Here is a 55,704-nt window from a genome sequence, read left to right on the forward strand (position 1 = left end):
TGTGCTTGTTGGCGACCAGCGTGATCGAGACCGCATTGCCGCGCAGCTCGCGGATCTTCTTGTAGAGCCGCTTGCCTTGCCGCAGCGACGCGACATTGAGCTCGAAGACGATGAAGATCTCGTCGCTCGTCGACAGCACGGAATTGTGCCAGGGCGTTTCGAGATTGGGCAGGTCGATGACGATGTCGTCGAAGCGGTAGGCGACGAGGTCGAGCAGCCGGAAGACGAAATCGCTGCCATGCGGCTCGAAGGGCAACTGCGGCCTCTCGAACGCGTAAAGAGTGAGGCCGGACGGGCGCGACAGCTTGATAACGTCCATCAGCTCGACATCGAGCCGCTCCGGCTGGCCGATGATGCCGGCAAGGTCGAACTGGTTGAACAGATTGAGATAGGCGCCGCAATTGGCGCTCTGGAAGTCGAGATCGACGAGACAGGTGGAAGCCCCGCGTTCGGCCGATTTCGAGGCCAGGAATTCGGCCGCCGACAGCGCCAGCGTCGTCGCGCCCGCGCCGCCGCTGGCGCTGATGAAGGTGATGATCCGGCTCTTCGTTCCCTGGTTGCCGGTGTCGTGGAAGGTCACCGCATTGAGCAGCTCCTTGCCGTCGAGCGGCTTGTGCAGCCAGTCCGAGGCATTCATGCGCACCAGCACGCGCGTCTGCTCCGAACTCAGCTCGTCGGAAACCGCGATCAGCGGCACGCTGGCCCACAGCGCGCGCGCCTCGACGATGCCGGGCCTGCCGAGCAGCTCGCCATCGCCGAGATCGAGGATGACGATGCCCGGGCGTGTGTCCGCCGGCGGCCCCTTGATGAAGTCGCTCGTCTCGGAAACCCTGACGTCATAGATCGCCAGGGCATCGAGCCGCGTCGCCACATCGCGCTTGAAATTCGCATCCGACGAAAACAGCGCCACCTGCTTGCGCTTGGTCGGCGTAACCTTGGTGTTGATGGCATTCATGACGCAGTACTCTTCATGTCTTCGCCCGTCACCGTGCTCAGCATAGAGGGCATGGCGATATTGTTGAAACCCATCAGTCCTTTCAGGAAGAAGAACTGGAAGGTCAGGTTTTGTAAGCTGACGCCGATTGTCGGCACTGTTCCACTCAGTCTGGTCTGGAATCCCAACCCGCTGGCCGTGTAGCTGATAATGATGTTGGAGCGGCGCAACCCGGGGAAAAAGTGGCACATCCCGGGCCGTTGATTTGCCGCTAGCGCGGGGCAGACGTCATCATTGGTGACAGCTGTATCCCCACGGAAAATGCGGCTGAAGTTCTTTGCTGACCAAACCCCTGCAACACAGTATGACCCCGTGCAACTGCAGGTCGATGTAGCGCCGTTGCAGACGTAGGCAAAGGCTCCCGCTGCAATAGGAGCGCCTGGTGTCGCGATAGGGCCGGCTGTTGAAATCTGAGGCGCGATCGGATCGGAGATCGACGCCAACCTGGCGCCGATCTGTACAGCCTTGGTCGCCGCGTTCCATTGGTAGAAGCCATAGCCGAAATCGACGAACCCGAAAACAAGCGCAAACAGCAGCGACGAGACGATGGTCATTTCCACCATCGCCGCGCCGTCCTCCGATCTTGCAAAACGCCTGATCATGTTCAGAACCGGATCAACCGCTCCTCGTGAGAGCCATGCAGCGTGATCGGCCCAATGCCGATGATCGATAGCATCCCGACACCGGTATACGGGTAGGAGCCGGCCGCTCGGACGATACAGACCTGTGCCGTGGTGGAACGATATTTGGTGACGCCAGATTCCACGGCATCATGGCAAGAGCCGGAAGCAGCGATGGTCACCGTCGCATTGTTCGATGTTCCACCTGATTTCTGCCAGCCGCTGACGCGCGGAACATCTGGAACGCCTGACACTCCCACGACCGCCTTCCCGAACACCGCGATGTTGCTTGCAATATCAGCGCAATTAATGGCTGCCAGGCCCGCATCGGTATACATCTGGCTGTTGCAGCGAGCAGCGTAGCGAGCTCCGTCCGAGAGACCGGCCTCCATCAGCAGCTTGTCATGGATCAGATTGCCGAATTCAAATACGCCTGCGGAAAGAAACAGCATCAGCGGCGTGATCAGGGTCATCTCGACGAGCACCGCACCGCGATGGTCATCTCGAAATCTGTTTAGTTGGCGAAACAGCGTTTTGATCATGGCTGTCATCGGTAGAGCTGCGCTTCATCGCGCAGGAAATTGTCGAGCGTGCCGCGGCCGCCTTTGCCGGTAATGTCGACCAGCTCGACATAGATTTCTTTGCCATCCTTGATCGGCTCAGTAATGAAGAAGCTGCCGAACGCTCTGACCGGGACGTTGTCGACGTTGCCGTTGAGCGCAAGCTTGCTGCAATCCAGAATAGCGCCGTAGAGAATCCGCCGATCAGGAATCGCAATCGGAGTCTGATTGCATAATGGGAGTCCGGTATCGCCGGAGGTCGACTGATCTCCGATCATCCCGTGATCGACTTCGTACCTGTAGATGTCATATCGAGTCGCCGCCTCTGTACCTGTTGCGGTAAATCCGCCATCTATCGGAAATGGCCTCGAAGTAGTGGTACTGCCCGGAACACGATGGTTGGCGGTCCAATAGCCACTAGGGTTCCAGTTTCCATCTCCAAGCATGCCTGCGTCAGCTGGGTGAGCAGGATCAAGGGGTGTGCAATTGTTCGGATAGCACCCATCACGCGGCAGCCCTGTCGTGCCCTGCGCCGCCGTATTGTAGGTGATTGACTTAACGGTCTTGTCCGTGTTGCAAGTCACGTTTTTAACGCCCATTCGCACGTTCTGGGCTGGCGGATCAGATGTGACATAAGTACTCGTTAGGCCAAAACGAGCATTCAATCCGTTTTCCACTGGTCCCTTGTTTTGACCTGGCTTTGTGTTGACGCCGTTTTGAGAATAGCAGGATACAGGCTTAATCTTGGCGAGACTGTCTTTCAGGGCAGGGGCGCCATTGCCTGCGGGCGATTCCAGGAAGGAAAAGTTGCCAGGGCCGTAGAATTTGTCGCCACGCAGGATTAATTGCCGCCGACGCTGAGCTCGGCTTTTGGCGGCCTGCTCCAACGTGAGGCCGCCGGCCGCTTCGGTCTTCTCGTATGGGTTGCAGATGAAAACAGGCGTGTAATCGCAAACCGAAGTTGAAAAGCCCGCGACAGCGTTACCGCTAACATTGAACGAGTTGTTCGCGGCATTCCCGGTCAGGAAAGATGCTGGGAAGATCGCCGCAAAACCCACCGGCGTAACCTTCACCTCAACAAACCGAGCGGCCTTGGCGTCGGTGACTTCATCTGTAATCACATCGCTAATCGGCCTGGCATCACCTGCCACCTCATTGGATTTACCCGGGTTGAGCGTGGGGGGAATCGACCGGAGGTAACGTCTTGTAACGCCGGCAGCCGCAAGTGTCTGCGGCGGTCCTGATGTCGAGAACGTATATTGATTGGCTACCAACGTGGCTAAGGCATGATCGCCTCGCGTGATGCTGTCCGATTGTCCGTCAAGTTCGGCAGCCGCAGCAAGCGCCAGCGCATCGGCCCCCTTCTGCAAATCATTGTGCAGATTGTTGACCCGGCTCATATCGATCGCCAATAGCGAAAAACCGATGAGCGCCGGCAGTGTGACGCTGACGAGGATCAGCGCTATTCCCCTCTGATCGTGCCAGAACGCGCGAATGGTCCGCAGCATGGCCTTACTCTTTGCTCCCTTGCCAGGTTTCCTCGTATTGCCTGGCGGACTGAAACCGCATCCTTCTGTTCAATTCACCGCGTGGTCGGTGTGCCAACATTGACTGTGATGGCCGGTGGCGGCGGTGGTGGCGGTGGATATTTGTATCCTTGAGCAACGGCGGCGGCGCGCGCGCCGTCGCCTTCGATCCTGGTATTCCTTGAGTTCGGATTGAGCGGGTCGACCGTCTGCAGCATCGAATTGAATTTCTGCGTGTCGCCGGCAGCCAGCGTCACTGAATCGTAGTGGTTGAGATAGTCCGCGGCGCAGCCCGTCAGCAGGCCAGTGCCCAGAATAAGGATCAAGGCGCTATTTCTTGACATAGAGCATCTTGTCCTTCGATTTGAAGTCGAGCATGTGGCCATAGGGGCCGGTGACGCCGTCGCCCGTTTCGTATTTTCGGATCATGTCCTTGTTCACCTCGAGCTGGCCGAGCACGAAGAATTCCGGATCGTTGGCGGGTCGGGTCTTGTCGAACGGTGTCGCCAACTGCTCGCCAGGCTTCACCGGCCGCACGATGTGCGGCGTGACGATCACGACGAGCTCGGTCTCTTCCTTCTGGTTGCTCGAATTTCGAAACAGAGTCCCGATCACAGGCACCTGGCCGAGCCACGGCACCTGGTTCTGAAGCTTTGTGGTCTTGCTGGACAGAAGCCCGCCGACGGCGAAGCTCTGGCCATCGCGTAACTCGACCACGGTGTCGAGTTTGCGGTTGGTGAAGATCGGGTCGCCGGCGGTGGTGAAGCCGGTCAGGTCGCTCACCTCCGGCGCAAGCTTCATATGGATCTTGTCGTCGGCCAGCACGACCGGGGTGAATTGTAGATTGACGCCGAACTGCTTGTACTCGATCTGGACCTGCCCGTTGGCGTCGACGCTGCGGATCGGGACCTGGCCACCGGCATTGAAGCTGGCCGGTTCGCCGGAAAGCGTGGTCAGGTTCGGCTCGGCCAGCGTACGCACGACGCCCTTGGCTTCCAGCGCCTCGATGATCAAATCTACCTTGATATTGCTGTCGATCACGCGGGTGATCAGTGCAGCAAACGGATTGGTATTCGAAAGGAGGCCGCTGACAAGGTCGCCCGCTCCGAGTTCGGCCCCGTCTTTGTCGACAGTGGCAATGCCGGTCCCGACCCGGGTTGTTCCGCTGCTGTTGGTGCTCTTGATCGACACGCCGAGATCACGACCGGCATTGCGCTTGGCCTCCAACACGCGCACTTCCAGATTGACCTGCTGGCTGTCATCGACAGTAACGGAATTGATGATGGCGTCGGGACCATATTGCTGCGCCACTTGCATGATGGCCTCCAGCGTGGCGCCATCCTTGACGTGGCCGCCGAGCCTGACTTTGCCGTTGATCGAGCCGATTTCGATGCGGGACCTGGGCGCCACCTGGCGGATTGCCGTCGCCATGTCGCTGACATCGACGCCGACCTCGATCTGGAGGGCGCCGAGCGAGCGCTTGTCCGTCGAGAACAGATTGACCGTGGTGGTGCCGGCGCCCTTGCCGATGACGTAGAGCGTGCGATCGGTCATCGGCTGTGCATCGGCGATCTTCTCGTCGCCGACGACGATATCGCCAAGATTGGCGCTGACCTGGACCGTAACCGATTGCGACATTGGCAGGAAGATACGATGGACGCTGGGGGTCGACACGTCGATGAAACGGTCGGCCGCATCGGCCGCCAGGCCGGACAGCAACAGCGTCGCCAGACAGGGCAACACGGCCGCCGCCGCCATCCTCAACCAAGACCCCTGCATCCCCGTCTCCCCAAATACTGCCGGTGGCAGCCCCGTTTTATTAGCTGCACCTTATCATGGTTGTCGCGGCACGTCATATGTCTCGAGCTTCACACCTCGAAAAACGCCGATCGTCGCCCGCGCCGGTGGCTCCGGCTGCACGTATTTGACCACTTCCTTGGTCGCCGGTGCCGCGACAGGAACCGGTTTAGCCCGGCCCAGTTCGTCGAGACGGCTTCCCACTTTTTCCACGGCCTGTGTCAACCCGGCAATCTTGTCTTCGGCGCGCTTGCGCTCGGCGGCAGCCTCCGCTTCCGCCGCTGCCTTCTTGTCGAGCTCCGCCTGTCTGGCGGCGACATCGGCCGGCGTTTCGCCGGTCAGGTCGGAAAGCGTCACCCGCTCTGTCGTCTCGCCCTTGCTGGCGGCGGCCTGGCGAAGCGCCAGCGACAATTGGCCGGCGCCGGCGGCCAGGGTCAGCTTCTGCGCATCCTTGGTGCTGGCCTCAAGTGTCACCGATTTGACGACCGTCGGGCTGTCCTTGCTTTCGTCGGCGACCTGGTCGACGGCAAGCACCTTCATGCTCTGCAGCAGCACATCGACAAAACTTTTGTCCGCGCCGTCGTCGCCGCGCACCGTTCGGGTCAGCAGCACATCGACGCGGTCACCCGGGAAGACGAAGCCGGCGACGCCGAGCACATCATTCACCCGGATGGACACGGCCTTCATGCCCTCGCCGAGCACCGCCGAAAGCGTGGCGCGCTGGCCGGGGCCGGTGATTTTGGTGGCGAGGATCGGTTCGTTGACACCAATCGCCTGCAACGCCTGCTTCGAGCCCTCACCGGCTAACGCTTCTTTTGTGGTCTTGAAGGCCCCTGTAGGAATTGCGCCTGCTGGCCATGCGATCTCGCGGAGCTTGTCTGATGTCAACGTGTCGCCGAACTTCAGCGCCACCGTAGCCACCACGACCGTATCGCGTAGGACATCGTTCGTCTGCGCCATCGCGTTGCGTTGATTTGCCAGCCAGATGTTGGCGAGCACCACCGCAAGTACGCCGAACACGCCGGCCAGGACGATCATGATGAGTGTGTTTGCGCGCATTTCCCGCTGCCCCCGCAGCTGTGGTTACTTTTCGATCAAAGTAAGTCAGGCCCGGACAATATGCCCCGGCCTGACAAGGCTATCTACTTAGGTAGGCGTAACGCAGGTTACGCCGTTGCCGGCTGTATTCAGTGTGTCGCAGAGATTGCCCCACGTTCCCGTGATCCAGCCCGCAACCACGACGATAGTCGCGATGGTGGCAGCAGCGATCAGACCGAGAAGGATCGTGTATTCGACCATGGCAGCGCCGTTTTCATCGTCGCGGAACTGCCGGGTCATCGTCATGAGCTTCTTCATGTCAATTTCTCCCTTTGGAGGTTGGAACCCGACGAGACAGAGCAAGAGATGAAATCCATACCCAAGCATCCCCCGTCATCTCGATCCTAGGTCCCGAGAAAACGCAGAGTCAAACGAGATTAAGGGTTCCTTAACTTTCATGTACATGATTCGGCAAGAATATTACAGCCGTGAATTTTCACAACAGCTTGATTCCTTTCATTTTTCAAGCGCCTTAACCATTCGTTCACAATTTGGCCCTGGATGTGGCGAGAATGAGGAAGCATTAGCGACAGAGCATATTCCTTTATATCTAATGGCTTAGCTGCCTATGCCGGGCGGTTTTGTCCCGGGAAATTGGATGATCCCGGAAAGCGATACCAACGCTCGGATGAGAACCGGCAGCCACATCAAATAAGCGCGTTACTACAGCCCTCCGATCTTAACTATGTAGAAAGTATTGCAGGGAAGCCGGCCACTTGGGCGCTTGTGCCTCCCGTGGTTAACAGTTAGTTTCCGCTAAATAAGGAGCTACGGGGAGTATAGGCGATTATGCTGGGGCGGTTCATCAAAGGGCCAAGTGAGTCGAAGGTCGGGGCAAAAGCCGAACCGCTCGCAACGCTGGCTGTTGTTCCCGCACTCTCTCCGTCAGCTGAGATCGAAGCGCATGGTGACGATTTCCTGACGATCAAGGTTGAGTTGCATCGCCACCTGATCGACCGGTTCAACCTGACCGCACTTGAAAATGCCTCCAAGGATGAGATCTTGAATGAGATCCGTCCCATCGTGCGCGAGTTCGTACGAAATCGAACCGTGCCGCTGAATGCCCGCGAACTCGATCAACTGACCAGCGACACCGCCGACGAGATGCTGGGTCTCGGGCCGATCGAACCGCTGCTCAAGGACGATTCCATCACCGACATCATGATCAATACGCATGAGCGGGTCTTCATCGAGCGGCGCGGCATGATCGAGGAAACCTCGATCCGCTTCCGCGACGAGGCGCATCTATTGCGCGTCATCAACAAGATCGTGTCGAATATCGGCCGGCGTGTCGATGAATCGTCGCCGATGGTCGATGCCCGACTGGACGACGGTTCGCGCGTCAACATCGCGGTGCGGCCGGTCTCGGTCGACGGCCCTCTCGTGTCGATCCGCAAATTCTCCAAGAATCCCTATTCGCTCGAACGCCTGATGGCGTTCAATTCGATCCGGCCGCCGATGATCGAGTTGCTGCGGATCGCCGTCCAGGCGCGCAAGTCGATCCTGGTTTCGGGCGGCACCGGCAGCGGCAAGACCACCTTGCTCAATGCTCTGTCGAGCTACATTCCTTCGAAAGAGCGGCTGATCACCATTGAGGATGCGGCCGAGCTGCAACTGCAGCAGCCGCACGTCGGCCGGCTGGAGACGCGCCCGCCCAATGTCGAGGGGCGGGGCGAGGTGCGCCAGCGCGAATTGCTGAAGAACGCTCTGCGCATGAGGCCGGACCGCATCATCGTCGGCGAGGTTCGCGGCGAGGAAGCCTTCGACATGCTGCAGGCGATGAACACCGGCCATGAAGGCTCGATGACAACAATCCACGCCAACACGCCGCGCGATGCGATCTCGCGGCTGGAGCAGATGGTCGGTATGGCCGGCATGCCGATGAGCCACGATTCCATTCGGGCGCAGATTGCGTCGGCCATCGACATCATCGTCCAGACGCAGCGTCTGTCCGACGGCGGCAGGCGCGTGACGTCCATTTCGGAAATCACCGGCATGGAGGGCAATATCGTGCAGCTGCAGGAAATCTACCATTTCGTCAGGCGCGATGTTGCCGCGGATGGAGCAATCATAGGTGATTTCCGCGCCACCGGCGTGCGCCCACGCTTTGCGCCTGAGGCCGCCACACAGGGCCTTCATTTCGCCAAGGACGCCTTCAATCCGCAGGCGACTATGTAATGCCGACGGGACAGTCGCTCCTCTATTTCATCTACGTGGTTGCGGCCGCCTCCGTCATTCTTGCCGCCGAGGCCTTCTACCTTTCGCTGGCCAGCCGGCGCTCGCGCCGGGTTGCGGTCAATCATCGACTGCGCAGGCTTGCCGATGAATCGCCTGCGGAACAGACATTGCAAAGCCTGCTGCGCGAACGGGGCCTGACCGATTCAGGCGACTTCATCTCCGGCTTTGTCCGGCTGAACCGACTCTACACTCAATCCGGTATCACCGGAAATCCGATGACCTTCGCGGCTTGCTTCCTCCTCGCCGGCCTGGCGGTAGCGTTACTTCTTTGGGTTCTGATAGGTCTCTCGGCACTGGCGGCGCTCCTCGTCTTCCTAGCGGTGGGCTTTGTCCTGCCGCTTCTCGTCCTGCGTCGTGCCGGCAAAAAGCGAATCTTGAAATTCGCCAGGCAATTGCCCGACGCGCTCGACATGATCGTCCGTTCTCTCCGCGCCGGTCATCCGGCGACAGTTGCGATCGGCCTCGTTGGTCGCGAAATGGCTGACCCGCTCGGCACGGAGTTCGGCATCGTCGCCGACGAGATCACTTTCGGGCTCAGTATAGAGCAGGCGGTGCGAAAACTGTCGGAGCGGGTCGGCTTCGAGGGTTTGCATCTGCTGTCGGTATCGCTCTCGATTCAGGCCAAGACCGGCGGCAACCTCACCGAGATCCTCTCGAACCTCTCGTCCGTGCTGCGCGAAAGGCAGAAACTGAGATTGAAGATCAGGGCGCTTACGGCCGAGGGCCGCTTGTCCGCATGGATCCTGTCGCTGTTTCCTGTCGTCATGTTTGCGATTCTGATGCTCATCTCGCCCTCCTATTATGGCAAGGTTTGGGACAGCCCGTTGATCTTCCCGGTGTTCCTGTCGTTCGGGATATGGGCGCTGCTCGGCGACTACATCATGTACCGCATGGTCTCTTTCGATTTCTAGGAGCAACCTTGAGCCTGTTTTCGAACTTGAACGACCTGACCCTTCTCGTCTCCCTCACCGTTTTTGCGGCGGCGGTCGCGATGTTCCTGTTCGCCGCGCTGGTATTCCTGCCTGCGATGCAGACGCGCAGGCTGGTGACGGATAGTCTTGTCGGAGACGGGCGCGTGGATCGCCGCTCGATCCTGGGACAGGACCGTCTCGCCAGGGCCGCGGCGCAAAAGCCAGTAGAAGCCTACTTCAGGTCGATGGAGAAGGAGCGCAACGAGCCGGACGCCCTTGAGGCGAAGCTCTTTCGCGCCGGCTTTTATCACACGAGTGCCCCCCTTATCTACACGCTTTGCCGGCTAGGGGCCGTCGCCATAGGCTTTCTGCTTATGTATGCCCTCCTGTCGAAGGTATTGCCGCCGAAATTGCCAAGCTTTGTAGCTTTCGGCGGTGCGGGCCTGATCGCTCTCGGCTGCATCGTTATCCCAAGCATCATGCTCGACCGCTTTGAGAATGCTCAGAAGCAGCTCTATCGCCGCGCCTTCCCCGATTTCATGGACATGATGATCACTTGTGCCGATGCCGGCATGAGCCTTGAGGCGGCAGTCGAACGGGTCAGCCAGGAACTGGCGGGCACCCATAAATGGCTGGGCATCCAACTCTCGATCATGAATCTGCAACTGCGTGCCGGCAAGACGCTTCGCGAGGCGTTGCGCGAACTGGCCGACCGGATCGGCCTTGATGAGGCGAAGGCATTGGCAGTGCTGTTTCGGCAGTCTGAGGAACTCGGCACCAGCTTGACCGACGCGTTGCGCGTCTACAGCGCCGAGATGCGCGGCCAGCGGGTCCTGCAGGCGGAAGAGCGTGCCAACGCCTTGCCCGTCAAGATGATGATTCCGTTGGGCCTCTGCATCTTCCCGGTCGTGATGATGGTCATCATGTTGCCGGTGATCATCCGCATGAGGGGCATTTTCTTCTAGTTTGGTATATCATTTGCGCCTAATGTGAGTCGGGGAACCCCAGGGGACACATCTATGAAGAGGGTTATCGCGGCCGCGGCCTGTCTGCTCATGGCGGTGCTTGCCGGCTGCCAGACGGACGCCACCGACGGGGTCGTTCGCACCAACGAGCCGTCGAAAGGCGACATAACGTCTTTTGGCGATGCTTTCGACGGGCTGAAAACGGTCAGCGACGTCGAGTATTACGCCTCGGACCAGGCCGTTGCCGAAGCCAAGAACCAGTTCCGTGCCGAGAATTACGGCAATGCCGGCGCGCTGTTCTTCAAGGCGACGCAACTGGCGCCCAATGATGGTAACGCCTGGATGGGGCTGGCCGCCTGCACCGACCGGATCCACCGCTTCGACCTTTCCGACAAGGCCTATGCCAGGGCCTTCAGGCTGGTTGGCGCGACGCCCGAATATTACAACAATGTCGGCTATTCCTACCTGCTGCGCGGTAAGCTGCAGGATGCCCGCTCGAACTTCCTCAAGGCTTACGAACTGGCGCCCAACGACCCGACCGTCGCCAACAATCTGAAGCTTTTGTCGTCAAGCGTGCAGAACGTCGAGCGCTAGCATGCTGCTCGTCGAAGCCCTGCTGCTGAAGGCGCTCGCAATCCCCCTGCTGGCCAGGATTGCCTGGCTCGACTTCACCACCCAGAGGATTTCCAATCGCGACGTGCTGCTGCTGCTCTGCCTGGGCGCTGGGGGCCTGCTGTTGCTGTCGCTCCAATCCGGCTCGTGGTGGGACATGGGACTGAGCGCCGGTGCAGGGCTTCTGTTGTTCGTCGCGTTCTTGCCCTTCTGGGTCTTGCGCAAGATCGGCGCCGGCGATGTCAAGCTGATAGCAGTCGTGCCCTTCTTGATCAGCGGCAGCGCTCTCGCGGTGTTTTCGGTGCTGCTGCTGGTTTTCGCACTGGCCACCGCGGCGATCGTGAAAAACCCCTTCCTGCTGCCCGCGGGTGCTTTTCGGCTCATCGTCCAGCATCTGGACCGCAAAGGCGTGGTGCCGTTCGGCGTCCCGATCTCACTGGCCGCGATCTGTACGCTGGCGTTCCTGATCTACAGGAGTTTGATGGTCGCGAGCAGTTCTGGGATCCTCAATCAGCTCAACTGACCTCGACAACTCGCGCGGCTGAATTTGTCGCGCGGGAGACTGACGGAGCATCAAACGAAACCCGCCGATGCGGCGGGTCATTGGCGCAAGTCTGCACCATAGCCAAAAATGTACCATAGCTGAGTGCAGGGAGTCAAGAAAAAATTCCTATCGGGAAACGCTGCCTTCGTCGCGGCGCTCCGTTCAGTCCCGCAGCAGATCGAACATCAGCTTGAAGAAGCGGTCCGCGTCGACCTCATATGCGATGCGGGCATTGTCCGTTTCGCCGCGCTCGCCCCAGTAATCGGCGATGGTCGCGCCGAAGGCGTAGGTGCCGGACAGATCGACGCCGATATGGGCGGGGCGCGTGCGCACCAATGTCGGGTCGATGGCCAGCGCCAGCGCCAAGGGATCGTGCATGGCGCCGCCAACGCCCATCGAGTTGCGGTGCAGCTTCTCGTAGAACAGCAGCCAGTCGTTGACGAGCCGGCCGAGCGGCGTGTCGATGGTGGCCAGTTCGGCATATTGCGGCGCTTCGATCAGCACCTGCATGGTGACGTCGAGGCCGACCATCAGGATCGGCACGCCGCTGTCCAGAACGATCTTCAGCGCTTCGGGGTCGCAGAACGCATTGAACTCGGTCGGCGTGATGATCTCGCTCTTGCGGTAGAACACGCCGCCCATCCAGATCAGCTCCTTGATCTTGGGCAGTACGTCGCGATGCTTGAGGATCATCAGGCCGATATTGCTGAGCGGGCCGGTGGCAACGACCAGGATCGGCTCGGGCGCCGCGCGCAGCCTGTCGGCCAGGAAATCGACGGCATGCCGGTCGACCGGCTTGATCGTCGCCTGCGGCAGGTAGGGCGAGCCCTCGAGGCCGCTCGGGCCATCGGCGGTGCCGAGCACCAGCGGGCGCGCCAGCGGACGGTGACAGCCCTGCGCGACAGGCACGTCGCCGGCGCCGATATACTCCAGGATGCGCAAGGCATTGGCGGTCGTCTTCTCGACCTCCGCATTGCCGCAGGTCGTGGTGACGCCGAGTAGCTCGATGGCCGGCGAGCGATGCGCCATGACCAGCGCGATGGCGTCGTCGTGGCCGGGGTCGCAGTCGAACAGGATAGGAGTTGGCTTGGTCATCATGTCGTCTTTCACGCCGCCCGCTCGTAGCGCGCTATGGTTTTCTTGAAGCCGTCGAGGAAACGCCGGCCGTCCAGGCCGGTGCAGATGCGGGTGGTTTTGGGCCCGCCGCCGGGCAGCAATTGCCGGCCGCGATAGGCGACGGTCTGGCCGCGCGCCAGCCTGCCGTCGAGCACGACGTCGGCGAACAGCGGCTCGGTCATCGTCGCCAGGCCAGGATCGAAAGCCAGCGCCACGGTGATCACGTCGTCCATCGGGAACCCGACGAGGTCGAAGAATTCGCGCCAGATGTCGATGTAGATCGGGAAGCTGTCGGCGATCATCTCCAGGACGGGATTGTCCCTCGCGACGGCCTGCATGTCGGCGATGTCGTCGCGTGTCAGCATCGAATCGGCGACGCGGTTGTCCTCGCAGATGTCGAGCGGCACGAGGATCTTCTCGACATCGGCGTTGAGCACGATGCGCGAAGCCTCCGGATCGGCCCAGATGTTGTACTCCGACAAAGGCGTGATGTTGCCCGGCGTCTGGAAATTGCCGCCGAGCACGATCAGCCGCTTCAGTGCACCGGTCAATCCCGGCTCCTGCAACAGCGCCATCGCCGCGTTGGTCAGCGGGCCGGTCGTCACCAGCGTGATCTCGCCCGGATTGGCCATGACCGTGCCGATGATGAAATCGACCGCATGTCCCGTCGTGGCCTGCCGCACCGGCGTCGGCGCCGGCGGGTTGAACTTCTTCAGGCGATCGCCGAAACGGGCGACAAGCCGTTTTTCGAAATGCACCGGCGCCTCCATGTCGGCCTTGGCGTTGCCGACGATCGGCCGCCACGCGCCGGCGTGAACCGGGATATCGTCACGCCCGGCGAGCGTCAGCGTGTTGAGGACGACGTTGGTGACTTGCTCGATCGGGCCGGCCGCACCGGTCACGGTGGTCACGCCTTCCAGCCGCAGCTTCGGATCGACCGCCGCAAACAGCACGGCGAGAATATCGTCGCCGGCCGAATCCACGTCGAGGATTATGCGTTCCATAGAGGCTTCCTTCACTGGGGATTTTTGCCGCCGGGCTCGGCGTTCTTGTCTACCGACAGCAGTTTGCGCATCGTTACCAGCGTCTCCGCGATGACCCTTGGACGCGCCCGGTAGGACAGCGCGAACAATGCGATCAGCGCGACGACATAGGGGACGGTGAGAACCAGGTAGGACGGATAGCCGAACGTCTGCAGGCGCAGCGAAAAGGCATCGGCGAAGCCGAACAGCAGGCAACCGGCCAGCACCTTCAGCGGATCGCCGTTGGAAAAGATCAGGATCGCCACCGCCATGAAACCACGGCCCGACGACATGTTTTCGGTGAACATGGTGATGTAGCCGAGTGACAAATGAGCGCCGGCGAGGCCCGCCAGCAATCCGCAAAGCAGCGATGCGATGTAGCGGACGCGGGTGATCGAGATGCCAAGCGCCTCGGCGGCTTCCGGCTTTTCGCCGACGACGCGGATATAGAGGCCGAGCCGCGTGCGGTTGTAGCACAGAACCAGCAGCGGCACGGCGATGAAGGCGGCATAGACGAGCGGCGTGAAGCCGGAGATCAGCGGCGCCCATGAGCCGAGAAGGTCGCGCGCGCCGGGCAGCTGGACTTTCGGCAGGCCGACGATGCCGTGACCGACGATCGAACCGCGTGTGCCGAAGATCGCTTTCATCAGCGAGATCGTCATGCCGCCGGCCAGGATGTTGAGCGCCAGCCCGACGACCACTTCATTGGCCTTGAAGCTCACCACCAGGACAGCAAAAACCAGGGCGAAGACGAGCGCCGCCGCGACGCCGCAGGCGACGCCCGCGAGTGCGGACCCTGTCCAGATCGAACCAAGGACGGCGAAGAAGGCGCCGACCAGCATCTGCCCCTCGAGGCCGATGTTGAAGATGCCGGCCTTGGTGGTGAACGAGCCGCCAAGCGCGACCAGGAGGATGGGCGCGGTGGTGCGAAGCGTCGCCGCGATCAGCGCGACGTTGATGAGCTTGTCTAGAATTTCCATCGCCGCTCCCCTGCCTGGCTGTCGCCGCGCTTTCTGACCAGGACCTGGGCCGAGACGCTGAGGATGATCAGCGCCTGGATCACGGTGATGATCTCGCGCGACGCGCTGGTATCGACCTCGAGCAGCAGCGATCCGTTGCGCAGGGCGCCGAAGAACAGTGCGGTGAAGATGGTGGCGACCGGCGAGCCGTTGGCAAGCAGGGCGGCGATCAGCCCGTCGAAGCCGAAACCGGGAGCAAATCCTTCCATGAAACGGTGATGGACGCCGAGCGTCTCGACACCACCGGCCAGCCCGCCGACGGCTCCTGAAAGGAGCAGGACCAGGAAACCCTGCCGTTTCACGTCGACGCCGCCATATTCGGCGAATTTCGGCGCCGAACCGACCATCGTGACGCCGTAACCCCATTTGGTGTAGCGGAACACAAGGGCCGCGCCGACCGCCAGCACCAGGCCAATGACCAGGCCCCAGTTCAACCGCGAGAAGCTGAAGATCTCCGGCAGATAGGATGTCGCCAGGATCGGCGGCGTCTCCGACCAGCCGCCCGGCCGCTTGAACAGGAAGATGGTGAAATAGGACGTCAGCAGCACCGCCACGTAATTCGACAGGATCGTCGAGACGACCTCGTTGGTGTTGTAGCGGGCGCGGAAGTAGGCGGGGATGGCGACCCAGGCCGCGCCTGCCACGACCGCCAGCGCCAGTGCTGCCAGCGTGTGAATGCCCGCGGGCAGGGGCATGGCAAAGCCGACCCACGCGGCGGCGAAGCCGCCGAGGAACAGCTGGCCCTCGATGCCGACGTTGAACATGCCGCCGCGCAAGCCGATGCAGGCAGCGACACCGCAGATCAGGATCGGCGTCGTCTGCAGCAAGGTTCCGGCGATCTTCTCCTGATCGCCGAAGGCGCCGCGCAACAGTGTCATGAACACCCGCACCGGGCTTTCGCCGACCATGAGGATAATGATCGCGCCCATCACCAGTGCCACGCCGATGGCGATGACCTGGCCGGAAACGGCACGCAAATGGTCTTTCATGATGCGGTCTCCGCAGCGAACTCCGGCGCGGCCACGCCTGCCATCATCATGCCGATGCGCTCCTCGTCGGCATCATCGCCGGCGACCTCACCCATGATCCGCCCGTTGAACATCACCAGGATGCGGTCGGCAAGGGCGGCCAGTTCGTCGAGCTGCACGGAAATCAGCAGGATCGCGCGGCCAGCGGCGCGCTGTCGCATGATCTCGTCATGAATGGCCTCCTGGGCGCCGATGTCGACGCCGCGCGTCGGCTGGTCGATCAGCAGGAAATCGGCGCCATTGGTGAATTCGCGTGCCAGAACGACCTTCTGGATGTTTCCGCCCGAAAGTCGCTTGACCGCATCGCTCGGTCCCCGCGCACGAATGTCGAAGCTCTTGATCAGCGTTTCGGCGCTTTGATTTATGGCATTCCAGTTGAGTATGCCGCCGCGGCTCCATGGTGCGCGATGCTGGCGGCCCATCAGGGTGTTGGCCGCTATCGAAGCGTTGCGATCGACCCCGCGCACCATGCGGTCGCCTGGAACATGGGCGAGGCCTGCCTGGCGGATCGCGGCGGGGGAGAGAGCGGTGAGATTCTGGCCCTTCAGCCACGCCCCGCCATGGCTTGCCGGCCGCAAGCCCGAAAGCACTTCCGCCAGCTCCGTCTGTCCATTGCCGGCCACACCCGCGATCCCCACCACTTCGCCGGAGCGGACCGTGAAACTGGCATCGCGAAGGGCCGGCAGCAGGCGATCGTCGCGCGCCCACAGATCCTTTACTTCGAGGACCACGTCGCCGTGCAGCGACGCGCGCGGCCGGCGGTCGAAGCTGACCTCTCGGCCGACCATCATGTGCACCAACTCGTCCTTGCTGAGCTCGGCCGTCGGCCGGGTCGCCACCTTCTTGCCGTTGCGCAGCACCGTCACCGTGTCAGACACTTCCATCACTTCTTCCAGGTGATGCGAAATGAAGATCACCGTCATGCCTTCGGCCACGAAGCTGCGCAGCGTCTGGAACAGCTCACGGCTCTCCTGCGGCGTCAGCACCGCGGTCGGTTCATCGAGGATGATGGTGCGCGCGCCGCGCACCAGGACCTTCAGGATTTCGATGCGTTGTTCTATGCCGACCGAGAGCAGCCCGACGCGCTCGGTCGGATCGACTTGCAGGCCGAAGCGCTTCGACAGGTCACGCGTGCGCGTAATTTGTGCGGCGTGGTCGATCAGCCCATGGCGACGGATTTCCATACCGAGAAAGACGTTGTCGGCAACCGAGAGCGAGGGAACCAGCTTGAAATGCTGGTGAACCATGCCGAGGCCGGCCTTTATCGCCACGGACGGGTCGGCGATCACGATCTCTTCACCGTTCAGCCGGATCGAGCCTTCGTCCGGTTGCAAGAGGCCGAACAGGATGTTCATCAGCGTCGTCTTGCCGGCACCGTTCTCGCCGATGATGGCGTGGATCTCGCCGCGGCGGACCGCAAGGTCGATGCCGTCATTGGCGACGAATGCGCCAAAACGCTTGGTGATGCCAGTCAACTCGACGGCCATCGCGGCATTGCTGTGGAGGGTCGGCGACCCCGGCGTGTTCGACAACGTGGCTCTCGCAGATTGGACATGATCCGCCGCGGCAAGCCGCGGCGGATCAGTGTAGCGCTTTCTTGGGAGGGAGGCGCTGTTGTTGGCTTACTTCGCCTTGGCGATCACGATCTTGCCGTCGACGATGCCTTTTTTTATCTCATCGAGCTTGGCGGTCATCTCTGCCGGGATCTTGGCGGCGACGTCATCGCAGACCTTGACCTCGACACCGCCCGAGGCAAGGTCGAAAGTGCGGGTGCCGGCGGTGATCTTGCGGCCCTCGACCTCGTCCTTGATCAGCGTATAGACGGCGATGTCGCCGCGCTTCAGCATGCTGGCGAGCACATTTCCCGGCGCCGAGCCGCACATGTCGATGTCGACGCCGATCGAATATTTGTCGACCGCGGCACTTGCCTGCATCACGCCTTCACCCGTCGGGCCGGCGACGTTATAGACAATGTCGGAGCCTTGGCCGTAAAGCGCCTGGGCAAGCTCGCTGCCCTTGGCCGGATCGTCGAAGGTGCCGGCGAAGACGGAGTTCACCTTGACGTCGGGCGCGGCATATTTGGCGCCTTGCTCGTAGCCGCCCAGGAAGTTGCGGATCACCGGGATATCGCGGCCGCCGACAAAGCCGATCGCCTTGCCGTCGCCGATCTTGTCGAAGGCGGTGCCCTTGGCTTCGATCATGCCGGCAAGCGCGCCGGCGACGAAGGATCCCTGCTCCTCGGCGAAATTGGCGTAGATCATCTTGGGGTTGTCGAGGACGCCATCGATGAACACGAAGCGCTGGTCAGGATATTCGGCGCTGACCTTTTGCAGCGAGTCCACCAGTTCCCAGCCCATCACGAAGATGAGGTCGTACTGTTTGCCCTTGGCAAGATTCTCGAACTGCTGCTGGTAGTCGAGCGCGCGATTGCCGGTGTCGACCAGCTTGAGGTCGATGCCGAAATCGGTCTTGGCCTTGTTGAGGCCGTTGACGATCGAAACGCCAAAACCCTGTGCAAAATATCCCGAGATGGCGGCCACGGAAACCTTGTTCTGTGCGGCGGCCGGTCCGAACGAAATGGCAAGCATCGTGCCGGCCAGAAATAAACTCTTGAGCGCCCTTTTCATGTCATTCCCCTTCAGCTTTTTTCAGCTTTTGAAGCCACGCTTTGACCATCCCCCATGTATCGCCGGGACAATGGCGATTTCGTTGATGGTCATATGAGTTTAGGAGCGGCTTAACAGGCTGTCAATCGTCATCCGATTCAGTTTTCTTGGCTCCTCGCCCTCTTGCTCGACGTCTGCGCTTGACAAATGTCAATGGGCATAATTGTTGATACTCTAACGAGTTTTTATGAACGACGGGATGAAGGAAGCGAACAATGCCGGCTGTGGTGGTCAGGAAATTTCTGGTTCAGGTCGAAGAGATATTCCATGAGGGCGGACCCCACGCGGCACGCCCGCTCAAGCGAGGCGCGGTCGTCGCGGTCATCGCCAACCCTTTTGCCGGACGTTATGTCGAAGAGATCACCGGCTTCATGGAAGACCTGAAGCCGCTCGGTCTCGATATGGCTCGGCGCCTGATCGACACCATTGGTGAAGGCGGCCAGGCCATCGAAGGTTACGGCAAGGGTGCCATCGTCGGTGCCGCCGGCGAGCTTGAACATGGCGCGCTCTGGCACAATCCGGGCGGCTACGCGATGCGCGAACTGCTCGGCAATGCCAAGGCGATCGTGCCTTCGACCAAGAAGGTCGGCGGCCCCGGAACGCGCATCGATATCCCGATCACGCACATAAACGCCTCCTATGTGCGCAGCCATTTCGATGCGATCGAGATCGGCATTGCCGATGCGCCGCGCGGCGACGAAATGGCAGTCATTCTGGCGATGACCACCGGCGCACGCGTCCATGCACGGGTCGGCGGCCTTGCCGCCGCCGACATCAAGGGCGAGGACGGATTGCGATGAACCCGGAAATCCGCCGTATCATCACCATCGTCGAGGAAACCCGGATCGAAGGCGGGCGCCCCGTCGATCCGCCGACGCGGCGTGCCGCAGCCGTCGCGGTGATCCGCAATCCCTATGCGGGCACTTACGTAGAGGACCTGTCGGCGCTGAGCGCCATCGGCGAAGTGTTGGGCGAAATCTTGCCCAGGCGCGCCGTTGCTGCTCTGGGCATTGCCGGCGACTTGGTCGAGAGCTTCGGCAAGGCGGCCGCCGTCGGCGCCGATGGCGAGCTCGAACATGCCGCCGCCATCCTTCATCCAAAGCTCGGTGCCCCGTTCCGCGATGTGCTTGGCAGGGGTGCCGCGCTCATTCCTTCATCGAAGAAGCGCGGCGGCCTCGGCGTGCCGCTCGACATTCCGCTCGGTCACAAGGATGCTGCGCGGGTGCGCAGCCATTTCGACGGCATGGAGGTTCGTGTTCCCGACGCACCGCGTGCTGACGAGATCGTCGTCGCTATCGCAGTCACCGATTCCGGCAGGCCGCACCCGCGCGTCGGCGGGCTGACCAAGGACAAGATTGTCGGGATTGACGGCGTCGGCTGACCGTCAGGCAGCCAGGACTTCCGGCACCCGGAGCGCCGGCGGGGTGTTGCGGCTCCGGCCGGTCCGCACCACGCCGTCGATGACGACCATTCCAATGCCTGGAAGATTGCCGAGCGCCACGCTGTCGAGCAGCCCGTCGCCGGCGCCGCCGATCGCCTGATCCATGAAGATCAGGTCGGCGGCGCGACCGACCTCGATGATGCCGCGATCATCCAGTCCGCGCACGCGCGCCGTGTTGCCGCTGGCAAGACAGAACGCCAGTTCCGGCGCAATACCGCCCAGCGAAGCCAGCATGGTCAGGGTTCGCAGGATGCCGAGCGGCTGCACGCCGGATCCGGCCGGGCTGTCGGTGCCGAGGATGACGCGCGAAAGTTCGCCGCGCTGCCTTGCCAGGTCGAGCACGAACAGTCCGGTGCGCAAATTGCCGTTATGGACGATTTCAAGCGCCCTCGAGCCCTTCTCGCAGATCTGTCGTATTTCCGCTTCGGGCAGGGCCGTTGGCCCGCCATTGACGTGGGCGACGATGTCGGCGTCGACCTCCAGCACGACATCCGCGCCGATGCGGCCGGAGCCGGGCAGGGATGGACCGCCCGTGTGGGTCATTGAGGTCATGCCGTATTTGCGCGCCCAGGCGATCATCTGCCGGCCGGTCGGCCCGTCCTTGACGCCGCCAAGCCCGACCTCGCCGACAAGCGTCACGCCGGCCTCGGCGAGACTGCGGAAGTCTTCCTCGGTAAGGCCGGGTTCCAGGATCGGTGCGCCGGCCAGGATTTTCATGCCGTTCGGACGGAAGTTGGAGAAGGTGCGTTGGGCAGCGATCGCCAGCGCCTTCAGCCCGACAAGGTCGCGCGGTCGGCCCGGCGTGTGGACTTCCCCCGCCGAGATGATGGTGGTGACGCCGCCATGCACGGTCGAATCCATCCAGCCGATCTGGTTCTGCCGAGGCGTCCAGTCGCCGGCCACCGGATGGGCGTGGTTGTCGATGAGACCCGGCGCGACCGCGCAACCCATCGCATCGATGATCGCCGCCGCGCTGCCGCCATCAATGTCGCCTGCCTTGCCGATGTCGGTGATGCGTCCATCGCTCACGACGATGGTGTCGGCGCCGATGATTGGTTGTGCGAGATCGCCGCTCAGCATGAGACCGATATTGCGGACGACGAGCGTGTTGGCAGACGACTGGAGGTCGGACGACATCGGTTCTCACTTTTGCTGTTATGGAAAAAAGGATTGGACGCGCTTATTTGCCGCCGTCGCCATTCGATGGGTCGTCGTCGTTGATGCGCTGGAGCAGGCGAAGCAGCGTCGCCTGCTCAGCCGGTGAGAGCGGCGACAGGAACCGCCGACCGACCTCGACGCTGCGTTCGAGCCGCTCCAGCGTATAGTCGGTCCCTTTGCTGGTCAGCGCGATCATCGTCAGGCGTTGGTCGGTTTCGGAGGCGCTGCGCGTGATCAGCCCGTGTTTGAGCAGTTTGCGCATGACGATGCTGATGGTCGACGGGTCCATCGCTGTCAGGCGGCCGAGATGGTTCTGCGAAACTTCGCCATGCTTGAGGATCGTGGCGAGCGCCGCGAACTGGGTTGGCGAAAGATCTTCGCCGGCCATGACCTGCTGGAAGCGCAGCGTCGCGCGCTGATGCGCCCGGCGGATGACGTGCGCCGGGTGGCGGTCCAGTTCGTAGCCGGTTTCGGCATATTGCTGCAGCATTTGCTCGCGGCTCAGGGGTGCATCGCCGCTCGGCGTTTTCAGCGTCGCGCCTTTTTTGGATTGCGGTTTCTTTTCAGTCGTCACACCCGACTCCTATCGCCGCTATCTCGGATGTCGCCGGTTGGAAAAAGCTCAAGCCGCGACCTCCGCTGGGTGAAGCGACGTCCCGTCGCGGAGGGCTGCGACGACATCAGCCGAATTGCTGACCACGCCGAAATGCGTCGCTATGTCGTAGAGCGAACTTTCCTGCTCGCGCGGCCCCGTCGCCGCGCAGCAATCGCTGGGCACCACCACCTCATAACCCTGGAAAAAGGCGTCATGGACGGTCGAGCGCACACAGATGTTGGTGACCACGCCGAAGATGACCAGCTGATCGGTCTGCATGTCTTTCAGCGTCAGATCGAGGTCGGTTTGAAAGAAGGCCGAGTAGCGCCGCTTGATCACATGGATCTCATCGTCGCGGGCGCCGAGATCCTCGATGATCTCCGGCCCCCAGCTTCCGTCCAGGCAATGCGGTGTGCGCTTCAGCCATTCGCGCTCGCGTCGCATGCCCGGCCGGTGGCTGTCATGGACCCAGATCACCGGCACGCCGGCGGCGCGCGCCGCCTCGATCACGGCCAGCTGCGGCGCGACCAGCGTCTCGTACCCAGGCAGGACCATGGCCCCGCCGGGCTTGCAGAACTCATTGACCATATCGATAACGACAACGGCTGCACGGCGTGGATCGAGGCGCACCGCGTCATCGTGCCGATGTGAGGAAAAACTGTCCACGGGCATGGCGAGCTCCTTTGACCGATCGTTGATACTCATACAAAAAACCTTGACGGATGCCAAGTCAATCCCGTTCGACGCAAAGCGTGCTGGTCGGCCTTGTGCACCGCGCTCCGACAAGCGTATGCGCTATTTGTCCATCGCGAAATGGCCTTGACAATGCTTGTCAGGCATGTGCTCGATTTGTATGACCATCAATGATATTCAAGCCGCTGAATTGCGGAGCCGAGGCCGAGATATGAAAACCATCGTCACCGGAGCCAGTGGTCTGCTTGGCCGCCATGTGGCCGAGGCTCTGGTTGCGGCCGGCCACGATGTGCTTGGTGTCGATGCCGTGATGCCGGGTGAGGTCGCATGGCGCCACGCAACCGCCGATTTGACCGATCTGGGATCGACGCTGCAGCTGGTGCGCGATTGCGATGCCGTGGTGCATGTCGCGGCCATTCCGCGACCGACCGGCCGGGCCGGCGGCGAGGTGTTCAAGACCAACGTCGCGACCGCCTACAATGTGGTCGAGGCAGCTGTCATGGCCGGCGCCAGGCGCTTCATCTATGCCTCGTCCTTCAGCGTTTTCGGCTATCCCTTTTTCGAGAAACCTGTGCGACCGCCCTATCTGCCGGTCGACCTGAACCATCCGGTGCGCGCGCAAGACCCGTACGGCCTGTCGAAATGGCTGGGCGAGGAAATCGTCGACGCGGCGGTGCGCCGCGGGGCCTTTTCGGCGGTCAGTGTCCGCATGCCGTGGATCCAGACGCCGGGTTCTTTTTTCGAGGGCGTCGGGCCGCGCCGCGCTACTGCCGACAGTGCCCGCGACCTGTGGGCCTATCTCGACGCGCGCGACGCCGGGCAGGGCTTCCTGCGGGCGCTTGAATGGCAAGGCGACGGCCACCTGCGCGTCCTCCTGAGCGCCGCCGACACCTTCATGGAAGAGGAAACCGAAGCGCTCGTGCGCCGGGTCTATCCTGATGTCGCCCTATCGCGGCCGATCGTCGGCTTCGGCGCTGTTCTCGACACGGTCCATGCGCGCGAAACGATCGGCTTCGAGCCAAGCCATTCGTGGCGTTCCTATCCGAAGCCGGAGGCCGGACAATGAAACGGTTCGACAAACAGAATGTTCTCGTCACCGGTGGTGCCGGCGCGATCGGCAGCGCAGCGGTGCGGCGTTTCCTTGACGAAGGCGCGCGGGTCGCCATTGTCGACCGCAATGGCGCGGCGGCGCAGCAACTGGCTCGCTCACTGGGTGAAAACGCCATTGCCATGGAAGCCGACGTCACCGATGAAGCAGATGTGCGGCGTGCCGTCGCAACGACCGTCGAGACGTTCGGCGGCCTCGACGTGGTGTTCAACAATGCCGGCATTTCCGGCGTCGTCGCTCCCGTTCACGACCTGCCGGTCGAGGATTGGGATACGACCATCCGCATCAATCTGCGCGGCATCTTCCTCGTTCTGCAGGCCTCGCTTCGGGCGATGATCAAGGCCGGGACCGGTGGCTCGATCGTCAACATGGGCTCGTCCATGGCCGGTTGGGACGTCCTTTCGGGCGGTGCCGGCTATGTCGCTTCCAAACACGGCGTGGTCGGCCTGACGCGGGTCGCGGCGCTCGATGCCGCGCCCTACGGCATACGCGTCAATGCCATCTGCCCCGGCGTGATCGAGACGACGCTTGGCGTGCCGGCTTCCGGCGACGGCGAATTCAAGAGCAGCGTCCAGCATTTCGCCGACCGCATTCCGTTGCGCCGCATCGGCCAGCCGGACGATGTCGCGGCCGCTGTGGCGTTCCTGGCCTCCGACGAGGCGAGGCACGTCACAGGCGTGGATTGGCTGATCGACGGCGGCCAGACCTTGCAGAGCTGGGCCAACGCGCCGGCGGGCGGCGCGTTTCCGAAATTTCGCTAGAGCTGCTTTGGCGGCATTGCCCGGATGATCCGGACGGCGAGATCGAGATCGGCGAGCCCGCCCGAAAACGGCGTGCGCGGCTTCGCATGGATGCAATCGGCGAAATGCAGCCACTCGCGATTGGACTTGGCCTGTTCGGCGTGGCCCATGCGCTGCTCAATTCGCTTGGGCATTGATCTGTCAAGAAGGTCGGGCGACCCAATTGTCGGATGCTGGCTGCTCCCGGTAACGGACAAGCCCCAATCATGAGCTACTTCACGCCGATGCCGGCGGTCAGGCCGCCATCGATCTTGTAGTCCGCGCCAGTGCAGAAGCCGGCCTTCGACGAACACAGGAAAGCGATGAGTTCCGCCACCTCCTCCGGCTCGCCGATGCGCCCGATGGGGTGCGCTTCGCCGAAGCGTTTGTAGGCGGCTTCGACATCGGCGTCCGTGCCGTTCTCGCCGCGCGCGGCCTTCTCCAGGATCGGGGTGCGGATCGAACCGGGGCTGACGGAATTGACCCGGATGCCGGAGCGCGCATGGTCGAGGGCCAGGGCACGCGTCAGCGTGTGGATGGCGCCCTTGGTGGTGGCATAGGCGGCGACGTTTTGCTGGCAGGCAAAGCCCTGCACCGAAGCGACGTTGACGATGGCGCCGCCGCCCCTTCGGACCATTTCCGGGATACCGAAATGCGCTGTCAGATAGATCGACCCGACATTGACCGACATCGCCTTGTTCCAGGTCTCGAAATCGGTGCTGGTCACGGTTCCATACGGATGCACCGCCGCCGAATTGACGATGATGTCGAGGCCGCCGAACCGCTCCACGCCGACTGCTACCGCGTCGCGAACCTGATCGGGCACCGAGACATCGGCGCCTATGACCAACGCGCTGGTTCCGGAGCTTTCCAGTTCCGCTTTCAGCGCCGCGTTGGCCGCGCGGTCGATGCCGCAGGCGACGATCGCAGCGCCCCCTGCAGCGAGGCGTCTGGCGGTTGCGAGGCCAATCCCGGTCGTCCCCGTCACCAAGGCAACCTTGCCGTCGAAATCCTTCATTGGGAAAACTCCTTCATTCGCTGTCTGAGACCGTTCCTAGTTTGACACCCATTGTGGTCCAACAATAGGTTGCCGTTCTCTCGCAGAAGGAAGCGGCAATGGAACAGTGCTGGCGCTGGTATGGACCGAACGACCCGGTAACGCTCGATCATGTCAGGCAGGCCGGTGCGACCGGCGTGGTGAGCGCCTTGCACGATATCTATGACGGGCGTGCCTGGCCGCTCGAGAGCATTCTGGAGCGCAAGCGTGTCATCGAGGCCGCCGGCCTGACATGGTCGGTGGTCGAGAGCATTCCAGTCCACAACTCCTTCAAGATCGGCGCGCCGGAACGCGAGCGCTACGCCGGCTATTATCGCGACTCAATCCGCGCGCTCGCCAAGGCCGGCATCGCGACGGTCTGCTACAATTTCATGCCGGTGGTCGACTGGACCCGTACGGATCTGGCCTATCGGCTGCCGACGACGGGCTATGCGCTACGTTTCGATGCGATCGATTTCGCGGCCTACGACCTGTTCGTGCTGAAGCGCAGCAATGCCGAGGCCAGCTACAGTGCCGCCCGCATCGCCGAGGCGGAAGCGCGGCTGAAGGAATTGAGCAGCGAGGCGATCGACAGGATCGAGCGCAACCTGATCGCCGGCCTGCCGGCGACCGAGCGCAGCTATGACAGGGACAGTTTTCGCGAGGCCCTGGCGGACTACGATGCGATCGGGCCGAAGCAATTGCGCGACAACCTTGCCTGGTTCCTGCGCGAGATCATTCCGGTGGCCGAAGAGGAGGGGGTGCGCATGTGCATCCATCCCGACGACCCGCCCTTCTCGCTCTATGGCCTGCCACGCATCGTCTCGACCGCCGAGGATGCGCGTTTCATCCTCAACGCCGTCGATAGCCCCGCCAACGGCCTGACGTTCTGCACCGGCTCTTATGGCACGCGCGCCGACAACGACATTGTCGCCATGGTCAAGGAGTTCGCTGGCCGCATCCATTTCGCCCATCTGCGCAACATCACCATCGAGGATGACGGCTCGTTCCATGAGGCAGAGCATCTCGAGGGCGGCACCGACATGGCCCATGTCATCCTCGCTTTGATGCAGGAAGAGACGCGGCGCCGGAAGGAGGGCCGCGCCGACTGGCGCATTCCGATGCGCCCAGACCATGGCCATCTGCTCGCCGACGACATCGGCAAGACCAGGATCAATCCCGGCTATTCGCTGATCGGCCGGCTGAAAGGCCTCGCGGAGCTGCGTGGCATCATGCGCGCCATCGAGCGGTTCGAGCTGGCTTGAAGGCCTGCCGTCGGTCGGCTGGCGGGATTTACAGGCGATCACGCGCGGTTCCGCTTCCGCTGTGACTTATACGATGTCGCACTGGAAAGTGCGGCCCACGACGTGACGGGTAAAGCACGTGTCGGGAAATTATTTGCCGGCAGTTCACAATATGCAGCGCTGACGTTCTTCCATTCGGGCCGGATTGGACTTCCTGTTGCTTTGATCGGCACGCCTTACGTGTCACTTTGAGATGCATTCATGCTCGAAGCTCTTGCCGGTGGTCGCTTCTACTTCTCCTAAGCCAAGGCAGAGAAAAGAAGGAACCTGACCATGCCCAGAATTGTGCCGGTGCTTGATCTGAGCCGTCTCGAACAAGGTGCGTCCGAGCATCGCACCTTTCTCCTGGACCTGCGCACGGCGGCTCGGGACGTCGGCTTCTTCTACCTCAGCGGCCACGGAATTTCGGCCTTGGAGATCGACGACGTGCTTGATGCATCGCGCCGGTTCTTCGCGCTGCCGGAGGCCGACAAGCTGGCGATCGAAATGGTCAAATCCCAGCAATTTCGCGGCTACACTCGCGCCGGCGGCGAACTGACCAAGGGCGCCGCCGACTGGCGTGAGCAGCTCGACATCGGCGTCGAGCGCCAGCCCATAGCGCAAGGGCCTGGAATTGCGCCCTGGACACGGCTGCAAGGGCCGAACCAATGGCCGTCGGCACTGCCGGAACTCAAGCCGGCGCTGCTTGCCTGGCAGGCCAAGGCGACTGCGGTGGCGATCCGGCTGCTGAAAGCCTTCGCGCTGTCGCTCGATCAGCCCGAGGACGCTTTTGATTCGATCTACCGGGACTTGCCCAACCATCGCATGAAGATCGTGCGTTATCCCGGCCGTGACGCGACAGAAGGCGACCAGGGCGTCGGCGCGCACAAGGATGGCGGTTTCCTGACCCTGCTGCTGCAGGACGACAACAAGGGGCTGCAGGTCGAATATGACGGGAGCTGGGTGAATGTGGATCCGCTGCCTGGAACGCTGGTCGTCAACATCGGCGAACTGCTCGAACTGGCATCGAATGGATATCTGCGGGCCACCGTGCACCGCGTCGTGACGCCGCCTGCCGGCGTCGAGCGGATTTCGGTTCCCTTTTTCTTCAGCGCGCGGCTCGATGCGACCATACCGCTGCTCAGTCTGCCTGAAGAACTGGCGGCCGAAGCACGCGGACCGGCGAGCGATCCGGACAATCCACTGTTTCGAGACGTTGGCACCAATGTGCTTAAAAGCCGCCTTCGGTCGCATCCCGACGTTGCAAGCCGCCACTATGCCGATCTGCTCGAGACCGGAACGCCTGGTTCGTGAGGTCAGCGGCGCACGGATTTTTGCTGTTTCATATTTTTTTGGAATACTATTCGTCGCCAAGGCTTCGAAATACGCCCAAAAAGGCAAAATCGTTCGGCGGTTTCCTCCCATTCCGCTGGACGGTGTTCCCCTCTGAAGGTTTTGACCTTCTTTTGGCCGGGCCGCATTCGAGCCCGGCCATTTTTTGTCCCGAGATCGGGCCCAAAACTGACATGCTGCAAAAGCCTGATGTGACGAAACAGAATACCTTCCCGAGCCGGGCGTACTGTCCGATCCTGAGGTAAGGATTCGAGCACTGTGCTCGACCGTATCGATCGGTCGGAACGACTTTCATGACACAAAAACAATTGCACCTCGGCGCCTTCATGCGCCCCGTCAGCCTGCACACCGGCGCCTGGCGCTATCCGGGTGCCTATGCCGACGCCAATTTCAATTTCTCGCATCTGAAGCGTTTCGCCCAGACCCTGGAGGCGGCGAAGTTCGACGCCTTCTTCATGGCCGACCATCTGGCGGTTCTCAACATGCCGATCGAGGCGCTGCGGCGCAGTCACACGGTCACCTCGTTCGAGCCGTTCACGCTTTTGTCGGCGCTCGCCGCCGTCACCGAGCACATCGGGCTGGTCGCCACCGCCTTTCTGTTCACCACATCATGAAGGAGGCGACGTCCGCATCCGAGACCTTGCCGGCATTCACGTCGGCGATCGCCTGGTCGACGATTGCCACGCCCTCCGCCACCTCGTCCTGGGTCAGCGTCAGCGGCGGCATGAACTCCAGCACATTCGCCTTCAGCCCGACATAGGTGAAGGCCGCACCCAGCTCATAGCCGCGATAGATGATCTTGGCCGTGGTCGTCGCCGCAACCGGTTCACGTGTCGCACGGTCCTTGACCAGGTCGACGCCGATGGCAAGGCCGCGCCCGCGCACGTCACCGATGATCTCATGCCTGGCGGCAAGGTCTCGCAGCGCGTCGGAAAACAGCACGCCGATCCGCGCCGAGCGCTCGACCAGGCCGTCCGTCTCGATCGTCTTCAGCACCGCGTTGCCGGCCGATGTCGCCACCGGGTTGCCTGCGGTCGTCTGCAGCGCGAAGGCCGGCGCATGGTCCATGATCTCCTTAGGGCCGATCACTGCCGACAACGGCAAGCCACCGCCGATCCCTTTGCCGAAGACGACGAGGTCCGGCGTCAGTCCTTCATGCTGGAAGCAGTGCATCATGCCGCTGCGGGCGAGCCCGACCTTGACCTCGTCGACGACAATCTTGATGCCGTGCTTGCGGCAACGCTCCTGCAATGCCTTGAGAAAGCCGGGCGGCGGCACGATCAGTCCGCCGTCCGACATCAACGGCTCGATGAACACCGCCGCGACCTGATGCGGCGGGCAGGTGGTCTCGAACTGGTAGTCGAGCAGCGCAAGCACGTCCTCGCTGCTGAAATTCGGGCGGTACGGATCGGGATAGGGCAACAGAAGCACGCCTGGTCGGGGCAGTGTGTGGGTCATGGCGGTATGGCCGCTGATGCCCATCGAGCCGGAGAGATTGCCGTGATAGGAGCCGATGAACGAGATGAAGCGCGAACGGCCGGTGGCCGCCTGCAGCACGCGCACCGCGCAGTCATTGGCGTCGGACCCGGAGTGGCCGAACCAGACACGCCGCTCGCCTTCTCCGGGCGCGATTGCCAGCAGCCGCTCCGCCAGCGATACGGCGGGCTCGTTGGGGTAGAGCAGCAGGCTGGCTCCGGCCATGTCGCGGACCGACGTCTCGACTGCTTCGACAAGAGCCGGATGGCCGTAGCCGAGCACCGCCGGACCGGCCGATCCCGATAGGTCGAGCAAGGAGCGGCCGCCTTCCTCGATCAGCCGGTTGCCGCGGCCGCCGATGACGCTGAGCGGCGAGAAACGCAGCTTGCCGATCCGGGCGATGGTCGCGGCGTCGCGCTCGCGCAGGCTTAGTTTGCTCACGACACGGTTTCCGTCTCGAGTGCAGGCAGTGCCGCCGCCAGCCGGTCCGCCCATTCCTCGATGCCGGACCGTGTCGACAAAAGGTCCTGCCGGATCTCGACGAGGACGGCGGCGATGCCGCGATCGTCGCCATGGATGGGCACGGCGTAGTCGGCGTCGCGGCTGATCACATAGGGCACGTTGGCCGCGACATTGAGCCCGGCGTCGGTGCGCAGGCCCGAAAGGATTGCTTCGGCGAGACCGCTTGCATGGTCATGCAGCACGCCGGCATGCCAGGGCCTGCTGACACCGAGGAAGACCGGCGTGAAGGAATGGATCGTCACGATCCGTGTCTGCCGGCCTGCCTGTGCCCGGCCATCGAGATGGGCGGTCACCCGGTCATGAAACGGCGAAAAGATGATCTCGGCACGCCGGGTCCGCTCCGTCGCGTCGATGCCGACATTGCCGGGAATGTCGGTGTCTTCCGACAGCACCGGAATGCTGCCTTGGCTATGAAGCGGCCGGTTCAGGTCGATCAGCAGCCGCGAATAACCGCTGAGGAAGGCCGGAGCATCGAGCTTAGACGACAGCAAGCGGGTCACTTCGGCGGCGCCGATATCCCAGGCGATGTGGCGCTGCAGATGGTGGGCATCGAGGCCGAGCTGCCGATATTCGGCTGGCATGTGGTTGGACGCATGCTCGCACAACAGCACGATATCGGAACGGCCGTGCTCGTTGAGGACCTCGACGGCCTCGGGCCAATCTTTTTCGGTCTGTGCGGTCATCAATAGAGCGTCCGGTAGAGATCGCAGATGGAGGCCGGATCGAGACCGGCAAGACGCTCGGCTTCATGTTGCTTGAGGCCGACGAAGGTTTCGATGAAGACAGGCGCGAACCATCCTGTCACGGTGCCGTCGGCCAGCAACGCATCCAGTGCCGTGGGCAGGGTTTCGGGCAGGCGCACCAGACCGAGACTTGCCCGCTCCGCCTCGCTCATCAGTGTCGGGTCGCCGGTGACCAAAGGTGGCGACGGCAGGCCCGCCTTCAGCCCTTCCAGCCCGGCGCGGATGATCGCCGCCAGCGACAGATAGGGATTGCCGGTGGCATCCGCCGCCCGGTATTCGATGTTGTATTGCCGCGCCGGATCGCGTCCGCCCATCGTCACGGTCGGACAGATGCGCAAGGATGCCTCGCGGTCGCGGTCGGCAAGCCAGGTGTAGGACGAGCTCCAGCTGTGCGGCTTCAGCCGGTAGTAAGACGACACGCTCGACGCCGTCATGGCGGTGATGCCAGGCAGATGACGCAGCACGCCGGCGCAGAAGGCGCCGGCTTTGGCGGAAAGGCCGCCGGATTGCGCCGGATCGTAAGTCACCGGCTTGCCGGCCTCGTCAACGAAGCTGAAATGGATATGGACGCCGTTGCCGACGGCATTCGGCGCTGTCTTGGGGGCGAAGCTCGCACGCCAGCCGGCATTGCGCGCCAACTCGCGCGTGATTTCGCGGATGGCGACGGCGCGGTCGGCCGCCGTCAGCGCGTCCGCCGGTTCGTGCGTCACCTCGAACTGCTCGTCGCCGAATTCGGCGATGACCACTTCGGGCGCGACGCCGGCTTCCTCGAGCGCCGCCATCAAATTGGGCGCAAACGGGTCGGCGCGGCGCAGTGCGGCGAAAGACATCGAATGTGCCGGTGCGAAGCCGCCATTGGCAACATTGAATTCATGCTCGAAGGCGGCGATGACTGACAGGCCGGTTGCGGCTTTCAAATCGGCCAACGCGTCTTTGAGCATCGTGCGGGTGCAGCCGAGCCACGGGCTGCCGTCGAGCTCGACGATGTCGCCGGCAACCATGTCGAATGGCGTCGCCGATCCGGTGCGTGTCGTGCGAAAGCGCGCCTTGAGATCGGGGATCAGCCGCAGGTCGCCCGACGAGCCCCAGGGGTTGGGATCGACGATCGAGTTGAACGGCGTCAGCGACAGATTGGCCTGCAGCCAGCCGACGCCGGTCGTGGCGGTCTTCTGCAACTTGCTTTCAGCAACGAAACGGCCCCGCGTGACGGCGGAGAGATCCGTGGTGACGACGGCAACCAGAGGCTCGACAGTCGATGTCATGCCGGTTTTCCCAAAGCGTTGAAGCGGTCGACGACCGTGTCGGTGTCGGCCACCCAGCAGTAGCCGCCGAAGGCCTTGAGCGCGATGTCGTGCCGTTCCTGGGTGATGGTGGCGCAGGCATCCGATACGCAGGTGACAAGATAGCCGCGGTCGGCGCCGTCGCGCACCGCCATGTCGACGCATTGATCGGTCAGCACGCCGACCACGACGAGATAGCGGATGCCGAGGTTCTTGAGGAGATAGTCGGCATTGGTCGAATTAAAGATGCCCGACGACGTCTTCGGCAGCATGATCTCGTCGCCAACCGGCGCCAGCGATGCCACCGGCAGTCCCTCGGGGAGGCTGGGGGCAACATGGATCGGTGTCAGCTTGTGGTCGAGCGAGCGGTCACGGCCGTCTTCGGTCAGACTCTGGATGATGGTGTGCAGCACCTCGACCCCATTGGCCCGCGCCGCCGCCAGCAAGCGCTCCTGGTTGGGGATCGTCCGCGAGGATGTCTGCCGATAGAAATAATGATCGGGGCCGCGCTCCGGATGCGACGGATCGGCGCCCGGCTCCAGCCAGATGCGCTGCATGTCGACGAGCAGCAGTGCCGTTTCGCCGGCACGGAAGGCTTCGTCTCGCTTGGGTAGGGCCTGGGTCATGCTTTGTCGTCCTGCTTTGCTGATTTGGGTCCCGGCGTCTTGCGGGGGCCGGGTGTCTTGCGCGCGCCGTTCTCTTGCGGGTCGCTGTCGAGTGTCACGGCATTGGCATGCCGAACTTTTTCGAGTCGCTCGATGCGGGCGCGGCCCTCGTCGCCCAGCGTCGAAACGATATGGGCGACCAGCGCTTCCATCTGTGCGATCGCCGGCGCCAGCGTGTCGTAGGGCGAGGCGACTTCGAGCGGGCTGACGATGGTGACTTCGGCGAGATCCGATATCGGCGACAGCCATTGGTCGGTGAACAGGACGATGCGAACATCGAGCGCCGCCGCCTGTCTTGCATAGGCCATCACATCGAGCTGGTAGCGGCGATAGTCGAAGACGACGAGCACGTCGCGGCGGCCGAGGTCGGCCAGCGTGTCGAAGGTCTGCGGAGAGAGCACGCCGAGATCGCGAACCCCGGAGCGAAACTGCACGAGATAGCCGGCCAACATGCCGGCGATGTGACGGCTGAACCGGCCGCCAACCATGACAATCTCCCCCTTGACCTCCATCAGCAGGCGGGCCGCCCGCTCGTATGTCTGGACGGGGGTCGCGGCGGTGGCTTTCTGCAAGGCCGTGGTGACGCTATCAAGGTAGGCCAGCACGGCGCTGTCGTTGGAACCGCTCTGCCGCTTGGCCTCCATCATCAGCAGCGGCGAGTGCAGTCTTGCCTCGACTTCGGCCAGAAGCTTCGCCTGGAAATCCGGAAACCCGTCATAGCCGAGCTTGACGACCAGCCTCACCACGGTCGGATCGCTGACGCCAGCGCGCCGGGCGAGCGAAGAGGCGGTGCCGAGGCCGGAGGTCGGATAGTCCGTCAACAGCAGCCGGACGATCTTCTCCTCCGACGGCGTCAGCGTGAGATCCCCGCGCATCAGAACATCGCGTATCGCCATCGGCCTCCCCGGAAATCCGTGTTCTCTTGTTCTGTCGGGTTTATTACAGAGATTTAAATCTCGGTCAAGAATGAAGAGATGTTGACATTGCGTGGTCGCCGGCCCTACCTTGTCGGAAAGCAGCCAAGAGACTGTGGGGAACAGCCATGCGAAATGGAAGCGACGTCATCGTCGTCGGTGCGGGTATTGTCGGATCGAGCGCCGCCTATCATCTGGCCAAGGCCGGTGTGAAGGTCACGCTGGTCGAGCAGACCCATCCCGCCGGCGGCCCGTCGGGCAAATCGTCGGCGCTGCTGCACGCCTTCTACCTGATGCCGGAACTGTCACAGCTTTCCATCCGTGGCCGCGAGATACTGGTGTCGCTGCCGGAAATCGCTGGCGAAGGGTCCTTTGTCACCGAAATCGGCATGATGTGGGTCTGCGGCAACGACAACAAGGTGAGTTGGACGGCGGCAGCCGAACGCATCCGCGGCGAGGGCGCGCGCATCGAGACATTGTCGCCGCGGGCCTTTGCCGACGCGGCACCGGGCTTTGCGCTGGACAATGTCGCGCTGGCGCTGTGGGAACCCGAATATGGCTATGCCGATGCCTTCGGCGCCACCAATGCCATCGCCCGTGCCGCCCGCGCCAGTGGTGCCAGGATCATGCAGAACACGTTGGTCGAGAGCCTCCAGCGGCAGGGCGACCGCATCACCGGCGTCACCTTGACCGATGGAACGATGCTGGAGGCCGATACGGTCGTCCTGGCCGCCGGGCCATGGACGCGCCGGCTGCTGGCGACGGTCGGCCTCGATCTGCCGCTGCATGTCGAGCGCCATCCGATGGCCGTGCTCGACGCCGCCGGCAAGGCAAGGCAGGTCATGCCTTTCGCCTGGTGCGACGACATTTCCTGCAACTATGCACGACCCGACAATGACGGCGTCATCCTGGCCGGCACCTGGGCCGGCGGCGGCACCGGCCTGCGCCACGAACATGCGGGCCGTCCGCGCTTTGTCGAAAATCCCGACACCTACATGGAAGGTGTCGAAGAGCAGGAATCGGTCGAGATCCTGGAGACCTTCGCTACCCGAGTGCCGGCCATGGCCGAACTTGGCATCCGGCCCGGCTATGCCGGTCTCTACGATATGAGCCCCGACGATCTGCCGGTTATCGGACCCATGCCTGGGGTTGAAGGGTTGGTCGTTTCGGCGGGGTCGTCCGGCCACGGCTTCAAGACCGGGCCGGCCGTCGGCGAGGCGGTGGCCAGGCTGGTCACCGAAGGCGCGCAACCGATCCTGGCGCCGTTTTCGCCCAGCCGTTTGAAGGCCGCGTGATGGCGTCGGTGACGATCAGCGAGAGCAAGCTCCGCGGCTTCATGCCGGCCGCGTTTCGCAACGCCACGGCCGATGCCTTGTGCATGGTGGCAGTGCTGCTGCTGGTGGCGCTTGCCGCCTTCATCTTCGGCGGCGCCGCCATGCAACGCGTCGTCACCTATGCCGCGATCATGCTGACGGCGGTGCTCGGCCTGCAGATATTCTCCGGCAACAGCGGCATCGTCTCGTTCGGCCAGGCGGCCTTTGTCGGCCTCGGCGCCTATGCGACCGGCATTCTCACCATGCCGACCGCACTGCAGCGAACGGCGCTGCGCGAGCTGCCGCAATTCCTCGCCGGCCATCAACTGTCCTTCCTCGCGGCGCTGGCCGTCGTCCTGGCTCTGGCGGTTGTCGTCGGCCTGCTGACCGGTACGCCGCTGCTCAGGCTTTCCGGATCGAGCGCCTCGATCGCCACGCTTGCCATGCTGATCATCGTTTACACCCTGCTGGTCGCCGGGCGCGAGATCACCCGCGGCAGCCAACCCTTTTACGGTGTGCCGCGCGAGGTCGGGCTATGGACCGCCGCCTCCGTCGCTTCGTTGGCTTTGGTGGCGGCGAGGCTGTTTCGCGAAACCTCCTTCGGCCTTGCTGCCCGCGCCGCCGCCAATGACGAGCGCGGTGCGGCCGCCGTCGGCGTCGACCAGCGCACGGCGCGTCTGGCCGCCTGGGTGGCGGGCGTCGTCGCCGCCATGGCCGCCGGCGCCATGATGGCGCAATTCCTTGGCGCGTTTTCGCCGCGCGATTTCTATTTCGACCTAGGCTTCACCATGCTTGCCATGCTGATCGTCGGCGGCATGACCTCGTCGCTCGGCGCTTTCGCCGGCGTCATCGTCACCATCGTTTTGGTCGAAGTGGTGCGCCGCTTCGAAGGCGGCGGCGAAGTGCTCGGCCTGCATCTGCCTGTGCTGTTCGGCTTGACCCAGGGCGTGCTCGCCATTGCCATGATCCTGGTCATCTGGCGACGCCCGACCGGTCTGTTCGGCGAACGCGAGCTCAATCTTTTGCGCCGGCCCGGACGCCAGGCCGTGACGGCTCCGGCGGCACCTCCGCAACATGTCGAGAGTGACCGGCTAATCGCCGAGCACCTGTCGCGCCGCTATGCCGGCGTCGTCGCCGTCGACGACGTCAGCCTGAATTTCCAGACCGACAGCATCACCGGCATCATCGGCCCCAACGGCGCCGGCAAGACGACGCTGCTCAACATGCTGGCCGGCGATGTCCAGCCAAGTGCCGGCACCGTGTCGGTGGGTGGCGTGGTCCGGCAGGCTTCGGCCTTCCGCTTCGCCCGCTCCGGCGTTGCCCGCACCTTCCAGAACATCCGCGTTTTCCCGCACATGACGGTGCTCGAAAATGTCGTCGTCGCCGCACGCCAGGTGGAACCTGATCTTGGCCATGCCGAGGCTGCGGCAATGGGCGAGCTTGCGCGCATGGGGCTGGAGAGATTCGCCGATCAGCCGGCCGCCAGGCTCGCCTATGGCCAGCGCCGCCGGCTCGAAGTGGCGCGCGCCCTGGCGTTGAAGCCGCGCTTCCTGCTGCTCGACGAGCCGGCCGCCGGCATGAACGCCGTCGAGACCGCCGAACTGGTCTCCATCCTGTCGACGGTTCGCATGGAGCGCCGCATCGGCGTGGTGCTGATCGAGCACGACATGCGGCTGGTGATGAAGCTGTGCGAACGCATCGTCGTCATCGATCATGGCCGCGTCATCGCCGACGGCACGCCGAGCGATGTCCAGAAAACCCCCGCTGTCATCGCCGCCTATCTCGGCAGCCGCACGGCGCGTGCCAAGACCGCAACGCCTGTAGACCAGACCGCATGACCCGCAATGACAGCCAACCATAAGAAAATCCAGAAGGAGAACCGACATGCCAAGCCTCTATCGCCTCCATCGCGCCGCTCTGTGCGCGGCCGTGTTCGGCCTCGCCGCCATTTCGACGGCCCGCGCCGAGGAGATCATCATCGGTGCCGCGACCGCGCAGACCGGCGGCCTTGCTCCCTACGACCAGCCGGCACTCGCCGGCCTGCGCATGTCGCTCGACGAGCTCAACGCCAAGGGCGGGCTCGGCGGCAAATACACCGTCAAGCTGCTGATCAAGGACACCCGCTCCGACACCGCGCAGACCGCCACCGTCGCCCAGGAGCTGATCGATGCCGGCGCCAAGATCATGATCACGCCGTGCGATGCCGATCCCTCGATTTCCGCCGGCCAGCTGACCCAGCCGCTCGGCATTCCGACCCTGACGCTGTGCGGCTCGGCTCCGGTGCTCACCGGCGCGGTCGGCGACGTCATGTTCGGCACCTATCCGGCCGACAATGTGCAAGCGACGGCGGTCGCTGACTTCGCCGTCTCCGAAGGCAAGAAGAAGGTGTTCCTGCTGACTTCGCCGGATTCCACCTACACCGCCAATCTGCCGGAATATTTCGGCAAGGTGTTCGAGAAGAAGGGCGGCGCCATTGTCGGTCGCGGCACCTTCAGCATGGGCCAGCCCGATTTTTCCGCCGAGATCACCAACATCAAGGGCCTGGCCGATAAGCCGGACCTGATCATGACGGCCGCCTATGAGCCGGATTTCCCGGCCTTCATCCAGCAATTGCGCGGCGCCGGCGTCATCATCCCGGTCTATGGCGCCGATGCTATCGGCACGCCGACCATCAAGGCGCTCGGCAAACTGGTCGACGGCGTCGTCTACACCGCGGCCGGCTATGCCGAGCCGGGCAGCAAGCTCGAGGCCTTCAACGCCGCCTTCACCAAATATGCCGGCCACGCACCGGAATCGACCTATGAGGTCAATGGCTACGAGATCGGCCTGATCCTCGACCAGGCGGTCAAGACGGCCGGTTCCGACGATCCGAAGGCGATCCGCGACGCCATCGCCGGCCTCAAGGATTTCGAAGGCATCACCGGCAAGATCACCTATGCCGGCACCGACCGCATGCCGCTGCGGCCAGTGGCGCTGATGCGCTATGAGGGCGGCGAGGGCAAGCATGTCGAGACCCTGATCCCTGAAGCCGCCGACGTTCCCGCACCGTGATGTCATGCTGAGCGTTGAAGCCCTGAAAATCCGGTACGGCGAAGTCGAGGCGGTGCGACGCGTCGACCTCACCGTCGACAGCGGCGAGATCATCGCGCTGGTCGGCGCCAACGGTGCCGGCAAGAGCTCGACGCTCGGTGCCGTCGCCGGGCTGGTGCCGGCGGCGTCCGGCAAGGTGATCTTCGACGGTGCCGACATCACCGGTCTGGCGCCGGAGGCGATCGCCCGCAATGGCGTCGCGCTGGTGCCGGAAGGCCGCCGTATCTTCGCCAGCCTGACGGTGGCCGACAATCTGCGTCTCGGCGGCGCGGTGCATCAGCCGGCGGCCGAGGCGCGGCTGCGCGAGGAGGAGATGCTGGAGCTGTTCCCGATCCTGCGCCGCTACCACCGCGTCAAGGGCGGCAATCTGTCGGGCGGCGAACAGCAGATGCTGGCCATCGCCCGCGCGCTGATGGGCAAGCCGCGCATGATCCTGCTCGACGAGCCGTCGCTCGGCCTTGCCCCGCAACTGATCGACACCGTCTTCGACCTGATCGCCGAACTGCGCCGCAAGGGCCTGACCATCCTTCTGGTCGAACAGAATGTGGCGCTGGCGCTCGAGATAGCCGACCGCGCCGTCGTGCTCGCCAATGGCGAGGTGGTGCTGTCGGGCACGGCAAAAGAACTCGCCTCCTCGGACCTCGTCCGCCAGGCCTATCTGGGAGCTTGAGAAGCATGATCGCGCAGCAGATCATCAATGCGGTGAGCCTCGGCGGCGTCTATGCGCTGCTGGCGCTCGGGCTGGCGATCGTCTTTTCCATCGTCGGCCTCATCAACTTCGCCCATGGCGAGCTGATGACGCTGTCGGGCTATGCGCTCCTGGCCTCGCTGGTGCTTGGCTTTCCCTTCCCGGTGGCGGTGCTTGTCGCCGTGTCCTGCGGCGCGCTCGCCGCTGTCGCCATGGAGCGCATCGCGTTTAGGCCGATGCGTGGGGCCAGCGTCACCAGCCTGCTGTTGACCAGCTTTGCTGTCTCCAGCCTGCTGAAGGTCGTCTTCCAGAACGGCATCTCGGCGCGGCCGCAGGCTGTCGCCATGCCCCGCTGGATGACCGGCGCCTTCTCTTTCGGCGATTTCACCATCGGCGTTGGTCCCAGCATCTCCATCGTCTTCTCGGCACTGGCGCTGATTGCACTGGAAGTCTTCCTGCGCCGCTCAGTGACAGGCACGGCGATGCGCGCCGCGGCGGAAGATTTCGACGTCGTGCGCCTGATGGGCATTCCGGCCAGCCGCATCATCGCCACCGCCTTCCTGCTCTCCGGCCTGCTCGCCGGGCTGGCGGCCATGCTGTGGGTGGCGCAGCGCGCCTCGGTCGATCCGCTGATGGGCTTCACGCCGGTGCTGAAGGCGTTCATCGCCGCCGTCGTCGGCGGGCTCGGCAGCTTGCCCGGTGCTGTCGCCGGCGGCTTCCTGCTCGGCATCATCGAGGTGCTGTTGCAAGCGACATTGCCGGGAGCGATCGCGCCCTATCGCGACGCCATTGTGCTGTCGGGTGTCATCGCCGTGCTGCTGGTTCGCCCGCAAGGCCTGATCCCGGCGGTCCGCGCCCAACGAAGCTGATCTATGTACAGCAAGCCTGAATTTGCGCCGCTGTCGCGCGACGAGGTGTTCGGCCTGATCGAAGACGCGGCCTTCGCGACGGTGGTGACAGCGGGACCGCAGGGCCTTGTCGTCTCGCATCTGCCCTTCGTGCTCGATCGCATGCGCGGTGAAAACGGAACGCTGGTCTCGCATCTCGCCAAGGCTAATCCGCACAGCGCGCTGATTGCCGAGGGCAGGGAGACGGTGGCTATCTTCCATGGCCCGCATGGCTACATCTCGCCGTCCTGGTATCCACGCAACCCGGTGCGCGACAGCGCGCCGACCTGGAACTTTGCCGTCGTGCATTGCCATGGGCATCCGGTTCCGCTCGACGATCACGCCACCGCAAAACATCTCTTGCAGCTTGTCGACATGCTGGAAAAGGATCGCGACGATCGCTGGCGCATGCGCGAGCTGGGGCCAGGCGGCATGGAACGGCGCATACCTGGTATCATAGGGTTTGACCTGCCGATCGGGCGGCTCGAAGCCAAGTTCAAGATGGGGCAGGATGAGCGCCTCTGCGACACAGGCGGAGCCATCAGGGTGCTGGAGCAAGCTGATCCGGCGCTGGCAACGATGATGAAGGCGCACAACGCGCATTGCCAGGACTGATCGCCTGCATGCGGCAAGGACAAGAAAAAATGATTCCCAATCTCAACATCGTTCCCTTCGTCAGCGTCGATCATATGATGAAGCTGGTGCTGAAGATCGGCGTCGAGTGCTTCCTCGTCGAACTCGCCGGTTACATCGAGGATGATTTCCGCCGCTGGGACCTGTTCGACAAGACACCGCGCGTCGCCTCGCACAGCGCCGAGGGTGTCATCGAACTGATGCCGACCAGCGACGGCGAGGTCTACGGCTTCAAATATGTCAACGGCCACCCCAAGAACATGCGCGAGGGCCGCCAGACGGTGACGGCTTTCGGCATGCTCGCCGATGTCCACAATGGCTACCCGGTGCTGTTGTCGGAGATGACCATCCTGACCGCGCTGCGCACGGCGGCGATGTCGGCTCTGGCTGCCAAACACCTTGCGCCGGCCGGCTCCAGCTGCATGGCGCTGATCGGCAACGGCGCCCAGGCCGAATTCCAGGCGGTGGCCTTCAAGGCGCTGCTCGGCGTCGACAGGCTGAGGCTTTACGACATCGACCGCTCGGCCACCGAAAAATGCATGCGCAATCTCGCCGGTCTCGGCTTTGACATGGTGGCCTGCGGCACCGCGCAGGAGGCGGTCGAAGGGGCTGACATCATCACCACCGTCACCGCCGACAAGCAGTACGCCACCATTCTCACCGACAACATGGTCGGCTCCGGCGTGCACATCAACGCGGTCGGCGGCGACTGTCCAGGGAAAACCGAACTGCACCGCGACATCCTGCTGCGTTCCGACATCTTCGTCGAATATCCGCCGCAGACCCGTATCGAGGGCGAGATCCAGCAGCTTGCACCGGATCATGAGGTGACCGAGCTGTGGCAAGTGATGTCAGGCGCCGTGCAAGGCCGGCGCGATCCCACCCAGATCACGCTGTTCGATTCGGTCGGCTTCGCCATCGAGGATTTTTCGGCGCTGCGCTATGTCAGGGATCAGCTGAAGTCGACCGGCCTCTACCAGGAACTCGACATGCTGGCCGACCCCGACGAGCCGCGCGACCTGTTCGGGATGCTGCTGCGGGCGGCTCAAAATGGTTGAGGCATAACCGGGTTATTTCAGCCAGCCGAACCCCACATGGCATCCGGCACCACCACCAGCTTGCCGACGAAATCCTTGGCGATGAAATCCGCTTGCGCATGGTGGAAATCGGAGAGCTTGTAGACGCCACCGACCAGCGGCCGGATTTTCTTCGCTTCGACGTATCCGACGATGCGGCGGAAATCGGCGCGTGTGCCCTGGCTCGAGCCATGCAGCTGCAACTGCTTCAGATACATGGTCCTGAGGTCGAGCTGCACGACCGGACCGGCGATCGCGCCGGCGGTGGTGTAGCGGCCCTCGGGCCTGAGAATACGCAACAGGTCATTGAAGATAGCGCCGCCGACGAGGTCGGCCACCACGTCGATCGGCTGACCGCCGGTCGCCTCGTTCACGGCTTGCGGCAGGTCGGCAACGCCACGGGTGATGACAGCCTCGGCGCCGATGTCGCGCACCGCCTGCTCCTTGCCCTTGCCGACGACAGCATAGGGAATGGCGCCGCGCGCTCGCGCCAATTGCACGATGCCCGAACCGACGCCGCCCGAGGCGCCGGTAACCAGCACGCGCTCGCCGGCCTTGAGCGCGGCGCGCTCCAGCATCTGCTCGCCGGTGAGATAGGCGCAGCAGAAGGTGGCGAGTTCGACGTCGGTCAGCTCGGTATCGACGACATGAGCATTCTCGGCCGGCACGGCCTGATATTCGGCGTAGCCGCCATCGCGACCATGGCCCATATAGTCGATGTCGGCGAGTGAATCGTCGTCGCGATTGTAGATCGAGAAATCGACCATCACCCGTTCGCCGATACGGTCCGGCGACACACCTTCGCCGACGGCGGCGACGGTGCCGACAGTGTCGGTGCCCTGGATGCGGGGGAAGCTCAGAGTATTGCCCTGGCGCCGCCATGTCGACACGGCAGCCGCATCCTCTTCCGTGCCATAGGCGCCCTGGCGCACCCAGACATCGGTGTTGTTCATCCCGCAGGCGCTGACCTTGACCAGCACTTCACCAGGAGCAGGCGCGGGCACTTTCACATCCTTGCGGTAGACGAGTTTTTCCGGTCCGCCGTGCCCTGTGAGCAGCACGGCGGCCATGGTGGCGGGGAGAGTTCTGGTCATGGCATTCATAGTCGATCTCAGAGATTGGCAAACACGCTCTTCACCGCATCGGCGGTCTTCGAAACGACGATGTCGGCTTCTTCGCGGGTCAGGCAGAGCGGCGGCGCGAAGCCCAGAATGTCGCCCTGCGGCATGGCGCGGCCGATGACACCGCTTGCGGCAAGCGCCGTCGCCACCTGCGGTCCGATCTTGAGCGAAGCGTTGAAGAACACCCGGTCGTCCTTGTCGGCAACGAATTCGACCGCCGCCAGCATGCCGTCGCCGCGCACGTCGCCGACATTCCTGTGGCCGCCGACTGCCTTGGCCAGCTCGGCGCGGAAATAGGCGCCGGTCTCGCGGGCATTTGTCACCAGGTCCATCTCGTCGATCAGTTCGAGATTGGCGACGCCGGCGGCGACGCAGATCGGATGCGCCGAATAGGTCCAGCCATGGCCGAGCGAACCGAGCTTGTCGGAACCGTCAACCAGCACCTGCCACATCTTGTCGGCGACGATGACGCCCGACAGCGGCGCATAGGCCGAGGTCAGGCCCTTGGCGATGGTGATCAGGTCCGGCTTGATGCCGTAATGGTCGGAGCCGAACATGGTTCCCAGCCGGCCGAAGCCCGTCACCACTTCGTCGGCGACCAGCAGCACATCATACTTCTTCAGCACCGCCTGGATCTTTTCCCAATAGAAGGCGGGCGGCGGCACGATGCCGCCGGTGCCGAGGATCGGCTCGCCGATGAAGGCGGCGACGGTTTCCGGACCCTCGGCCAGGATCATCTCCTCGAGCTTGTCGGCGCAATGCTGCGAAAACTGTTCCTCGCTCATCGAGCGGTCGGCGCGGCGGAAGTAATAGGGCGCTTCGGTATGCAGGATCGGCGCGCGCGGCAGGTCGAAGGCGTTGTGGAACAGGTCGAGCCCGGTCAGCGAACCGGTCATCACGCCCGAGCCGTGATAGCCGCGCCAGCGCGAAATGATCTTCTTCTTCTCCGGCCGGCCGAGCACATTGTTGTAGTACCATATCAGCTTGATGTTGGTTTCGTTGGCATCCGAACCGGAGAGGCCGAAATAGACCCGCGACATGCCTTGCGGCGCGCGGTCGATGATCATCTTGGCAAGCGTGATCGAGGCCTCGGTGCCGTGGCCGACATAGGCGTGGTAGTAGGCGAGGTTCTTCGCCTGGGTGGCGATGGCGTCAGCGATCTTCTGCCGGCCGTAGCCGACATTGACGCAATAGAGGCCGGCGAAGGCGTCGAGGCTCTTCCTGCCATTGTTGTCCCAGACAGTGACGCCTTCGCCGCCGGCCATGATGCGGGTCGGGCTCTCGCCGCGCGCATGCGTGCCCATATGGGTCGAGGGATGGAAGAAGTGGTCGCGATCCCAGGCGGCGAGTTCGTTGGACTGGTCGAGCATTCTTTTGACTCCTTGAAAGGTCCGGGTGGGGTCTAGGCCACATCCAGGCAGAGATACTTGATGTCAGTAAAGGCTTCGAGCCCGTGGCGCGAGCCTTCGCGCCCAATGCCGGATTGCTTGACGCCGCCGAACGGGATCGGGGCGCCGGTGATCTTGACGCGGTTGATGGCGACCATGCCGTAGTCGAGCGCGCGGCCCATGCGCTGCTGGCGGGCGCCGTTCTCGGTCACGACATAGGCGACGAGGCCATATTCGGTGGCGTTGGCGCGGGCAATCACTTCATCCTCGCTGTCGAAAGGCGTTACGGCGGCCACCGGACCAAACGTCTCCTCGCGCATGATCAGTGCTTCGTCGGTGACATCGGCCAGCAACGTCGGCTGGTAGAACAGGGGGCCAGCCTGATGTCGCTTGCCGCCGGTGAGGCAGCGCGCGCCATGGGTCAGCGCGTCTGCGACCTGCTCCTCCACCTTCTTGATGGCGCGCTCATGCATCAGCGGCCCGATGTCGATCTTCTCGGCCAGGCCATTGCCGGTCCGCAGCGTCTCGATGCGCTTGGCGAAGGCGGCGCAGAACCGATCGTAGATCGGACGCTGGACATAGATGCGGTTGGCGGCGAGGCAGTCCTGGCCCGACGTCGCGAACTTGGCGTCGATGGCAATGCCCACCGCTTTGTCCAGATCGGCATCGGCAAAGACGATCAGCGGCGCGTGGCCGCCTAGCTCCATCACCAGCCGCTTCATGGTCGGCGCACTTTGCGCGGCGATCAGCCTGCCGATCTCGGTCGAGCCGGTAAAACTCATGGCGCGGACGCGCGGATCTTCGCACATCCGGCCGACAATCGTCGAAGCCTTGCCGGTGACGATGTTGAAGACGCCGGCGGGCAGGCCGGCGCGTTCGCCGAGTTCGGCCAGCGCCAGCGCCGACAGCGGTGTTTCCGAGGACGGATGCGCAACGATGGTGCAGCCGGCGGCAAGGGCGGCGGCTGCCTTGCGGGTCAGCATCGCCGACGGAAAATTCCACGGCGTGACGACACCGACGACCCCGAGCGGCTCACGCCGCACCATCATCTCGGCGTTCGGCAGATGGCTGGTGACGCTCTCGGCGTTCAGGCGTTTTGCTTCCTCGGCATACCATTCGATGAAAGAGGCGGCGTAATCGATCTCGCCCAGCGATTCCTGCAATGGCTTGCCCTGTTCCAGCGTCATCAGCAGAGCGAGGTCTTGCTTCGCGGCAATGATCAGCTCGAACCATTTTCGCAGGATTTTCGAGCGCTCCTGCGGCAACAGCGCCCGCCACGCCGGGAAGGCACGCGCGGCGGCATCGATCGCCTTTGTCGTCTGCCCGCCATCGAGCGCGGCGACGAAAGCAACGGTGGTGCCAGTGGCCGGATCGGTGACCTCGAAGCTTTCGGCGGCCTCGCTCGCCGTCCAGTGACCATCGACATAGGCGAGTTCACGCAGCAGCCGGCGATCGGTCAGGCGGTCGAGCGCTTCGTGGCGATGCGAGCGGGCGAAATGCGCGGACATGGTCAAAGCCTCCCGGTTCGGACTGATGCGGGAAGACTATCCGTCCGATGCAGACAGAGAGGCTGTTTGGATGCCTTGAAATAGAGAGACTCTCTCTATTGTGGCGCCCCGACAGACGATCTCTCCGGCCTTAAGCCGAAACCGGCAGCAGGTCGGCAATCGGCAGCACGATCTCGTCCTTCACCGTCTTGGTGACGATGTAGGTGAAGTAACGATCGATGCCGATTTCGCGTTCAAGCAAGCCATCGACCAGCCGCTGATAGGCGTCGATGTCGCGCGCCATCACCTTCAGCACATAGTCGACGCCGCCGCCGACAGACCAGCAGGCGACGATCTCGGGAACATCGCGAATGACGCGCTCGAAGCGGTCGAAATCGGCCTGGCGGTGGTTGGCAAGCGTCACCTCCATCAGCACGGTGGCGACCGGTGCCACGACGCGCATGGCGATCCTGGCGTGGTAGCCAGAGACGATCCCGGCCTTCTCCAGCTTGCGCAGCCGCATCCAGCACGGCGTCGGGGACAGGCCGACCTGCTCGGCCAGCGCCAGCTTGGTGATGCGTCCGTCGCGCTGGATGGCGTCGAGGATTTTCAGGTCGATCGGGTCGAGTTTGGCTGATGTCATCGGCGTCCACTTTTTCGTCCACCGCACCATGAAGGCGCATTATTTCGATTGTCAATTGCACTGATTTCGATCTCTAATAAGTCATGACATTGTGGCAACCCGATCCCGCATTGATCCGGCGGCCGGCCTATCAGTCGCTGGCCGACCAGTTCGCGCGCGCCATCCATGACGGGCGCCTTGCCAATGGCGCACGACTGCCGACGCATCGGCGGCTGGCCGACGACCTCAAGCTGTCGGTGCAGACGGTCAGCCGCGCCTATGAGGAACTGATCCGGCGCGGCCTGATATCGGGTGAGATCGGCCGCGGCAGCTTCGTCCAGACGCAGCGCCGCGAGCCGGAGCCGCCCTATCTGCCGGAGCGGCTGGGCGAAGTCATCGATCTGTCGATCCTGAAGCCGGTCTGCGAGCCGATGCATCTGGAGCGGCTGAAGCAGGCACTGGGCTGGCTGGCTGAGAACCTGCCGTCGAGTTCAGCGCTGTCGTTCCGCCCCAACATGGTGTTCCCCCGCCACCGCGCGGTGGCGGTCGAATGGTTGAGACTGTGCGGGCTCGACACCTCCGCGCAGAACATCAGCCTGACCAACGGCGCCACCGCCGGCATGACGGTGGCGCTGATGAGCGTCGCGCCGCCGGGCTCGACGGTCGCCACGGAGGCGATCGGCCACCATACTCTGGTGCCGTTGGCACGCTATCTCGGCTTCAACCTGGAAGGCCTGCCGATCGACGACAACGGCTTGATTCCTGAAGCGCTGGACGAGGCCTGCCGGCGTTCCGACATCCGCGCGGTCTTCGTGCAGCCCTCGGTCATCAACCCGACGGCGACGCTGATGGATGCGCGGCGGCGCGAAGAGATCGCCGCGGTCGCGCGCAAGCACGATATCGCCATCATCGAGAACGATGTGCTCGGTCCGCTGGTGGAAGATCGGCCGCCGCCGGTTGCCGCGTTCGCGCCGGAGCGCACGCTCTACGTCACCTCCTTCACCAAGATCACCGTGCCCGGCCTGCGCATCGGCTATCTGGCCGCGCCCGACCGCTACGCCGCCGCCGTCGCCAACCGGCATCTGGTGTCGAACTGGATGGCGACACCGCTGGTGGCCGAGATCGCCACCAAATGGGTGACCGACGGCACGGCGATGGAGCTTGTCCATTGGCAGCGCGCGGCTTTGCGACGCCGGCAGGATATTGCAGCGCAAGTGCTGGCGGGGGTCGACTATCGCGCCCGGCGCGACGGGCTGCATGTCTGGCTGCAACTGCCAGCCGATCGCGCCGAGGAAAGTTTCGTCGCCCAGGCCCGGTTGCAGGGCGTGGCGATTGCTCCTGGCACATCCTTCCGTATTTCGGCTGCGCCGTGGCATCCGGCGGTACGTATCTCGCTGGGTTCGACCACCGAGGGGGAACTGCGCGCCGGCCTCGGCGTTGTCACCAAGCTTTTGCTTGGCGATCCGGAACATCTGCTGCTCGCTATCTAGGCCGGATTTGCTCGGAAATTGTGCGGTATCAGAATAATTGTCATGATATTATTTTCCCAATTGACATGATTTGGCGCGTTCCGCATCGTTAAGGGACACAGGCTTCTCCAGCACGGGGAATTTATTTGTCCGCATCAGCGCCCATCATCAAGATCGACGGCATCTCGAAGAGCTTCGGCAGCTTCAAGGTGCTGGACGGCCTGTCGATGCAGGTCATGCCCGGCGAGAAGCTGGCACTGATCGGCCCGTCGGGTTCGGGCAAGACGACGATCCTGCGCATCCTGATGACGCTTGAGCGCATCGATGGCGGGCATATCCAGATCGACGGCGAGCAGCTCTACCACATGGAACGAAACGGCCAGCTGCTGCCGGCCGATGAGCGGCATCTGACAAGGATGCGCCAGAAGATCGGCATGGTGTTCCAGCTGTTCAACCTGTTTCCGCACAAATGCGTCATGGACAATGTCACCCTGGCGCCGATGCTGACCAAGGGCACGCCGCGTGCCGCCGCCGAGAAGCGGGCGATGGAACTGCTCGAAATGGTCGGCATGGCCGACAAGGCAAAGAACATGCCGGCGCAGCTTTCCGGTGGCCAGAAGCAGCGCGTGGCGATCGCCCGGGCGCTGGCGCTGTCGCCAAAGATCATGCTGTTCGACGAGGTGACGTCGGCGCTCGATCCAGAACTGGTCGAGGAGGTGATGAACGTCATGCGCAAGCTCGCCGCCGAGACCGACATGACCATGCTGCTGGTCACCCACGAGATGGGCTTTGCCCATGATTTCGCCGACCGGGTGCTGTTCTTCGACCGCGGCAGGATCGTCGAGGAAGGCAAACCGGACGAGATTTTCCGCAATCCCAAGCAGGAGCGCACGCAAGGTTTCCTGAAGAAGATCATCGCGGCCGGACACCGCGTCTGACCGCAATGCCCAGGGCGACGAAGTCGTCCCGAGGTGGCGAGGGCCGCCCCGTAACAAAGCAAGACAAGAAACAAGGAGTTGGGAACAATGAAGAAACTTGGCATTTTGGCCGGCGTTGCCGGTCTTGCACTGACGGCGGTGCTGGCCGCCTCGATCCCCGGTTCGGCCGACGACAGCAAGCTCGAACAGCTCAAGGCGCAAGGCTTCGCTCGTCTCGCCATCGCCAACGAGCCGCCCTATACGGCGGTCGCCGCCGACGGCAAGGTTTCGGGTGCCGCGCCTGATGTGGCCCGCGAGATATTCAAGCGGCTCGGCGTCGCCGACGTCGCCGCTTCGATCTCCGAATATGGCGCCATGATCCCCGGCCTGCAGGCCGGTCGCTTCGATGTCGTCACCGCCGGCCTGTTCATGAAGCCGGAGCGTTGTGCCGCGGTTGCCTATTCGGAACCCGTGCTGTGCGACGCCGAGGCAATGCTGGTGAAGAAGGGCAATCCGAAGGGCTTCAAGAGCTATGAGGATGTCGCCAAGGATACGACCGCGACCATCGGCGCGCCGGGCGGCGGCACCGAGGAGAAGCTCGCGCTCAATGCCGGCGTGCCACGCGATCGCGTCATCGTCGTGCCGGATGGCCAGAGCGGCGTGAAGATGCTTCAGGACGGCCGCATCGATGCTTATTCGCTGCCCGTCCTGTCGATCAATGATCTGGTCAAGAAGGCCAACGATCCGAACCTCGAAGTCATCGCTCCGGTGCAGGGCGCACCGGTCTATTGCGACGGCGCCGCCTTCAAGAAGGGCGACGAGGCACTGCGCGACGCCTTCGACGTAGAACTGGCCAAGATGAAGAAATCAGGCGAGTTTGCCAAGATCATCGAGCCCTACGGCTTCTCGGCGGCGGCGGCGATGTCGACCAGCCGCGACAAGCTCTGCGCTGCGAAGTGATTTTTCCTTCTCCCCGTTCGACGGGGAGAAGGTATCACGAAGTGACGGATGAGGGGCCGCGCCATACCTTCGCAAGTTCGCGCCGCCCCTCATCTGCCTGCCGGCATCCTCTCCCGTAAAACGGGAGAAGATGCTGTCGCCGCTGCCCCGCACAACCGCAAATGAAGTGGAATAATAAACGCAGATGACCCAATGGTCCGGCTATTTCGGCCTGATATTGCAGGGAGCGCTTGTCACCATCGAGCTGACGCTGATGGGGTCGGTGCTTGCACTGCTCATGGCCTTTCTTGCCGGAATGGGGCGGCTGTCGCGTTTCTTCGTGCTGCGCGCGCTGGCCACCGCCTACATCGAATTCTTCCGCGGCACCTCGATCTTCGTGCAGTTGTTCTGGGCCTATTTCGTGCTGCCCTTCATCGGCATTTCGCTGACGCCGTTGCAGGCCGGCGTGCTGGCGCTCGGCCTCAATGTCGGCGCCTACGCCGCCGAAGTCGTGCGCGGTGCCATCCAGTCGATCGGCCGCGAACAGTATGAGGCCTGCACGGCGCTCAATCTCGGGCGATGGCAAGGCATGCGCCACATCATTCTGCCGCAGGCGCTGCTGGTGATGCTGCCGACTTTCGGCAACAACGCCATCGAATTGCTCAAGGCGACCGCCGTGGTGTCGCTGATCTCGCTCACCGACCTGACCTTCCAGGCGCAGGTGGTGCGCGCCCAGACCGGCAACACCCTGGTGCCGTTCACCACCATCCTGATCATCTATTTCATCCTCGCTTTGCTCATCTCGTGGGGCGTGCGTTCGCTGGAACGCCGCATGGCGCGCGGCCTCGATGGGGTGCGTGCCTGATGGCCAATGCCCTTCTGATAAATCGGACTTGCTGATGGAGTGGGATTGGAACTTCGTCTGGGAAATCATGCCGACGCTGATCCAGGGCGTGAAGATCACCATCCTGGCGACGCTGCTCGGCTCGGTGCTGGCGGCGATCGTCGGGTTGGGCATTGCGCTTGCGCGCCGCTCGCCCAACAAGGCGCTGTCGCGCACGGTCGGCTGGGCAGCTGAATTCATTCGCGGCACGCCGCTGCTGGTGCAGCTCTATTTCATCTTTTATGTCCTGCCCGACATCGGCATCCTGCTGCCCCCGCTGGTCGCCGGTGTCATCGGGCTCGGACTGCATTACGGCACCTACACGGCCGAGGTGTATCGTGCCGGCATCGACAATGTGCCGCGCGGCCAATGGGAGGCCGCCAAGGCGTGCAATTTGAGCGCCAGGCAGACCTGGACCCACATCATCATTCCGCAGGCCATCCCGCCGATGATTCCGGCGCTCGCCAATTATTTCATCGCCATGTTCAAGGAAACGCCGCTGCTGTCGGCAATCACCGTTCTGGAACTGATGAACCAGGCCAAAAGCGTCGCCAACACCTACTATCGCTATATCGAGCCGATCACCCTGGTCGGTGCCTTCTTCCTCGTCATCAGTCTGTTTTCGGTCGTGCTGCTGCGCTGGCTGGAACGCCGCTACGGCAAGATCGAGAGGTAGCCGATGAAACCCTTGCCCGAGATCAAGGTCTACCCGAAACGGCCGGCGCTGGATGACCGCCCGCTGGAGCGTCGCGTCGGCCTGATCGCCCTTGCCACCGACCATACCAGCGAACCGGATTTCCGCCGCATGGTGGCGAGGGAGCGGATCGGCGTCTATGTCGCGCGCATTCCCTACGCCAACCCGACGACACCGGATAATCTGCGCAAGATGCAGCCGGCGCTGACGGCAGGCGCGGCCCTGATCCTGCCCGACGAGCCGCTCGATGCGATCTGCTACTCCTGCACCTCGGCCTCGGTGGTGATCGGTGACGCCGAGATCGAGGCGGCGATCCAGGTCGCAAAGCCCGGCGTGCCAGTCGTTACGCCGCCGATGGCGGGCGTGCGCGGGCTTCGTGCGCTGGGCGCAAACAAGCTCAGCATCCTCACTCCCTACACGATCGAGACATCCAGGCCGATGGCCGCCTATTTCGCGGCGCGCGGCTTCGAGATCGTCAACTTTACCTGCCTCGGTTTCGAGGACGACCGCGAGATGGCGCGCATTGCACCGGCAACGCTTGTCGATCTGGCGCGGGAAGCGACCGACGCCAGCGCCGATGCGCTGTTCGTGTCCTGCACGGCGCTGCGTAGCGCCCTCGCGGTCACCGGCATGGAAAAGGCTATTGGACGTCCCGTGGTGACCAGCAACCAGGCGACCGCCTGGAATTGTCTGCGGCTTTGCGGAGATGACGCGCCGCATCCCGAATTCGGCCGTCTGATGACCCAGCCATTTGCCGCCTGATTGATGATCATGACACAGGTCACTCTTGAGCACATTCGCGCCGCGCGTGAGCGCATTGCCGGCAAGGTCGAGCGCACGCCGACCGTGCTATCCCAAAGTCTTTCCGAAGAGCTGGGCGCACAGGTTCACCTCAAGCTCGAACACCGGCAGATCACCGGCAGTTTCAAGCTGCGTGGCGCCTCGAACGCCGTCGCCTCGTTGAGCGCCGAACAGAAGGCGCGTGGCGTGGTCGCCGCCTCGACCGGCAATCACGGCCGCGCGCTGGCGCATGCGGCGAAGCTTGAGGGCATGCGCGCCGTGATCTGCATGTCGCGGCTGGTGCCGGGCAACAAGCTCGACGAGATCCGCCGGCTGGGCGCGGAAGTCCGTATCGTCGGCGACAGCCAGGACGATGCCCAGCAGGAAGTCGATCGGCTGGTGGCGCAAGAGGGGCTGGTTATGCTGCCGCCCTTCGATCATCCCGACATTATCGCCGGGCAAGGCACGCTCGGGCTTGAGATGATCGAGCAGGTTCCGGACGCAGCTCTCGTTCTGGTCCAACTCTCCGGGGGCGGGCTCGCCTCCGGCGTTGCCGCAGCCATCAAAGGCGTCAGCCCGCGGACAAAAGTCATCGGTATCTCGATGGCACGTGGCGCGGCGATGAAGGCCAGTCTCGATGCCGGCCGCCCGGTGCGGGTGGAAGAATTGCCAACGCTGGCGGATTCGCTCGGCGGCGGCATCGGCCTCGACAACCGGCTGACCTTCGCCATGTGCCGCGACCTGCTCGACGATGTCATCCTGCTCAGTGAGGATGAGATCGCCGCCGGCATCCGCCACGCCTATGCGCGGGAGCGCGAGATCATCGAGGGCGCCGGCGCGGTCGGCATCGCCGCTCTGATGGCCGGCAAGATCACGACGAACGGGCCGGTGGTTGTTCTGCTTTCCGGCCGCAACATCGATATGGACGCGCACCGCAAGATTGTTTGCGGCGAAGCGCCATCGGAGCGTGCCGCATGAGCCGGATGACGATCCTCACCGAGCAAGAATTGCGCGCGATCGTGACACTCGATCTCGATGCCGTCGCCTGTGTCGAGAACGCCTTCCGCGCGCTTGCCACTCTGCCGGTGGCGATGCCGCCGATCCTGCGGCTCGACATTCCCGAGCATCGCGGCGAGGTCGACGTGAAGACCGCCTATGTGCCGGGCATCGACGGTTTTGCCATCAAGATCAGCCCCGGCTTCTTCGACAACCCGAAGCTCGGCCTGCCCAGCGTCAACGGCATGATGGTGCTGCTTTCGGCCAAGACCGGCCTGGTCGAGGCGCTGTTGCTCGACAATGGCTATCTCACCGATATCCGCACGGCTGCTGCCGGCGCCGTGGCCGCCAAACATCTGTCGCGGCAGGACTCGTCGGTTGCCGCGATCTTCGGCGCCGGCGTCCAGGCCGGATTGCAATTGGAAGCCCTCATGCTGGTGCGACCGATTGCCGAGGCACGCATCTGGGGGCGCGATGTAGCCAAGGCAGAGATGGCCGCCGCTGCCCTGCGCGAAAAGCTCGGCATCGCCGTGCGTGCCGTATCAGACGCGGCAAACGCGGTTGTCGGCGCCGACATCATCGTCACCACCACGCCTTCGACCGAGCCGCTGATCAAGGCGGGATTCGTTTCTGCAGGCCAGCACATCACCGCGATGGGCTCCGACGCCGAGCATAAGAACGAGATCGCGCCGGCAATCCTGCGCATGGCCGATCTCTATGTCGCCGACAGTGCCCGCCAGACAAGGCGGTTGGGTGAACTGCATCATGCCATCGCGGCGGGTGTGATGGCTGGAGATGCGGAGGTGACCGAACTCGGCCAGATCATCGCCGGCGAAAAACATGGCCGCCGCTCGGCCAGCGACATCACCATCGCCGATCTCACCGGCACCGGCGTCCAGGACACGGCGATTGCCACGCTCGCTCGAGACCGCGCGCGGGCGGTGAAGGCGGGAACCATTTTCGAAAGCTGATACCGGCCGTGAGGCCCAACAAACGAGGACTAAGAACAATGCAACCGAATCTGAAATTCTCGCGTGGCGAATTTGCGGATCGCCTCGCCAAGACGCGCAAGGCCATGGAGGTGAAGGGCGTCGATCTTCTTGTTATCAGCGATCCTTCCAACATGGCCTGGCTGACCGGCTACGACGGCTGGTCGTTCTATGTGCATCAGGCTGTCATCGTGCCGCCATCGGGCGAACCGGTCTGGTACGGGCGCGGCCAGGACGCCAACGGCGCCAAGCGCACCGCCTATATCGCGCATGACAACATCGTCGGCTATGCCGACCACTATGTGCAGTCGACCGAGCGCCACCCGATGGATTTTTTGGCCAGCGTGCTTGCGGATCGCGGCTGGGGCAAGCTGACAGTCGGCGTTGAGATGGACAATTACTGGTTCTCGGCCGCAGCCTTCGCATCGCTGCAGAAGCATTTGCCCAATGCCCGCTTTGTCGATGCCACCGCGCTGGTCAACTGGCAGCGCGCGATCAAGAGCCCGACCGAGATCGACTATATGCGCAAGGCCGCCCGCATCGTCGAAGCGATGCACCAGCGTATCGTCGACAAGATCGAAGTCGGCATGCGCAAATGCGATCTCGTTGCCGAAATCTACGATGCCGGCACGCGCGGCGTCGACGGCATCGGCGGCGACTATCCGGCGATCGTGCCGCTGCTGCCGTCGGGTGCCGATGCTTCGGCGCCGCATCTGACCTGGGACGACAGACCGATGAAGCGGGGCGAGGGCACCTTCTTCGAGATCGCCGGCTGCTACAACCGCTATCACTGCCCACTGTCGCGCACCGTCTTCCTCGGCAAGCCGACGCAGGAATTCCTCGATGCCGAGAAGGCGACGCTGGAAGGCATGGAAGCGGGCCTGGCCGCTGCAAAACCGGGCAACGCCTGCGAGGACATCGCCAACGCCTTCTTCGGTGTCCTCAAGCGATACGGCATCGTCAAGGACAACCGCACCGGCTATTCGATCGGCCTGTCCTATCCGCCGGATTGGGGCGAGCGCACGATGAGCCTGCGTCCCGGCGATCGCACCGAACTCAAGCCCGGCATGACCTTCCATTTCATGACCGGCCTGTGGCTGGAGACGATGGGGCTCGAAATCACCGAGTCCATCCTGATCACCGAAACCGGTGTAGAGTGCCTTGCCAATGTGCCACGCAAGCTGGTGGTGAAGGATTGAAGCCGATGTCGAGTCTACGCCCATCGCCGATCGCGCCGACCGTCGATTTCGACCGGGATGGCGTGCAGCATGGTTTCCTGCGCCTGCCCTACAGCCGAGATGACTCGGCGTGGGGCTCGGTGATGATCCCGATCTGCGTCATCCGCAACGGTAAGGGGCCGGCAGCACTGCTTTCCGGCGGCAACCATGGCGACGAGTATGAGGGGCCGCTGGCCCTCTACGATCTCGCCAGGACCCTCGATCCCAAGCAAGTCAGCGGCACGGTGATCATCGTGCCGGCCATGAACTATCCGGCCTTCCGCGCCGGCACACGTACCTCGCCGATCGACAAGGGCAACATGAACCGCAGCTTTCCCGGCCGGCCGGACGGGACGGTGACCGAGAAGATCGCCGATTATTTCCAGCGTGAGCTGCTTCCCCGCGCCGACATCGTGTTCGACTTCCATTCCGGCGGCAAGACGCTGGACTTCGTGCCGTTCTGCGCCGCGCATACTTTGCCCGACAAGGCGCTGGAACAGAAAGCCTTTGACGCGGTCGCGGCCTTTGCCGCCCCGTACTCGATGCGCATGATCGAGATCGACGCCGTTGGCATGTACGACACGGCAGCCGAGGAGATGGGCAAGGTCTTCGTCAGCACCGAGCTTGGCGGCGGCGGCACCTCGCGCGCGCAAACCGTGCGGATCGCGCGGCATGGCATACTGAACGTGCTGCGCCATGCGGGCATTGTAGATGGTGCGGTGGAGAAGACTCGAACCCAGTGGCTCGACATGC

General features: G+C 63.2%; 56 protein-coding genes and 1 pseudogene (2 of these 57 running past the window's edge). 29 read left to right on the forward strand and 28 right to left on the reverse strand.

The window, feature by feature from the left end:
- The 8 genes from LB558_RS23730 to LB558_RS23765 all read right to left on the reverse strand — a co-directional run.
- Positions 1-955: the 5' portion of an AAA family ATPase gene (locus tag LB558_RS23730; RefSeq protein WP_224699771.1), read on the reverse strand. It extends 209 nt beyond the left edge of the window; only the first 955 of its 1,164 coding nucleotides appear in the window; it begins with the start codon at positions 953-955; its stop codon lies off the left edge, out of view.
- A complete protein-coding gene (locus tag LB558_RS23735) occupies positions 952-1,596 on the reverse strand; it encodes a TadE/TadG family type IV pilus assembly protein (RefSeq protein ID WP_224699772.1) in 645 nt (214 codons plus the stop codon). Before LB558_RS23735 ends, LB558_RS23730 begins: the two co-directional genes overlap by 4 nt.
- 2 nt (positions 1,597-1,598) lie before the next feature.
- Complete coding sequence (locus tag LB558_RS23740; protein WP_224699773.1) at positions 1,599-2,165, reverse strand: TadE/TadG family type IV pilus assembly protein; 567 nt, start codon at positions 2,163-2,165, stop codon at positions 1,599-1,601.
- Entirely contained in the window at positions 2,162-3,682 is a 1,521-nt protein-coding gene (locus tag LB558_RS23745) for a pilus assembly protein TadG-related protein (protein WP_224699774.1), read from the reverse strand. Before LB558_RS23745 ends, LB558_RS23740 begins: the two co-directional genes overlap by 4 nt.
- 74 nt (positions 3,683-3,756) lie before the next feature.
- Positions 3,757-4,026, reverse strand: a complete 270-nt coding sequence (locus tag LB558_RS23750) for a hypothetical protein (RefSeq protein ID WP_224699775.1) — start codon at positions 4,024-4,026, stop codon at positions 3,757-3,759.
- A 4-nt stretch (positions 4,027-4,030) separates the two neighbouring features.
- Positions 4,031-5,479 (reverse strand): type II and III secretion system protein family protein, encoded by a 1,449-nt coding sequence (locus tag LB558_RS23755; RefSeq protein ID WP_224699776.1) that lies wholly within the window; start codon positions 5,477-5,479, stop codon positions 4,031-4,033.
- 54 nt (positions 5,480-5,533) lie between these two features.
- Positions 5,534-6,556 (reverse strand): Flp pilus assembly protein CpaB, encoded by a 1,023-nt coding sequence (cpaB, locus tag LB558_RS23760; RefSeq protein ID WP_224699777.1) that lies wholly within the window; start codon positions 6,554-6,556, stop codon positions 5,534-5,536.
- 87 nt (positions 6,557-6,643) lie between these two features.
- Positions 6,644-6,853, reverse strand: coding sequence for a Flp family type IVb pilin (locus LB558_RS23765; protein WP_224699778.1), 210 nt, complete (start codon positions 6,851-6,853; stop codon positions 6,644-6,646).
- Between the two features lie 531 nt (positions 6,854-7,384).
- Between LB558_RS23765 and LB558_RS23770 the strand changes: the two genes are divergently transcribed.
- Genes LB558_RS23770 through LB558_RS23790 form a run of 5 tightly spaced genes read left to right on the forward strand, consistent with a single transcriptional unit; the run spans position 7,385 to position 11,844 of the window.
- The gene (locus LB558_RS23770) at positions 7,385-8,773 is read left to right on the forward strand and encodes a CpaF family protein (protein ID WP_224699779.1); all 1,389 of its coding nucleotides are present in this window, start codon (positions 7,385-7,387) and stop codon (positions 8,771-8,773) included.
- Positions 8,773-9,744 (forward strand): type II secretion system F family protein, encoded by a 972-nt coding sequence (locus tag LB558_RS23775; RefSeq protein ID WP_224699780.1) that lies wholly within the window; start codon positions 8,773-8,775, stop codon positions 9,742-9,744. Before LB558_RS23770 ends, LB558_RS23775 begins: the two co-directional genes overlap by 1 nt.
- 14 nt (positions 9,745-9,758) lie before the next feature.
- Complete coding sequence (locus LB558_RS23780) at positions 9,759-10,709, forward strand: type II secretion system F family protein (RefSeq protein ID WP_224699876.1); 951 nt, start codon at positions 9,759-9,761, stop codon at positions 10,707-10,709.
- 54 nt (positions 10,710-10,763) lie between these two features.
- Complete coding sequence (locus LB558_RS23785; protein WP_224699781.1) at positions 10,764-11,303, forward strand: tetratricopeptide repeat protein; 540 nt, start codon at positions 10,764-10,766, stop codon at positions 11,301-11,303.
- 1 nt (position 11,304) lies between these two features.
- Entirely contained in the window at positions 11,305-11,844 is a 540-nt protein-coding gene (locus tag LB558_RS23790) for a prepilin peptidase (protein WP_224699782.1), read from the forward strand.
- 183 nt (positions 11,845-12,027) lie between these two features.
- Here the strand turns inward: LB558_RS23790 and LB558_RS23795 are convergent, their stop codons facing one another.
- From LB558_RS23795 to LB558_RS23820, 6 genes are all read right to left on the reverse strand, one after another.
- Positions 12,028-12,975 (reverse strand): nucleoside hydrolase, encoded by a 948-nt coding sequence (locus LB558_RS23795; RefSeq protein ID WP_224699783.1) that lies wholly within the window; start codon positions 12,973-12,975, stop codon positions 12,028-12,030.
- Entirely contained in the window at positions 12,972-13,985 is a 1,014-nt protein-coding gene (locus LB558_RS23800; RefSeq protein WP_224699784.1) for a nucleoside hydrolase, read from the reverse strand. Before LB558_RS23800 ends, LB558_RS23795 begins: the two co-directional genes overlap by 4 nt.
- Positions 13,986-13,996: 11 nt before the next feature.
- Positions 13,997-14,983: an ABC transporter permease gene (locus LB558_RS23805; protein ID WP_224699785.1), complete on the reverse strand. Its 987-nt coding sequence runs from the start codon at positions 14,981-14,983 to the stop codon at positions 13,997-13,999.
- Positions 14,971-16,011 carry an ABC transporter permease gene (locus LB558_RS23810; protein WP_224699786.1) on the reverse strand — a complete coding sequence of 347 codons (1,041 nt, stop codon included), beginning with the start codon at positions 16,009-16,011 and terminating at the stop codon, positions 14,971-14,973. Before LB558_RS23810 ends, LB558_RS23805 begins: the two co-directional genes overlap by 13 nt.
- Positions 16,008-17,537, reverse strand: a complete 1,530-nt coding sequence (locus tag LB558_RS23815) for an ABC transporter ATP-binding protein (RefSeq protein WP_412033497.1) — start codon at positions 17,535-17,537, stop codon at positions 16,008-16,010. The genes LB558_RS23810 and LB558_RS23815 overlap by 4 nt, the downstream gene beginning before the upstream one ends.
- Before the next feature lie 135 nt (positions 17,538-17,672).
- Positions 17,673-18,677 (reverse strand): BMP family lipoprotein, encoded by a 1,005-nt coding sequence (locus LB558_RS23820; RefSeq protein WP_224699788.1) that lies wholly within the window; start codon positions 18,675-18,677, stop codon positions 17,673-17,675.
- A 254-nt stretch (positions 18,678-18,931) separates the two neighbouring features.
- Here LB558_RS23820 and LB558_RS23825 point away from each other — a divergent pair, with 254 nt between their 5' ends.
- Both LB558_RS23825 and LB558_RS23830 read left to right on the forward strand, forming a co-directional pair.
- Positions 18,932-19,516: an amino acid synthesis family protein gene (locus LB558_RS23825; protein WP_224699789.1), complete on the forward strand. Its 585-nt coding sequence runs from the start codon at positions 18,932-18,934 to the stop codon at positions 19,514-19,516.
- Positions 19,513-20,097: an amino acid synthesis family protein gene (locus LB558_RS23830; RefSeq protein WP_224699790.1), complete on the forward strand. Its 585-nt coding sequence runs from the start codon at positions 19,513-19,515 to the stop codon at positions 20,095-20,097. Before LB558_RS23825 ends, LB558_RS23830 begins: the two co-directional genes overlap by 4 nt.
- A gap of 3 nt (positions 20,098-20,100) precedes the next feature.
- Here LB558_RS23830 and LB558_RS23835 read toward each other — a convergent pair whose 3' ends face one another.
- From LB558_RS23835 to LB558_RS23845, 3 genes are read right to left on the reverse strand one after another with little or no spacing between them, the layout of a single operon-like run.
- Entirely contained in the window at positions 20,101-21,294 is a 1,194-nt protein-coding gene (locus LB558_RS23835; RefSeq protein ID WP_224699791.1) for an amidohydrolase family protein, read from the reverse strand.
- A 43-nt stretch (positions 21,295-21,337) separates the two neighbouring features.
- A complete protein-coding gene (locus tag LB558_RS23840) occupies positions 21,338-21,889 on the reverse strand; it encodes a MarR family winged helix-turn-helix transcriptional regulator (protein WP_224699792.1) in 552 nt (183 codons plus the stop codon).
- Positions 21,890-21,937: 48 nt separating this feature from the next.
- Complete coding sequence (locus LB558_RS23845; RefSeq protein WP_224699793.1) at positions 21,938-22,582, reverse strand: cysteine hydrolase family protein; 645 nt, start codon at positions 22,580-22,582, stop codon at positions 21,938-21,940.
- A gap of 232 nt (positions 22,583-22,814) precedes the next feature.
- On the opposite strand from LB558_RS23845, the gene LB558_RS23850 reads away from it, so the two are divergent.
- Positions 22,815-23,669: an NAD-dependent epimerase/dehydratase family protein gene (locus LB558_RS23850; RefSeq protein WP_224699794.1), complete on the forward strand. Its 855-nt coding sequence runs from the start codon at positions 22,815-22,817 to the stop codon at positions 23,667-23,669.
- Positions 23,666-24,472, forward strand: a complete 807-nt coding sequence (locus tag LB558_RS23855) for an SDR family NAD(P)-dependent oxidoreductase (protein ID WP_224699795.1) — start codon at positions 23,666-23,668, stop codon at positions 24,470-24,472. The genes LB558_RS23850 and LB558_RS23855 overlap by 4 nt, the downstream gene beginning before the upstream one ends.
- Here the strand turns inward: LB558_RS23855 and LB558_RS23860 are convergent.
- Both LB558_RS23860 and LB558_RS23865 read right to left on the reverse strand, forming a co-directional pair.
- The gene (locus LB558_RS23860) at positions 24,469-24,645 is read right to left on the reverse strand and encodes a hypothetical protein (RefSeq protein WP_224699796.1); all 177 of its coding nucleotides are present in this window, start codon (positions 24,643-24,645) and stop codon (positions 24,469-24,471) included. The genes LB558_RS23855 and LB558_RS23860 overlap by 4 nt on opposite strands.
- A gap of 77 nt (positions 24,646-24,722) precedes the next feature.
- On the reverse strand, positions 24,723-25,508 hold the full coding sequence (locus LB558_RS23865; protein ID WP_224699797.1) for an SDR family NAD(P)-dependent oxidoreductase: 786 nt from the start codon (positions 25,506-25,508) through the stop codon (positions 24,723-24,725).
- Positions 25,509-25,606: 98 nt separating this feature from the next.
- On the opposite strand from LB558_RS23865, the gene uxuA reads away from it, so the two are divergent.
- The 3 genes and pseudogenes from uxuA to LB558_RS23880 all read left to right on the forward strand — a co-directional run.
- Positions 25,607-26,791 (forward strand): mannonate dehydratase, encoded by a 1,185-nt coding sequence (gene uxuA, locus LB558_RS23870; protein ID WP_224699798.1) that lies wholly within the window; start codon positions 25,607-25,609, stop codon positions 26,789-26,791.
- A 312-nt stretch (positions 26,792-27,103) separates the two neighbouring features.
- A complete protein-coding gene (locus tag LB558_RS23875) occupies positions 27,104-28,123 on the forward strand; it encodes an isopenicillin N synthase family dioxygenase (protein WP_224699799.1) in 1,020 nt (339 codons plus the stop codon).
- A gap of 332 nt (positions 28,124-28,455) precedes the next feature.
- Positions 28,456-28,755 (forward strand): annotated as a pseudogene (locus tag LB558_RS23880) (LLM class flavin-dependent oxidoreductase); the annotation flags it as partial.
- A gap of 7 nt (positions 28,756-28,762) precedes the next feature.
- On the opposite strand, the gene LB558_RS23885 reads toward LB558_RS23880, so the two are convergent.
- From LB558_RS23885 to LB558_RS23905, 5 genes are read right to left on the reverse strand one after another with little or no spacing between them, the layout of a single operon-like run.
- Positions 28,763-30,079 carry an aspartate aminotransferase family protein gene (locus LB558_RS23885; protein ID WP_224699800.1) on the reverse strand — a complete coding sequence of 439 codons (1,317 nt, stop codon included), beginning with the start codon at positions 30,077-30,079 and terminating at the stop codon, positions 28,763-28,765.
- Entirely contained in the window at positions 30,076-30,843 is a 768-nt protein-coding gene (locus tag LB558_RS23890; protein WP_224699801.1) for an N-formylglutamate amidohydrolase, read from the reverse strand. Before LB558_RS23890 ends, LB558_RS23885 begins: the two co-directional genes overlap by 4 nt.
- Positions 30,843-32,165, reverse strand: a complete 1,323-nt coding sequence (locus LB558_RS23895) for a glutamine synthetase family protein (protein ID WP_224699802.1) — start codon at positions 32,163-32,165, stop codon at positions 30,843-30,845. The genes LB558_RS23890 and LB558_RS23895 overlap by 1 nt, the downstream gene beginning before the upstream one ends.
- On the reverse strand, positions 32,162-32,809 hold the full coding sequence (locus LB558_RS23900; RefSeq protein ID WP_127254743.1) for a cysteine hydrolase family protein: 648 nt from the start codon (positions 32,807-32,809) through the stop codon (positions 32,162-32,164). Before LB558_RS23900 ends, LB558_RS23895 begins: the two co-directional genes overlap by 4 nt.
- The gene (locus tag LB558_RS23905; RefSeq protein WP_224699803.1) at positions 32,806-33,744 is read right to left on the reverse strand and encodes a MurR/RpiR family transcriptional regulator; all 939 of its coding nucleotides are present in this window, start codon (positions 33,742-33,744) and stop codon (positions 32,806-32,808) included. Before LB558_RS23905 ends, LB558_RS23900 begins: the two co-directional genes overlap by 4 nt.
- Positions 33,745-33,890: 146 nt before the next feature.
- Between LB558_RS23905 and LB558_RS23910 the strand changes: the two genes are divergently transcribed.
- Genes LB558_RS23910 through LB558_RS23940 form a run of 7 tightly spaced genes read left to right on the forward strand, consistent with a single transcriptional unit; the run spans position 33,891 to position 41,431 of the window.
- The gene (locus LB558_RS23910) at positions 33,891-35,057 is read left to right on the forward strand and encodes an NAD(P)/FAD-dependent oxidoreductase (RefSeq protein WP_224699804.1); all 1,167 of its coding nucleotides are present in this window, start codon (positions 33,891-33,893) and stop codon (positions 35,055-35,057) included.
- The gene (locus LB558_RS23915) at positions 35,057-36,913 is read left to right on the forward strand and encodes a branched-chain amino acid ABC transporter ATP-binding protein/permease (RefSeq protein WP_224699805.1); all 1,857 of its coding nucleotides are present in this window, start codon (positions 35,057-35,059) and stop codon (positions 36,911-36,913) included. Before LB558_RS23910 ends, LB558_RS23915 begins: the two co-directional genes overlap by 1 nt.
- Positions 36,914-36,959: 46 nt before the next feature.
- Positions 36,960-38,126 carry an ABC transporter substrate-binding protein gene (locus LB558_RS23920; protein WP_224699806.1) on the forward strand — a complete coding sequence of 389 codons (1,167 nt, stop codon included), beginning with the start codon at positions 36,960-36,962 and terminating at the stop codon, positions 38,124-38,126.
- Between the two features lie 4 nt (positions 38,127-38,130).
- A complete protein-coding gene (locus tag LB558_RS23925) occupies positions 38,131-38,835 on the forward strand; it encodes an ABC transporter ATP-binding protein (protein ID WP_224699807.1) in 705 nt (234 codons plus the stop codon).
- Positions 38,836-38,840: 5 nt separating this feature from the next.
- Positions 38,841-39,722: a branched-chain amino acid ABC transporter permease gene (locus LB558_RS23930; protein ID WP_224699808.1), complete on the forward strand. Its 882-nt coding sequence runs from the start codon at positions 38,841-38,843 to the stop codon at positions 39,720-39,722.
- A 3-nt stretch (positions 39,723-39,725) separates the two neighbouring features.
- Entirely contained in the window at positions 39,726-40,355 is a 630-nt protein-coding gene (locus tag LB558_RS23935) for an FMN-binding negative transcriptional regulator (RefSeq protein WP_224699809.1), read from the forward strand.
- 29 nt (positions 40,356-40,384) lie between these two features.
- Entirely contained in the window at positions 40,385-41,431 is a 1,047-nt protein-coding gene (locus LB558_RS23940; protein ID WP_224699810.1) for an ornithine cyclodeaminase, read from the forward strand.
- Positions 41,432-41,448: 17 nt separating this feature from the next.
- Here LB558_RS23940 and LB558_RS23945 read toward each other — a convergent pair whose 3' ends face one another.
- The 4 genes from LB558_RS23945 to LB558_RS23960 all read right to left on the reverse strand — a co-directional run bounded on the left by LB558_RS23945 (position 41,449) and on the right by LB558_RS23960 (position 46,088).
- A complete protein-coding gene (locus LB558_RS23945) occupies positions 41,449-42,552 on the reverse strand; it encodes an alcohol dehydrogenase family protein (protein ID WP_224699811.1) in 1,104 nt (367 codons plus the stop codon).
- Positions 42,553-42,560: 8 nt separating this feature from the next.
- Entirely contained in the window at positions 42,561-43,940 is a 1,380-nt protein-coding gene (locus tag LB558_RS23950) for an aspartate aminotransferase family protein (protein ID WP_224699812.1), read from the reverse strand.
- A gap of 32 nt (positions 43,941-43,972) precedes the next feature.
- Entirely contained in the window at positions 43,973-45,466 is a 1,494-nt protein-coding gene (locus LB558_RS23955; protein ID WP_224699813.1) for an NAD-dependent succinate-semialdehyde dehydrogenase, read from the reverse strand.
- Positions 45,467-45,596: 130 nt separating this feature from the next.
- Entirely contained in the window at positions 45,597-46,088 is a 492-nt protein-coding gene (locus LB558_RS23960; RefSeq protein WP_224699814.1) for an Lrp/AsnC family transcriptional regulator, read from the reverse strand.
- 83 nt (positions 46,089-46,171) lie between these two features.
- Here LB558_RS23960 and LB558_RS23965 point away from each other — a divergent pair, with 83 nt between their 5' ends.
- The 10 genes from LB558_RS23965 to doeB form a co-directional block, all read left to right on the forward strand.
- Positions 46,172-47,557: a PLP-dependent aminotransferase family protein gene (locus tag LB558_RS23965; RefSeq protein WP_224699815.1), complete on the forward strand. Its 1,386-nt coding sequence runs from the start codon at positions 46,172-46,174 to the stop codon at positions 47,555-47,557.
- 125 nt (positions 47,558-47,682) lie between these two features.
- Positions 47,683-48,474 carry an ectoine/hydroxyectoine ABC transporter ATP-binding protein EhuA gene (ehuA, locus tag LB558_RS23970; protein ID WP_127254756.1) on the forward strand — a complete coding sequence of 264 codons (792 nt, stop codon included), beginning with the start codon at positions 47,683-47,685 and terminating at the stop codon, positions 48,472-48,474.
- Positions 48,475-48,561: 87 nt separating this feature from the next.
- On the forward strand, positions 48,562-49,413 hold the full coding sequence (ehuB, locus tag LB558_RS23975; protein ID WP_127254757.1) for an ectoine/hydroxyectoine ABC transporter substrate-binding protein EhuB: 852 nt from the start codon (positions 48,562-48,564) through the stop codon (positions 49,411-49,413).
- 184 nt (positions 49,414-49,597) lie between these two features.
- Positions 49,598-50,257 (forward strand): ectoine/hydroxyectoine ABC transporter permease subunit EhuC, encoded by a 660-nt coding sequence (gene ehuC, locus LB558_RS23980; RefSeq protein WP_127254758.1) that lies wholly within the window; start codon positions 49,598-49,600, stop codon positions 50,255-50,257.
- Between the two features lie 34 nt (positions 50,258-50,291).
- Positions 50,292-50,951: an ectoine/hydroxyectoine ABC transporter permease subunit EhuD gene (gene ehuD / locus LB558_RS23985; RefSeq protein WP_127254759.1), complete on the forward strand. Its 660-nt coding sequence runs from the start codon at positions 50,292-50,294 to the stop codon at positions 50,949-50,951.
- A 3-nt stretch (positions 50,952-50,954) separates the two neighbouring features.
- Entirely contained in the window at positions 50,955-51,731 is a 777-nt protein-coding gene (eutA, locus tag LB558_RS23990; protein WP_224699816.1) for an ectoine utilization protein EutA, read from the forward strand.
- Between the two features lie 9 nt (positions 51,732-51,740).
- Positions 51,741-52,727, forward strand: a complete 987-nt coding sequence (eutB, locus tag LB558_RS23995; RefSeq protein WP_224699817.1) for a hydroxyectoine utilization dehydratase EutB — start codon at positions 51,741-51,743, stop codon at positions 52,725-52,727.
- Positions 52,724-53,716 carry an ectoine utilization protein EutC gene (gene eutC / locus LB558_RS24000; protein WP_224699818.1) on the forward strand — a complete coding sequence of 331 codons (993 nt, stop codon included), beginning with the start codon at positions 52,724-52,726 and terminating at the stop codon, positions 53,714-53,716. Before eutB ends, eutC begins: the two co-directional genes overlap by 4 nt.
- A 38-nt stretch (positions 53,717-53,754) precedes the next feature.
- Positions 53,755-54,933, forward strand: a complete 1,179-nt coding sequence (gene doeA, locus LB558_RS24005) for an ectoine hydrolase DoeA (protein WP_224699819.1) — start codon at positions 53,755-53,757, stop codon at positions 54,931-54,933.
- Positions 54,934-54,938: 5 nt separating this feature from the next.
- A protein-coding gene (doeB, locus tag LB558_RS24010; RefSeq protein ID WP_224699820.1) for a N(2)-acetyl-L-2,4-diaminobutanoate deacetylase DoeB crosses the window boundary here: on the forward strand, positions 54,939-55,704 show its 5' portion. Its footprint extends 233 nt past the window's final position; 766 of the gene's 999 nt are visible here — the first part of the coding sequence; its start codon is at positions 54,939-54,941; the stop codon falls past the right edge of the window.

The organism is Mesorhizobium sp. CO1-1-8, assembly GCF_020164875.1.
In the GTDB taxonomy this organism is placed as follows: domain Bacteria; phylum Pseudomonadota; class Alphaproteobacteria; order Rhizobiales; family Rhizobiaceae; genus Mesorhizobium.

What these genes read in the sequence shown, in the direction of transcription:
- LB558_RS23845 (WP_224699793.1), bottom strand. Translation starts at nt 22,582, where the DNA reads ATGCCCGTGGACAGTTTTTCCTCACATCGGCACGATGACGCGGTGCGC.
- ehuD (WP_127254759.1), top strand. Translation starts at nt 50,292, where the DNA reads ATGGAGTGGGATTGGAACTTCGTCTGGGAAATCATGCCGACGCTGATC.
- LB558_RS23930 (WP_224699808.1), top strand. Translation starts at nt 38,841, where the DNA reads ATGATCGCGCAGCAGATCATCAATGCGGTGAGCCTCGGCGGCGTCTAT.
- LB558_RS23770 (WP_224699779.1), top strand. Translation starts at nt 7,385, where the DNA reads ATGCTGGGGCGGTTCATCAAAGGGCCAAGTGAGTCGAAGGTCGGGGCA.
- LB558_RS23855 (WP_224699795.1), top strand. Translation starts at nt 23,666, where the DNA reads ATGAAACGGTTCGACAAACAGAATGTTCTCGTCACCGGTGGTGCCGGC.
- LB558_RS23785 (WP_224699781.1), top strand. Translation starts at nt 10,764, where the DNA reads ATGAAGAGGGTTATCGCGGCCGCGGCCTGTCTGCTCATGGCGGTGCTT.
- LB558_RS23910 (WP_224699804.1), top strand. Translation starts at nt 33,891, where the DNA reads ATGCGAAATGGAAGCGACGTCATCGTCGTCGGTGCGGGTATTGTCGGA.
- doeA (WP_224699819.1), top strand. Translation starts at nt 53,755, where the DNA reads ATGCAACCGAATCTGAAATTCTCGCGTGGCGAATTTGCGGATCGCCTC.
- LB558_RS23860 (WP_224699796.1), bottom strand. Translation starts at nt 24,645, where the DNA reads ATGCCCAAGCGAATTGAGCAGCGCATGGGCCACGCCGAACAGGCCAAG.
- LB558_RS23875 (WP_224699799.1), top strand. Translation starts at nt 27,104, where the DNA reads ATGCCCAGAATTGTGCCGGTGCTTGATCTGAGCCGTCTCGAACAAGGT.
- LB558_RS23745 (WP_224699774.1), bottom strand. Translation starts at nt 3,682, where the DNA reads ATGCTGCGGACCATTCGCGCGTTCTGGCACGATCAGAGGGGAATAGCG.
- LB558_RS23920 (WP_224699806.1), top strand. Translation starts at nt 36,960, where the DNA reads ATGCCAAGCCTCTATCGCCTCCATCGCGCCGCTCTGTGCGCGGCCGTG.
- LB558_RS23815 (WP_412033497.1), bottom strand. Translation starts at nt 17,537, where the DNA reads ATGGCCGTCGAGTTGACTGGCATCACCAAGCGTTTTGGCGCATTCGTC.
- LB558_RS23755 (WP_224699776.1), bottom strand. Translation starts at nt 5,479, where the DNA reads ATGCAGGGGTCTTGGTTGAGGATGGCGGCGGCGGCCGTGTTGCCCTGT.
- LB558_RS23850 (WP_224699794.1), top strand. Translation starts at nt 22,815, where the DNA reads ATGAAAACCATCGTCACCGGAGCCAGTGGTCTGCTTGGCCGCCATGTG.
- LB558_RS23955 (WP_224699813.1), bottom strand. Translation starts at nt 45,466, where the DNA reads ATGTCCGCGCATTTCGCCCGCTCGCATCGCCACGAAGCGCTCGACCGC.
- LB558_RS23925 (WP_224699807.1), top strand. Translation starts at nt 38,131, where the DNA reads ATGCTGAGCGTTGAAGCCCTGAAAATCCGGTACGGCGAAGTCGAGGCG.
- LB558_RS23895 (WP_224699802.1), bottom strand. Translation starts at nt 32,165, where the DNA reads ATGACATCGACTGTCGAGCCTCTGGTTGCCGTCGTCACCACGGATCTC.
- LB558_RS23830 (WP_224699790.1), top strand. Translation starts at nt 19,513, where the DNA reads ATGAACCCGGAAATCCGCCGTATCATCACCATCGTCGAGGAAACCCGG.
- LB558_RS23865 (WP_224699797.1), bottom strand. Translation starts at nt 25,508, where the DNA reads ATGAAGGATTTCGACGGCAAGGTTGCCTTGGTGACGGGGACGACCGGG.
- LB558_RS23835 (WP_224699791.1), bottom strand. Translation starts at nt 21,294, where the DNA reads ATGTCGTCCGACCTCCAGTCGTCTGCCAACACGCTCGTCGTCCGCAAT.
- LB558_RS23790 (WP_224699782.1), top strand. Translation starts at nt 11,305, where the DNA reads ATGCTGCTCGTCGAAGCCCTGCTGCTGAAGGCGCTCGCAATCCCCCTG.
- eutB (WP_224699817.1), top strand. Translation starts at nt 51,741, where the DNA reads ATGACACAGGTCACTCTTGAGCACATTCGCGCCGCGCGTGAGCGCATT.
- LB558_RS23900 (WP_127254743.1), bottom strand. Translation starts at nt 32,809, where the DNA reads ATGACCCAGGCCCTACCCAAGCGAGACGAAGCCTTCCGTGCCGGCGAA.
- LB558_RS23775 (WP_224699780.1), top strand. Translation starts at nt 8,773, where the DNA reads ATGCCGACGGGACAGTCGCTCCTCTATTTCATCTACGTGGTTGCGGCC.
- LB558_RS23935 (WP_224699809.1), top strand. Translation starts at nt 39,726, where the DNA reads ATGTACAGCAAGCCTGAATTTGCGCCGCTGTCGCGCGACGAGGTGTTC.
- LB558_RS23905 (WP_224699803.1), bottom strand. Translation starts at nt 33,744, where the DNA reads ATGGCGATACGCGATGTTCTGATGCGCGGGGATCTCACGCTGACGCCG.
- eutA (WP_224699816.1), top strand. Translation starts at nt 50,955, where the DNA reads ATGAAACCCTTGCCCGAGATCAAGGTCTACCCGAAACGGCCGGCGCTG.
- eutC (WP_224699818.1), top strand. Translation starts at nt 52,724, where the DNA reads ATGAGCCGGATGACGATCCTCACCGAGCAAGAATTGCGCGCGATCGTG.
- ehuB (WP_127254757.1), top strand. Translation starts at nt 48,562, where the DNA reads ATGAAGAAACTTGGCATTTTGGCCGGCGTTGCCGGTCTTGCACTGACG.
- LB558_RS23915 (WP_224699805.1), top strand. Translation starts at nt 35,057, where the DNA reads ATGGCGTCGGTGACGATCAGCGAGAGCAAGCTCCGCGGCTTCATGCCG.
- LB558_RS23810 (WP_224699786.1), bottom strand. Translation starts at nt 16,011, where the DNA reads ATGAAAGACCATTTGCGTGCCGTTTCCGGCCAGGTCATCGCCATCGGC.
- LB558_RS23740 (WP_224699773.1), bottom strand. Translation starts at nt 2,165, where the DNA reads ATGACAGCCATGATCAAAACGCTGTTTCGCCAACTAAACAGATTTCGA.
- LB558_RS23945 (WP_224699811.1), bottom strand. Translation starts at nt 42,552, where the DNA reads ATGAATGCCATGACCAGAACTCTCCCCGCCACCATGGCCGCCGTGCTG.
- LB558_RS23965 (WP_224699815.1), top strand. Translation starts at nt 46,172, where the DNA reads ATGACATTGTGGCAACCCGATCCCGCATTGATCCGGCGGCCGGCCTAT.
- LB558_RS23825 (WP_224699789.1), top strand. Translation starts at nt 18,932, where the DNA reads ATGCCGGCTGTGGTGGTCAGGAAATTTCTGGTTCAGGTCGAAGAGATA.
- LB558_RS23800 (WP_224699784.1), bottom strand. Translation starts at nt 13,985, where the DNA reads ATGGAACGCATAATCCTCGACGTGGATTCGGCCGGCGACGATATTCTC.
- uxuA (WP_224699798.1), top strand. Translation starts at nt 25,607, where the DNA reads ATGGAACAGTGCTGGCGCTGGTATGGACCGAACGACCCGGTAACGCTC.
- LB558_RS23960 (WP_224699814.1), bottom strand. Translation starts at nt 46,088, where the DNA reads ATGACATCAGCCAAACTCGACCCGATCGACCTGAAAATCCTCGACGCC.
- LB558_RS23765 (WP_224699778.1), bottom strand. Translation starts at nt 6,853, where the DNA reads ATGAAGAAGCTCATGACGATGACCCGGCAGTTCCGCGACGATGAAAAC.
- LB558_RS23950 (WP_224699812.1), bottom strand. Translation starts at nt 43,940, where the DNA reads ATGCTCGACCAGTCCAACGAACTCGCCGCCTGGGATCGCGACCACTTC.
- LB558_RS23735 (WP_224699772.1), bottom strand. Translation starts at nt 1,596, where the DNA reads ATGATCAGGCGTTTTGCAAGATCGGAGGACGGCGCGGCGATGGTGGAA.
- LB558_RS23940 (WP_224699810.1), top strand. Translation starts at nt 40,385, where the DNA reads ATGATTCCCAATCTCAACATCGTTCCCTTCGTCAGCGTCGATCATATG.
- LB558_RS23805 (WP_224699785.1), bottom strand. Translation starts at nt 14,983, where the DNA reads ATGGAAATTCTAGACAAGCTCATCAACGTCGCGCTGATCGCGGCGACG.
- LB558_RS23890 (WP_224699801.1), bottom strand. Translation starts at nt 30,843, where the DNA reads ATGACCGCACAGACCGAAAAAGATTGGCCCGAGGCCGTCGAGGTCCTC.
- ehuC (WP_127254758.1), top strand. Translation starts at nt 49,598, where the DNA reads ATGACCCAATGGTCCGGCTATTTCGGCCTGATATTGCAGGGAGCGCTT.
- cpaB (WP_224699777.1), bottom strand. Translation starts at nt 6,556, where the DNA reads ATGCGCGCAAACACACTCATCATGATCGTCCTGGCCGGCGTGTTCGGC.
- LB558_RS23820 (WP_224699788.1), bottom strand. Translation starts at nt 18,677, where the DNA reads ATGAAAAGGGCGCTCAAGAGTTTATTTCTGGCCGGCACGATGCTTGCC.